Source organism: Planktomarina temperata RCA23, from assembly GCF_000738435.1.
Classification (GTDB): Bacteria; Pseudomonadota; Alphaproteobacteria; order Rhodobacterales; family Rhodobacteraceae; genus Planktomarina; species Planktomarina temperata.
The window spans coordinates 2,179,751-2,234,296 of the sequence record NZ_CP003984.1 but is presented as its reverse complement, the minus strand read 5'-3'; the positions used below and the strand labels follow the sequence as shown (position 1 = coordinate 2,234,296).

Genomic DNA, 54,546 nt, shown 5'->3' with positions numbered 1-54,546 from the left:
ATGCGGCGCAGGCTGGCCGCCCCTATGCGGAACGTTTCAATGCGGTGATGGCTGGTTTGGCCGCCTCCGTTGGCGCGTCCGAAGGGGGACCAAAACTGTTGACAGGCACCGGATCTGATCAAACCCAATTGCTCGTCGTCATGACAGCTGAACGGGGTTTGTGCGGTGGCTTTAACTCGAATATTGTCAAACTGGCACGTATTGCTGCAAAACAGCTGCTGGCCGAAGGCAAAACCGTTAAAATCCTGACCGTTGGTAAAAAGGGCCGTGAATCGCTGAAGCGCGAATTTGGTGCTTTGCTGGTGGATCATGTGGATTTGTCGGATGTGAAGCGCGTGGGCTATGATAATGCCTCTGCAATTGCGCAAAATGTGCTTCACCGGTTTGATGCCGGTGAATTCGATGTGGCTAAAATCTTCTACTCAGAATTTGGCAGTGTCGTAAATCAAATCCCGACCGAGCTGCAGGTGATCCCTGCTAAGTTTGAAGCGGTGACAGATGAAGGCACAGTTTACGATTACGAGCCAAGCGAAGAAGGCATTCTTGCCGACCTGCTGCCGCGCTCGGTTGCAACGCAAATCTTCACGGCTTTGCTGGAAAATGCAGCTTCCGAACAAGGGGCGCGCATGTCAGCTATGGACAATGCCACACGCAACGCTGGTGAAATGATCGACAAGTTGACCATCCAATACAATCGGTCACGTCAAGCCAAGATCACCAACGAGCTTATTGAAATTATTTCGGGCGCTGAAGCGCTCTAAAACCCGGAGAAACAACATGGCAAATGCAAAAGGCAAAATCACTCAAGTGATCGGCGCCGTTGTTGACGTTCAATTTGATGGCGATCTGCCGCAAATTTTGAACGCTTTGACAACAGACAATGGCGGCAAGACGTTGGTGCTCGAAGTTGCCCAGCACTTGGGCGAGGGTACAGTTCGTGCCATCGCTATGGACGCGACTGAAGGTTTGGTGCGCGGCCAAGAGGTGACCGACACCGCCGGTCCAATCACTGTTCCCGTGGGCCGTGCCACTTTGGGCCGGATCTTGAACGTGGTCGGTGAGCCCGTGGATGAAGGCAAACCTCTCGGCAAGACAGCAAAGCGCAGCATTCACCAGGATGCTCCAGCGTTTTCTGAGCAAGCCACCGAATCTGTGATCTTGGAAACAGGCATCAAAGTGATCGACCTGCTCGCCCCCTATACCAAAGGCGGTAAAATCGGTCTGTTCGGCGGTGCCGGCGTTGGTAAGACTGTTTTGATCATGGAACTGATCAACAACATCGCGAAGGTGCACTCTGGTGTGTCGGTTTTCGCCGGTGTCGGTGAGCGGACCCGTGAAGGTAACGATTTGTACCATGAGATGATCGAGGGCGGTGTGATCGTTCCCGACAATCTTGAAGACTCAAAAATTGCGCTGGTTTATGGCCAAATGAACGAGCCTCCAGGTGCGCGTATGCGGATCGCTTTGACAGGTTTGACCCTGGCCGAGCAATTCCGTGATGAAACCGGTTCGGATGTTTTGTTCTTTGTTGACAACATCTTCCGCTTCACGCAGGCCGGATCTGAAGTGTCTGCGCTTTTGGGTCGTATCCCCTCCGCGGTGGGCTACCAGCCGACATTGGCGACCGATATGGGCGCTATGCAAGAGCGGATCACATCGACCAAATCCGGTTCGATTACATCTGTTCAAGCGGTTTACGTTCCAGCCGATGACTTGACCGACCCTGCGCCGGCCACCTCATTTGCGCATTTGGATGCGACAACTGTTTTGGATCGTTCGATCTCTGAAAAGGGCATCTATCCTGCGGTGGATCCACTCGGCTCCACCTCTCGTTTGCTCGATCCGCTGATCATCGGCGATGAGCACTATAAAGTGGCAACGGATGTTCAGAAGGTTCTGCAGCGTTATAAATCTTTGCAGGACATCATTGCAATTTTGGGCATGGACGAGCTGTCTGAAGACGACAAAGTGGCCGTTGCCCGTGCACGGAAGCTGGAGCGTTTCTTGTCTCAACCGTTTGACGTGGCAAAAGTGTTCACGGGTTCCGATGGTGTTCAAGTGCCTTTGGAAAAAACAATTGCATCCTTTAAAGCGGTTGTGGCCGGTGACTACGATCACCTGCCAGAAGGCGCATTCTACATGGTTGGCGACATCGATGAAGTCATCGCGAAAGCCGAACGCATGGCAGCGGATGCAGCCTAATGGCAGATACATTGAACTTTGATCTGGTCAGCCCTGAAAGAAGCCTCGCTTCTTTTGAGGCGACTGCGGTCCAAATTCCGGGATCGGAAGGGGACATGACAGCCATGGCGAACCATGAGCCTGTTTTGACCACTTTGCGGCCTGGCGTCTTGTCGGTCAGTGCCGCCGGCGGTGTCAGCGAGTATGTTGTCACCGGCGGTTTTGCTGAGGTCACAGCGCAGGGCGTGACCGTGATCGCCGAGCGTGCGATGGCAAAAGCGGATGTCACCCAGGAAGATATGGATGGCATCATAGCTGGCGCAGCCGAGGCGGTTGAGAAGGCCAGTGAAGAGGCGCAGGAGGCGGCACGCAAGGTGCAGTCTGATGTGGTGGCTCTGGCCGCCGCCTTGGGCCTCAACGCCGCTTAAGCTTTCGGATATGATTGGAAATGGGCCCACGCGGGCCCGTTTTCGTTTTGATTTATTGTATTTTAATTTTAGAAATTTAGCCTGCGCCGTATGAAACGTATATCATCACATACCATTGGGATGGATCAAGGAACGCTTGAATTGTTTTCGGACTTTCAAGACGGTGGAGAGATGTGGACAGGGTCCGGTACTCGCAAGGTTTCGCGGGCGGTTGAATTTTCTGAAGCCTTTACCGCGCAACCGATGGTCCAGGTCAGCCTCACCATGTGGGACATGGGCAGTGACAGCAATGCCCGGGCTGACATTCGGGCGGAAAACGTGACTGAGACAGGATTTGACCTGGTGTTCCGCACTTGGTCTGACACACGCATTGCCCGGGTGAGTGCCAGTTGGCTGGCGATTGGGGACGTGGCAGATCCCGAGCAATGGGACCTTTACTAATAAGCTGGCATTAGCTGCAGTCGTAAATGCCCTCGTAGATCGCCGATAAAGACTCAGTTGAGAAAAGAGAGGAAACCGACGTGCCGCTCCAAGTGTTCAAAATGGCCTGCGCGAACATCGGGGCTGTTTGAACGATGCGGATATTGGGCGCATTGGCGACCGCATCGGTGGCCTCAATCGTGTCTGTAATGACCAGGTTTTTCATCACAGATTTGGTAATCCGATCCACCGCAGGACCTGATAGGACCCCATGAGTGATGTAGGAATGGACTTCTTTCGCACCATTCTCCATCAAGACGTCAGCCGCTTTGCACAGTGTGCCGGCGGTATCGACGATATCATCCACAATCAAGCAAGTGCGGCCTTCGACATTGCCAATCACCGTCATTTCCGCCACTTCACCGGCCTTCTCACGGCGTTTGTCGACAATGGAGAGTGGCGCACCGATGCGTTGTGCCAAATCACGTGCGCGGGCCACGCCGCCCACATCGGGGGAGACGACCATCAGATTGTCCATTTGGTCTTTAAAATGATGTTTGACGTCTAAGGCAAAGACGGGGGAGGCATAGAGATTGTCGACCGGAATATCGAAAAATCCCTGAATTTGTGTGGCATGAAGATCAAGGGTGAGAACCCGCTCGATCCCGGCCTCTTCGAGCATGTTGGCCACCAGCTTGGCGGTGATCGGCGTGCGTGCTTTGCTGCGACGGTCTTGGCGCGCATAGCCGAAATAAGGAATCACGGCGGTGATGCGGCTGGCGGAGGAGCGTTTTAGAGCATCGGCGATGATCAAAAGCTCCATTAGCGCGTCATTGGCGGGGCGTGAGGTGGGTTGAATGATGAACATATCCTCATCACGGACATTTTCATATACTTCGACGAAAATTTCACCATCGTTGAAGCGTTCAACCCGCGCATCCACAAGATCCACATTCATGCCCCGATGCAAAGACATGCGCCGCGCCACGGAGCGCGCCAGCTTTAAGTTGGAATTCCCAGCGATGAGTTTTGGACCATGAACAGATGCCATTCGTATTACCCTCTACGATACCCGCGAGCCTGAGTCGCATATTGTTGACATGGCTTACCATGCGGTTACTGCTCGTCACAGGTTTGATACACAAAAAGGTGACGTTCATGGCACATATTGACTATTTTTTCGCAACAATTTCTCCCTTTACCTATTTGGCAGGTACCGGGCTTGAAGATATCGCGCAGAAACATGGGGCAACGATCGCATACAAGCCCATGGATTTGATGACCGTCTTTGGCCGCACGGGTGGCGTGCCGCCGAAAGACCGGCACATCAGCCGCATTGAAATGCGCGCGCAAGAGCTGCCGCGCCAGGCGAAAAAGCGCAAACTGCCGCTTAATCTGCAACCGGCCTTCTTTCCAGTGAATATGGCGCCCTCCTCCTATGCGGTTATCGCCGCATCGAACTACGGCGATGGAGATTTGGGCGCATTGGTGCATGGGTTCACGCGTGCGGTTTGGGCTGAAGAAAAAGATATTTCACAGCCTGAGGTCATTGAAGCTTGTCTCAAAACGGCCGGTTTTGATCCAAGCCTTGCCGATAAAGATATGATCGGTTCTGCGGAGCAATATGCCAAAAATACCGAAGATGCGGTCGCCGCCGGCGTTTTTGGTGCGCCGTTCTATATTACAGACAAAGATCAGCGCTTTTGGGGGCAGGATCGTCTGGAAGATCTGGATCTGGTGCTTTCAGGCGCGCTCTGAGCACTCAAAAAGGTGACCGGGCGGCAAGGGCGGCGCCCGGTCATGCGCGTTTTATCCGCGCAAGATCTCTAGGAAACGGTCAACATCCTCCGGGCTTGCGGACCAATCTGTCACCAAACGGGCGGGCAAAAGTTCATCGGCCGGCCCGGTGGTGTGATCACCTGCCATGACGTAATATTTGGCACCTGCAGCATGCAGCCGTTGATGGGCCGCGCGCGACCATTGTGCGAAGATGATATTGGCTTGCGGCTCAAAATCGAGCACAACGCCCGGTGTTTGCTTAAGCCCTTGCGCCAGTCTTGCGCAGGCGGTGTTAGATTTTTCCGCCATGTCGAGCCAAAGATCACCGGCCAAATAGGCTTGCATTTGCGCCGCCAGAAAACGGTGCTTTGAAAATAAATGTGCGCCGCGTTTGCGCCGCAGCTCGAACTCCCAAGCGTGTTTCGGATCAAAGAAGACAACCGCTTCCACCGCCATCAAGCCGTTTTTTGTCCCGCCGAAGGTGACCGCATCGACGCCGGATTTCCAGGTCATCTGTGCCGCGCTGCATCCCAGGGTTTGCAAGGCATTGGCGAACCGCGCCCCGTCCATATGTACAGGAAGGCCAAAATCCTTAGCGGTGGCGGAGATCTCTTGAATCTCAGCCAAGCTATAGATCGTGCCGCGTTCTGTGGCTTGGGTCAGGGAAACCGGGCCGCGTTGCGGTCCATGCACGCCGCGGGTCTCTTCCGCCAAAATTGATTTGCGCAGGCTTTGCGCGGTCATTTTCGCGTCATCACCGGGCACCAATGTGAGCTTGGTCCCGCCGGTATAAAATTCCGGCGCATTGCATTCATCCTCATGGATATGCGCAACCGTATGACAAAACACCGTCTCCCAGGGTTGAGACAGCGTTGCAAGGATCAAGGAATTGGCAGCCGTCCCAAGCGAGACCAGATAGACTGCCGCCTCTGGGGCTTCGAAAACATCCCGGATATCCTGCACAGCCTGTGCGGTGGCATCATCAGCGCCATAGGGCAGGGCATAGCCCATATTTGCTGCATTGAGCGCTGCCATCACATTGGGGTGCACGGGGCCGGTGTTATCAGATGCAAAATTCATCGCTCAATCCTCAATAATGTGATCTTCCCATTCTTCTTCGGGCACTTCAAATTCCGGTATCGTCCAACCTTGCACAGATATGCCGGCATCATGCACCGATTGAGCCGTCCCACTGCGCAGAGGGTGCCAGTCTGGAATTTCCTTGCCTTCGTACAATCGTTTATAGGCGCAAGTATTCGGAAGCCAATAGGCATGTTGCGCAATGGTTTCAGAGGTCATTCGGATACATTCCGGCACGAAGTTCTGTCGGATGGAATATTGAGAGCATTGGCAGGTCTCATTGTCGAGCAGACGACAGGCAATGCGGGTGAGGGCAACATGTCCGGTGTCGGGATCTTCAAGCTTGTTGAGACAACAGCGACCACAGCCGTCACAGAGTGCTTCCCATTCCGCTTCGGTCATCTTTGACAGGGGGACCGTTTCCCAAAATTTTGGGCGCAGAGGCTTTGGGTTTGCGGGGGTGCTCATAGCGCACTCAAAATGCGGCGGGCTTGGCTGCAATCGGCATCCATCTGCTCAATCAAGGCCTCAAGCCCATCGAAGGTTTGCTCACTGCGTAGATAGGCGACCAAACCGACTGACAATGTTTCGCCGTAAAGATCGCCTTTGAAATCAAAAATAAATGTTTCACAATTGGGACGGTTTTCCCCAAACATCGGTCGCACTCCAATTGAAGCGGCACCATGAAAGCTGCCTTTATGCGGGCCGGTGAGCACATCTACCAAAACCGCATAGACACCAAAGGCCGGCGGTTGCAGCCCTTCAATGGACATATTGGCCGTGGGGTAGCCAAGTTCACGTCCGCGCTTCTCGCCATGTTCAACCGCGCCTTCGAGCCGGTGCCAATGGCCCAGCATGGCCGCGGCGCGCTGCGGATCTGCGGCGGCAAGAGCTTTGCGAATATTGGTTGAGCTGATGATTTCAGCCTCGTGATTTTTTAAATCGGCAATCGTCACGTCAAAACCGAGGCGTTGTCCATGTTCTGTGAGGGTCTGCGCCGTTCCCGATCGGCCTTTGCCAAAACAGAAATCAGCACCAACCACCACATGCGTAAGACCGAAGCCGTCGCTTAAAATCTCTTTGCAAAAGTCCCAGTCGCTGAGGTCACAAAGCGCTTGATCGAAGGGCAATTCCAGGAGCAGCTCAACCCCCAGTTTTTCCAGCCGATGCGCGCGAGCTTCTGCATTCATTAAGCGAAAAGGTGGCAAGTCTGAGCCATTTTTTTTGGCGAAAAAACTGCGTGGGTGTGGCTCAAAGGTAAGGATACCCAAGGGGGCGCCGCTGCGGGCAGCTGCGGTGCGCGCCACATCGATCACCGCTTGATGGCCCAAATGCACACCATCAAAATTGCCGATGGCCACGGCCGCGCCACGGGCATCCTGCTCTACAAGATTGGTTTGAAAACGCCTCATGAATTCCCCCTATCGCGCGAGATTGATCAGAGCAAGCTGTGGCGGCTGAAACGGTGGCGTTTTAGTCGAATTTTCGGGAAGGGGCTAAGACGGTGGCCTCGCCTGCCAACACTTTTTTGCCATCAATGGAGCAATGGGTGTCCAGCTTGACGCGGCGGCGGCCAAGATCGATGTCGACCACTTCCACTTGAGCTGTGACCAGATCGCCGGGGCGCACAGGCGCCAAGAATTTCAGCGATTGCCCCAGATATACGGTGCCATGGCCGGGCAATTGTTCGCCAATCACGGCGGAGATCAAGCCTGCGGTTAACATCCCATGGGCAATTCTGCCCTCAAAAATCGTGTCATTGGCATAATCATCATCAAGATGCACCGGGTTATGATCGGTGGAAACCTCGGCAAACATCTCAATGTCCCGATCCGTCACAACCTTGCGCAGATGCCGGGTCATGCCGATTTCAATATCTTCAATACAAATTGTGCCGCGGGGCATGTTGTCGAGCATCTCGCACCTCAAGGTAATAATTGCAACGTCGTGATGTCGCCTGCGTAATATTATTACCTTAAGGGGGAATAAATCAAGAGGCCGTTAGCGTAATTTTCCGATGGAATAGGTCGGTTGCCGCATTTCCCTGGTCAAATAGGCCATCAGAGCCTTCGGGTCGGGTTGATCTGCGGTTTGTGTTTCGCGGGCGGCCAAGCCACCGGTGATAAAGAGCGAATCAAGATCTTCTCCCATCGCCCCATCAATGTCGGTCAAAATCCCGTCACCGACGCAGAGGATCCGGCTGTCGGGAATGTCTTTGCCCAATGCCTGAAGCCGCCTGCGCGCCAAATCATAGATGGGGGGATGCGGCTTGCCGAAGTAAAGGCTCTCGCCGCCCATCTCAGTATAAAGTTTCGCCAAAGCTCCGGCGCACCATTCGCGTGTCTCGCCCCGGTCCACCACAATATCAGGGTTGGCGCAGAGTAATTTTAGGCCGCGGGTCTTGGCCTGCAAAAATTGCGCCCGCATCTCTTCGGGATCGGCCAGCGGGTCAAAAGGCCCGCAGCAGACCATCCCCTCGGCCTGCTCCAAGGGCACTTGCGAAATCTTGACGGGGTTTTCAATCAGCTCCAGCGGTGCGAAAAAATCCTGATCATGCGGTTGACCGATGAAGTATACTTTCTCGCCCACCGCGCCGCGCAACATCGCCGCGCGGGCGCTGTCCCCGGAGGTCGCGATCCCGTCATAGGCGTCGCTGGGAACGCCGAGCCGGTCCAATTGCCGGCGCACGGGCGCATGGGGGCGGGGGGCGTTGGTCACCAGCATCACTGTACCGCCCCTGGCGCGAAAGGCCTGCAGCGCCGCCACCGCCTCCGCGAATGGTGCCAACCCATCATGAACGCAGCCCCAGAGGTCACAAAATAGGGCATCATAGGACTCGGAAATCTCCGAAAGGGATGTGATAATGCGTGTCATGAGAGGCTTTCGTTCCGTTAAAGTTTCAGGTTGGGAATGATTTGCTTTTTGCGGCTCATGACCCCGGGCAAGACCACGGTATCGCCCGTGACTGTGGCCCCAAAAGATTTTTCTGCCACGGTCTGCGCGGTGGCATTGGGGATCAACATCGTGGCTTCCTCATTCAAGATGTCGACCACAAAGAGCAATACATGATCCACCGCATCTTCCTGTGCCACAGATGGCATGGTCGCCATGAGGCTGGCTTTGCGGTCTAAGACCATCTTGGGGGAGGTGGTTTCCAGAACAGAGACGCGGAATTTCGTGCCGCTGACGGCATATTCCTTGCTGTCCATGCGTAACAGCTCCGCATCCGAGAAGGCAGAGACATCAGATTTCGCGGCAAACATCTCAGCGGCGTAATCGGCGATGGTTAGGTTCAGATCCGCGGCCAGGCTTTCGGCCAGGGCTTTGTCCTGCGGCGTCGTTGTTGGGCTGCGGAAGGCCAAGGTGTCCGACAAAATACACGATAACATCACCCCCTTGATGGCCTCCGGCATCTGCGCTGCATCATCGCCCATGAGATCATGCATGATGGTCGCCGTGCAGGCTAAGGGGCGGATGGTAATTGAAATTGGCCCTTTGGTTTCGAGCCCGCCGACAAGCTTGTGATGATCAATGATGGCCAAAATATCGGCCTGATTGATATTGCTGGGCAATTCGGCGGGATTGTTGGTGTCGACGATGACCACCGGCGCGTTGTTATCGACGTCGGCAATAATTTCCGGCGTCTTAAAGCCCCAGCGCTGCGCAACGAAAGCTGCTTCTGTATTGGGCGTGCCGAGCAAAGCCGCTTGGGCGTCCTGGCCCTTCATCTCATTGAGATACCAGGCCCAAATGATGGCGCTTCCAGAGCTGTCGGTGTCGGGGGCTTTGTGGCCAAAAACTTTGATCATAATATAATCCTCAGGCGCGTGTTGAATTTACGCTCTTATAGGCGGCGAAATAGTGATTGTCACCCAGCTAAGGTTGGACCTTTGCGCGCATATGCTGCATGAAGGTTCTATGAAGGAAAGAGAGCTATACGCGCCCATAAAAGCGCATTTTGAAGCCCAGGGCTATGAGGTGAAGGGTGAGGTGGGCGCGGCAGACGTCATGGCGCGTCGCGGCTCTGAACCGGCGGTGATCATTGAGTTGAAACTGGCCTTTTCTCTGACAGTGTTTCACCAGGCTTTGGAACGTTTGAAGCTTGTGGATGATGTCTATATTGCCGTGCTGCGGCCCGAGGGCAAAGCTGGGATGAAGCGGTTGAAGGCCAATGTGACGCTCTGCCGGCGGTTGGGCCTTGGGCTTTTGACGGTGCGGCCGCGCGATCTTTTCGTTGAGCAGCACTGCGCGCCGGGCCCCTACAGGCCGCGTAAGAATCTGCGCAAAGCCAAAGGGATCATCAAGGCCTTTGACCGGCTGGAAGGGGATCCGAATGAAGGCGGGGCGACGCGGCATGGGCTGGTGACGGGATATCGGCAAGATGCGCTGAAATGCGCGACCTATCTGGCACATACAGGGCCGGAAAAAGGGGCCATCGTGGCAAAGGCCACGGGCGTGCCCTCGGCAACGCGTTTGATGCGTAACAATGTCTATGGATGGTTTGAGAAGGTCGAGACAGGGGTTTACGCTCTAACCCCTGCGGGGCGTAAAGGTCTTGAAGATTGGTCTTAAGCCGCCGCGCTGCGCCTATTTTTCGGCCACAAACCCGCCCTGCAGATACGCCGTGTTGCCGCTGCTTTCCGTTCCTGCGCCGTCGAAGCTGCCGGCCAGTGTGCTGCCTGTTTGGCCAAAGAAATCACCCTCGATGCGTATGGCACCAAAGCTCGTGCCATGGCTGGGCGTCTGGTTGAATTGCGCGGTGCCTGCTGTGGTCTCAAAGGTGTTTTTTGTGATGGAGGTGCTGGGCAGGGTGACTGTTAAGATGCTTGATCCTTGGGTGAACTGCGTATCGCTGGATTGGGTGTAGACCATGGATCCGGAGACTGTGTTTGCGGTGAAGTCCACATGAAAGCTTCCGGCGCCAGAAAATTCGCTGACCTGCGTGGAGGGGTTAATCGAGGGCTGCAGGACGGCATTGACCGTCCCATTATAAAGCACGCTGCCAGAGGCCGGCATTGCCGTGGGGTCGGTATTGGGTCCGATGGCGCTGTAGGTTGTGTCCACTTGCCCGGTGCCGGTGAGTTCAATGGCCATGACCAGAGCGGCCTCTTTTTCCACGATCACGGCCACAACCTTTGGGTGCCCGCCGGAGATCGGCTCAAAAACAGAATCTCCATCCCCGTCAAACAGGCTGTATTGTTGGCCTTGGCTGTCCAATGTGAGCATAGTGGCGCTGGTGAAATTGATCTGCATGGAGTTTTTTGTGACCATTGCATAGGACATGCCGCTGCTGGTGGGCGTGCCACGCAGGGATTGATCATTTGCCAGCTCATAAGTCTCGCCAAAGCGGACCTGAGCGCCTGGGCCCGCATAGCCAGACGCCGCCAGCGCCGCGCGCCCGTTTGCGGCGGGAGGCGGGTTTGGTGTCGTGGGCGTCGTGGGGGGTGTCGTCCCAGTTCCTGCCCCACCACCACCACCGCCACCACAGGCGCTTAGGGATAAACAGAGCAGCACCCAAGTCAGGCCTTGTCTCATAATTCGCTCTTCCTTTTCTGCAGCCAAAAACGGCAGAAAAGGCTAATTAAATCTTAAGTTGTGGCGGTGTTATTTCTTGCATTTGAGGGATGTTTTAGCCATTCCTCAAATGCCTTTGTATTATAGCTCAAATAAATCAGGCGCGTGGCGTGACAAGCGTTTGGCGCCATGTGCGGTCACCTCGACCGAATGGCCAAGACACATGGCCAGACCCGCATCACTGTCCATTAAGATCATATGCAAAAAGAACACTTGGCTTTCGCGCATCACCGTTGGGTTATTCTCATAGAACATTGGGAAATCGACCCAAATCGGGTTGTAAATCGCCCCCATCGCATAGCCGCAGGCATTCAGGCGCGCATGGCCCAGACCGGCTTTGTCAAAAACCTGCGCATGGGCCGCGAACACCTCACCCATGGGCCGGCCCGGTTTGATGGCGGCCTCGCAGGCCTCGAGGGCGTCTCGGGCAACGCTGTGCATCTGGCGTTGAGCAGAATTGGCTTTGCCGATAACCAAAGTCTGCATCATCGCCGCGTGATAGCGGGCATAGGCTCCCGACCATTCAAGCGTCAGCTGGTCTTGCGCATCAAGATGGCGGCGGCCGGAGGCATAGCGGCAAAGCAATGCGCGCTCAGCCGAGCCAATGATAAACTCATTCCCGGCATAATCGCCGCCGCCGCGGAACACTGCGCCTTGCATCTCGGCCAAAATATCGCCTTCAAAGGCCCCGGCGCGGGTGCTGGCCAGTGCGGCATCTAATGCATCGTCAGACAGGGCCGCGGCTCGGCGGTGCATGTCGAGCTCCGCGGGTGATTTGTCTTGGCGCAGATCCGAAATGATCCCATCGCCGCGGTGCAAACTCCGGTCAAAAGCTGCGATGACGGACTGCCCGTTGGCGAAGGTGAGCCCGGGGGTTTCGGTCTCCATGGCGATTTTACCGCTATAGCCTAAGGATTTGACCAAATCCGCCAGAGTGTTGGCCGGAGATACGCCTTCGATATCTTTCCAAATATGGATCTGCGCATCGCTGAGGGTTGAGGTCTGCTGCGCTTGGCGCAGGTCTGGCGCGCGGGTCAGCAGGTTCAGCCGCCCATCTGCCCCTAAAATGAGGCATTGGAACATGGCAAAGCCAAAAGTGTCATAGCCGCAAATCCAATAGTGGCTTTCGGGCGCGAAGAGCAATAGCGCTTCGAGGTCCCGCGCCTGAAGCGCTGCGGCGGCTTTGGACAGCCTTGCGGCATATTCTGCATCGGAAAAATGAAACGGCATCCTGAACTCCTTTTGAGCGCAGGATGCCGAATGCTCATGCCTGTGACAAGATAAGATCGATCCCAGCGGAGATGACCGCCGGGATGCTGAGATATTAGCGCGCCCAATAGTTTCCGACGGCCACACCGGCCGTACCGTTTACGGTGTAATCCGCGCTCAGAGTGCCGGCAAGAACATCGCTGCTATCCCCGTAGAATGTCCCGTTGATGGTCTCATTGCTGAAGGTATAGGTGTTTGCTCCGGGGTTGTTAACCGTCACTGTTGGTTGCGCTGAAAACCCATTGCCGGTCAATGCTGTTGTCGGAACGGAGATCGTCGCGAAGGTATAAGTGTACGGTGCCGTTGTTTGTGAACGTACGACCGGGTCATCGACGTCTATTGCACCTGAAATCGTTGACGTGTTAAAATCGACGGCAAAATTTGCTTGAGTTTCTGAAACTTCCCAAGCGTTCGCCGTTAAATAAAATATCTCGCCTCCCCCACTATAATTTGCTGTACCTGTTGCGGCAGCGACCACGGCGTCGGGTGTTTCAAAGCCGACAACGCCAGCGGCTATGTCTTCAAAAATCGCTGTATTGGTGCTATTTGCAGCCACAAGATAAATCAGGTCCGCCACGGTCTCAGGTGCGTTAGGATCGCCATCGGTAATTGGGTCTCCGATGTACGCATAAGTTCTGCCATCATGCGTCCCGTAATGTTCCCTGTTATTGGCATCCCAGTTCAATGTGATGATTTCGCCGTCGATTTGGATGTCAATTTGGTCATGCCCCCCACGCGTGGCATTCCATTGTTTGAATTCCACATTCGTGATTTTTTGACTGGAGGTGACATTTGTCCCGTCCTGCTCCGCGTAGACGGAGAGATTTGCGGGCAATGTGGTTGTCCAGTTTGGTGAGCTGGTGGTGTAGGAATATTGCGCCTGTGCGGGTGTGGTCGTGGCTTCGTCACCGCCGCCGCCGCCGCAAGCTGCGCGAGAGAGTGCTGCTGGAAGTGCAAGTAATAGTTTTTGGGTCATTTTTCGATTTCCTAAGTTAAAATTTTTCAAAAAATATACCATTTAAATACAAATTCTTAATCACCTCACGGCCAGATATCCCCCATTGACCACCACGGTGGTGCCGCTGTCATCGCCTTGAGCGTGGATCACGCCGCCGAGGGCTCCGTAATAGTCGCCGTAAAATGTGCCACTGATGCTGGCATCGGTGAGGGACAAGCCGTTGGAGGAGGTCAAAACCGGCGTTGTGCTGAACCCATTTCCTGTCAACTGGGTGGTGGGAATCGTGAGCGTGGCATAGCCAGACAGGGCATGGTTCGCCGGATCGCTCACGTCGATGGTTCCGCCGACGGTTTGATTGCCGGAGGGATCTTGGAAATTCACATTCAAGGTGACAGCCAACTCTGAATCGGTAAATCCACTCTCACTCGAATAGCCCAGCCAGCCGGTGCCATTGTATGTCGCCGTTCCCGTTGCAGCCGCAACCTTTGCGGTGGAGGTTTCAAAACCTGCTATGGCAAAGCTATTTGTGTTGGTGGAATTCGTGGCGTCATAGGTAGGGATGAACAGCAGCTCTGCGACATATTCCAAATTTGAAAGCGCATCAACGGTGTTAGCAGTGTGCAAAATATCTACCGAATAGAGAATGCCATTGTGGCTGCCGCTATATTGGCGGGAATTCGCGGGGTTCACAGTTAATCTCACGACTTGCCCGTCGATACTCAGATCTATGCGATCGAAGGTCGATGTGTTCGTGTTATAGAGATACTCAATATTGGCAATGTTTTGGTAACGGATCAAAGAGCTGCCATCACGCGACGATGTTTGCGACAAGCGGAGGGGCAGGACCTGCGCCCAATTGGGTTTGCTGGCGGTATCTGACTCTTGCGCCTGCACAGTGGCAGTTTGGGGTGTATAGGGCACGAGGGTGGCGACCGTGGCCTCTTCACCTCCGCCCCCACAAGCAGCGAGTAAAGAAAAAGCGAATGCGGGGAGAATGGCGTGTTGTTGCAAAATAAAGACCTTTGATAATTAAACTTATTATAAATACGCAATCTTAAACAAAATCACTGCCAAAGCATTTTGCCATGGCAGTGATTCGTCAACTGTTTTAAATTCCGGTCGGGTTAATCTTCGGCAATGTAACCACCATTCACAACAACCGCATTGCTCGTGACTACACCGTTTGTGTCAGTGACGTTGACGGTGCCGTCAGCAGTGATTACGCCCCCTAAAACGCCACCGTTTACACCATAGAAGGTGCCGCTCACTTCGGCATTGCCCAACGCATATTGGGTTGTTGAGTTATTGGCTGAGTTTGTCGATTGGTTGATCGTAATTTGGGCATTGGTCGCGTCAAATCCATTGCCGGAAATAGCGGTCGTTGGAATGATGAGCGTGCCTGCTGTCATATTGCCATGGTCTATCGCATCGCTGATTTTCATTGAGCCGCCGACTGTTTGGTTGCCAAAGTCGACGGACAAACTCGCATCAAGGTTGCGCCACTCGCGGTCAGTTGGCATTTGCAAGGACAGGCGACCGTTGCCTGTATAGGTTGCGGTGCCCGTTGCCGCTGCGACTGTCGCGTCGGCTGTCTCATAGCCATAAACAAGCGGTACGCTCCACACGGTGTACGATGAGTTGCGGCCTTTGATCTCAAGCCGGTCATAGGAGGCGACCCAAGACCCACCGTCGCTGCCGGTTTCCTTTGGTTTCAGGTAAATGTCTTTGCCATCAATGCGTCCAGTATAATACCCCTCGGTGGCATTCCATGTCATGCTGACAGTTTTTCCATAGATTTCGACATCGAAAGTGAAATCTTTGCGATTGCTGGAGGCAGTGGTACTCAGCGGATTCACCTTTACGTTGATCACCTCATTATTGACGAAGGAGACTTTCCCGTCTTGCACAAGTGTCATCGAGTTGTTGCCAGTTGGAAAACTACCGGTGGAGGCCAAGCTTACCCCAGTGGTTGCAATCTGGGCAGCGGCAGTTGTTGTACCAGTTGTATCGTCGGCACCACCACAGGCGGTCAGGGCAGCGGCAAAGGGAATCGCCAATAAAATTTTATACGTCATGAAATAGCTCCGTTAAAAAAGTATTAAATACCACTTCATATATTCTTTAGAATATTTCAAGTCAATTTTGCTGAAAATTTCGCCCTAAAGTGGTGTGTTTGGCGCATAGAATTTTTTTGGGCCTGCCCGTTGACACTGGCAGTCAGAGTCCATATCTCCCGCTCGTTATCACTCGGAGCATCCGAGTGCTAATTCAAGTTCAACCTTGAGCCAGCTAGGAGTTACTAAAGATGGCATTTACCCCTCTGCACGACCGTGTTCTTGTCGAACGCGTTGAAGGTGAAGAAAAAACTGCGGGTGGTTTGATCATCCCAGACAGCGCCAAAGAAAAGCCAGCCGAAGGCGTCATCGTCGCCGCAGGCGCAGGTTTGCGTGACGATGATGGCGATCGCATCGCTTTGGACGTCAAAACAGGTGACAAAGTTCTGTTCGGCAAATGGTCCGGTACAGAAGTGACCGTTGACGGCAAAGATCTGTTGATCATGAAAGAAAGCGATATCCTGGGTGTGATCTCCTAAGATCCCCAAGGGCAAGTTTTTAATTGAAATTTTAAGACGAGGATCTGCAAAATGGCAGCAAAAGACGTCAAATTTGGCACCGATGCACGCAACCGTATGTTAAACGGTGTGAACATTCTGGCCGATGCCGTAAAAGTGACATTGGGCCCGAAAGGCCGCAATGTTGTTCTGGACAAATCTTTCGGTGCACCGCGCATCACAAAAGACGGTGTCTCAGTGGCAAAAGAGATCGAACTGGAAGATAAGTTCGAAAACATGGGTGCGCAGATGGTCAAAGAAGTGGCCTCACGCACCAATGACGAAGCGGGCGACGGCACAACCACAGCGACTGTTTTGGCTCAAGCCATCGTGCGCGAAGGTATGAAATCCGTAGCCGCTGGCATGAACCCAATGGATCTTAAGCGTGGCATCGATGCGGCGACAACAGCTGTTGTCAACGCGATCAAAGCCGCTGCACGTCCAGTGACCGACAGCGCAGAAGTTGCGCAAGTGGGTACAATCTCAGCCAATGGCGAAGCTGACATTGGCCAACAGATCGCAGATGCGATGCAGCGTGTTGGCAATGAAGGCGTTATCACGGTTGAAGAAAACAAGGGTCTGGAAACAGAAACCGTTGTTGTCGAAGGCATGCAGTTTGACCGCGGTTACCTGTCACCTTACTTTGTCACCAACCCTGACAAAATGACAACTGAGCTGGAAGATGCGATCATCTTGCTGCACGAAAAGAAGCTCTCCTCTTTGCAGCCAATGGTGCCTTTGCTCGAGCAAGTTATTCAATCCGGCAAGCCTTTGTTGATTGTCGCGGAAGATGTTGAAGGCGAAGCCTTGGCAACTTTGGTTGTGAACAAATTGCGCGGTGGTTTGAAAATTGCAGCAGTGAAAGCCCCTGGTTTCGGCGATCGCCGCAAAGCCATGTTGCAAGACCTTGCAATTTTGACCGGCGGCCAGGTGATCTCTGAAGATCTTGGTATGAAGCTTGAGTCTGTCACAATGGACATGCTGGGCTCTGCCAAGCGCGTTTCCATCACCAAAGACGAAACAACCATCGTAGACGGTTTGGGCGAGAAAGCTGAAATCGAAGCACGTGTGGCACAGATCCGTGGTCAAATCGAAGAAACATCTTCTGATTACGACCGTGAGAAACTGCAAGAGCGCGTTGCCAAATTGGCTGGCGGTGTTGCTGTGATCCGTGTGGGTGGCATGACCGAAGTTGAAGTGAAAGAACGCAAAGACCGTGTTGACGATGCTTTGAACGCGACCCGTGCGGCCGTGCAAGAAGGTGTTGTTGTCGGCGGCGGTGTTGCTTTGGTACAGGCTGGTAAAGTACTGGCTGACCTTGAAGGCGCCAATCCAGATCAAACTGCGGGCATCAAAATCGTTGCGCGCGCCATCGAAGCGCCTCTGCGCCAAATCGCAGAAAATGCGGGTGTTGATGGTGCGGTTGTCGCTGGCAAGGTCCGTGAAAGCTCCGATCTGGCTTTTGGTTTCAATGCGCAAACCGAAGAATATGGTGATCTCTTCGCTTTCGGCGTGATTGATCCGGCCAAAGTTGTCCGTACAGCTTTGGAAGATGCAGCCTCTGTTGCGGGTCTGTTGATCACAACCGAAGCTATGGTTGCAGATAAGCCAGAAAAAGCCGGCGCGGCTGGCGGCGGCATGCCCGATATGGGTGGCATGGGCGGCATGGGCGGCATGATGTAAATCAGCCGGTCATTTACGACCTGTTTTTTGAAAAGGCCCGCGCTTGTCGTGGGCCTTTTTGGTGAAGGGGTTCTTTAAAGGCCCGGCAGCGGTGACTATGTCTATCTCATGCTCAAACCTCTTTTAATCTCCTGTGGCCTCATGCTGCCCAATTGGGCCTTGGCGCAAGATTGTGTGATCTTGCTGCATGGGTTGGCGCGCAGCGAAGCCTCTTTTGCTTTGATGGCGCGGAGCCTGCGGGGGCAGGGGTATCACGTGGTGAACCCAGAATTTTCCACGCGGGGCAAGCCGATTGAGGCTTTGGTGAGTGAAACTTTGCCGGAGGCTGTCGCGGGCTGTGGTGCGCGGCGGCTCCATTTTGTGACCCATTCTTTGGGTGGTATTATGGTACGGGCCTATCTGGCCTGGGCCAAGCCTGAAAACTTAGGCCATGTGGTGATGCTCGGCCCGCCGAATAAGGGCTCAGAGGTGGTGGATGCGATGCAGGCACTCGCGGCCTTTGATTGGGTCAATGGACCGGCAGGGCGGCAATTGGGCACAGACGCCAGCAGTTTTCCAAACCGCTTGCCAAGGGTCAATTTTTCACTGGGCATCATTGCCGGCACGGTCAGTTTTAACCCGGTCTATTCCAATTTCATTGACGGGCCGGATGATGGGAAAGTCTCCGTCGAGAGCACCCGTGTGGAAGGGATGCGCGACCATTTGATATTGCCTGTGTCTCACAGTTTCATGATGAACAACCCATTGGTCATTGCGCAAGTATCTCACTACTTAAAGACTGGAGCTTTTGATGCCAGCCTCACCCTGCGCGAGGTCAGCTTGGATATGATCCTCAAGGCCTTAAGGCTACGCTCAGGCGACCCGCATCGTCCGTGATCCGGCGTCTGGCTAGCCGTGCAAGGGCGTTATGTGCGAAAGTTGACATGACCCATCTTGCGGCCGGGTTTGACCTCCGATTTGCCATATAAATGCAAGGCCGCATTGGTTTTGCGCAGCTCTGGCACACGATCCATATCGGCTCCAATCAGATTTTCCATGCGTATATCACTGTGGCGGCTGCCATCGCCCAAGGGCCAGCCGGCCACGGCGCGGATATGCTGCTCAAATTGGCAAATATCGCAGCCGTTTTGGGTCCAATGACCTGAGTTGTGCACGCGCGGGGCAATCTCATTGACGATCAACCCGTCTGCGGTCACGAACAGCTCGACGCCCATCACACCGACATAATCCAGAGCATTCAGGATTTGTCCGGCCAATAGAACGGCATCCATGCGTTGGGCGGCGCTTAAACTGGCCGGCACTGTCGTGCTGTGCAAAATTCCCTCGCGGTGCACATTCTCGCCCAGATCATAGCAGGCGACCTGACCATCACTGGCGCGGGCGGCGATGACAGAGACCTCATGGCTGAAATTGATAAAGCCCTCCAAAACGGAGGGCGCGCCCTGCATGGCCTGCCATGCCTCGGCCATATCTGAAGCGTCTTTGAGCCGGATTTGCCCCTTGCCGTCATATCCCATCCGGCGGGTTTTCAGTATGGATGGGGTGCCGATGGATTGGGCGGCCGCTTCCGCCTCTGCCGCGGTGGTCACATTGGCATAGGGCGCCACTTTGAGCCCCAGCCCGGTGAGAAACTCTTTCTCTGACAGGCGGTCTTGTGAGATGGCCAAGGCTCGGCGGCCTGGATGAATAGGGCGGATCTGCTCGAGGATATCCAGAGCCGAGGTCGGGATATTCTCAAATTCATAGGTAATCACATCCACCGATTGGGCAAAACGGCGCAGCGCCGCGTCATCCTCATAGGAGGCGGTGGTGACTTGATGGGCCACGTGACCGGCCGGAGGATTGGCGCCGGGCTCAAAAATATGCGTCTTTAGCCCCAAACGGCTGGCGGCCACTGCGAGCATACGGCCCAATTGGCCACCACCCAAAATTCCAATGCAGGCCCCGAGGGGCAGAGGGTTACTCATCAACGGGCTCCTGGGGAATAGAGGCGGATAGGGCCGCGCGCCAGGCGTCAAGCCTTGCGGCGATGTCTGGATCCTGCGTGGCCAAAATGCCAGCTGCCATCAGCCCGGCGTTGGCCGCACCGGCCGGCCCAATCGCCATGGTGGCCACGGGATAGCCCTTTGGCATCTGAAGGATCGAATAGAGGCTGTCGACCCCTGAGAGCGCTTTGGTTTGCACAGGCACGCCCACAACTGGGATGCGGGTTTTTGAGGCCACCATGCCGGGCAAATGCGCCGCCCCGCCGGCGCCTGCGATAATCACTTTCAAGCCTCGCTCCACCGCGCTTGTGCCATAATCCCAAAGGCGGTCTGGCGTTCTATGGGCTGAAACTATTTTGCTTTCATAGGGAATGTCCAAGGCGTCGAGAATTTCGGCGGCATGTTTCATTGTTGGCCAATCTGATTGGCTGCCCATTATTATTCCGACATGCACCATTTGAATGTTCCATATGTAGCGCTAAGAGAAAGGCCGAGTTAACCCATTGCCGGGGATTAGGCAATAATATCGGGGGTAAGTTCATCCTCAAGCCTGGCGATTTTATCCTTAAGGTGGAGTTTTTTCTGTTTCAGGCGTTTCACCGCCAGCTGGTCACCGGCGCGGTCCACCAAGGCAGAAATGGCGAGATCAAGATCGCGGTGCTCTTGGCGAAGCACGGCAAGTTGAATGGTCATAACCTCTTGCGGATTGAGTTGTTGACTGCCTGCCATGGGAGACCTCATGAGTTTCTGCCTTTCGCTTAAAGGTTTTTAAACCAATTGAGAAGCGGGCTCTTGCGCAATTGCACCGCCAGCCCCATATTTGACGAGATACGATTGCCTCTTGAGGGATCTGCTATTCTGTCGCTTTGCAAAAGGACGAAGACATGTCTAAATTGACTCTTGGAACTCATCCGTTCCTTTTGGGCTTTGACCAGCTTGAACGTTTGGTTGAGCGTACGGCCAAAACGGGTAACGAAGGCTACCCGCCGTACAATATCGAACAGACTTCAGAAAACTCTTACCGCATCACACTGGCCGTGGCTGGTTTTGCGGAAGACGACCTCACAATCACTGTGGAGGACCGGCAATTGGTGATCCTGGGCCGGCAGGGCGAGGAGACCGGCGAGCGGGTTTATCTGCACCGCGGCATCGCTGCGCGGCAGTTTCAGCGGACCTTTGTTTTGGCCGATGGCGTCGATGTTGGGGCTGCGATTATGGAGCATGGGTTGTTGCATATTGACCTCAAGCGCGCTCTACCAGAGACTGTTATACAGAAGATTGAAATCCAGAAAGGATCCTGAGATGAAAGATCAATTCGGCGTTTTAGAAGATCGCATTGTTTATCTCAAACCAATTGATAAGGCCGATCTTCCAGAGGAAATTTTTGAAGAAACCGGGGAGATTGAGCAACTCTGGTCGGTGCATAACTCCGAAGGTGAGCAATTGGCATTGGTTGGGGATTTAGCCCAAGCCTATGACATGGCCCGCGAGTTTCGCTACTCGCCAATGACTTTACATTAGACTCGCAAGGCTCTGTTAAAGAATATATTTAAGACCTCTGGATAATCCAACCGCCAAGCTAAATGACTTTACCCGGTGGCAACACAGGGATGCGCCTGCCAGCCCCCGGCAGGCGCAAAATTTCACTGCGATTTTGAGCATTTTGCGCCTAGCTGTCCTTGTCTCCGCTGCGCCCTATGCGCCGATGAGACCCATGCTCTCCAGTTTGAGCAAGACCTGATGGGCGCAATTGTCGACCTCGACACTCTCAGTTTCGAGCCGCAATTCCGGTGCGTTGGGCACATCATAGGGATCTGAAATACCTGTGAATTCCTTGATTTTTCCAGCGCGGGCCAATTTGTACAGGCCTTTGCGGTCACGCCGTTCGCATTCTTCGATGGAGGTGGCGACATGCACCTCCACAAAGGCTCCAAAAGCCTCCACATCTTCGCGCACGGCCTGCCGTGTGGTGGCATAGGGGGCGATGGGGGCGCAGATGGCGATGCCGCCATTTTTGGTGATTTCCGAGGCCACATAGCCGATCCGGCGAATGTTCAGGTCGCGGTGTTCTTTGGAAAATCCCAGTTCCGAGGATAGATTCTTGCGCACAATATCCCCGTCCAGCAAGGTCACCGGCCGACCGCCCATCTCTATGAGCTTTACCATCAAAGCATTTGCAATTGTTGATTTTCCTGATCCAGAAAACCCGGTGAAAAAGACGGTAAATCCCTGTTGCGCCCGCGGTGGTCGTGATTTACGCAATTCGGCCACCACCTGGGGGAAGCTGAACCATTCGGGAATGTCCAAGCCCTCCGACAGGCGCCGGCGCAGCTCTGTGCCGGAGATATTTAGCACCGTGCAGCCGTCTTCAACTTCATCGGCGGGCTCATATTGGGCGCGGTCCTGCACGTATACCATATGTTTGAAATCCACCATCTCCAGGCCAATTTCCGCCTCATATTTGCGAAACAGGTCTTGCGCCTCATAGGGGCCGTAGAAATCTTCTCCTGCTGAATTTTTCCCCGGTCCGGCATGGTCGCGGCCGACGATGAAATGGGTGCAGCCATGGTTGGCGCGAATAAGCCCGTGCCATACCGCCTCGCGCGGCCCGCCCATGCGCATTGCCAAATTGAGCAGCGACATCGCCGTGGTCGAGGATGGGTATTGATCAAGGACCGCCTCATAGCAGCGCACGCGGGTGAAGTGATCGATGTCGCCGGGTTTGGTCATGCCCACCACCGGGTGAATGAGCAGATTGGCCTGGGCCTCCTTGGCGGCGCGGAAGGTTAACTCTTGGTGAGCCCGATGCAGCGGGTTGCGGGTTTGAAACGCCACCACGCGGCGCCAACCCATTTTCCGAAAATAGGCGCGCAGCTCATTGGGGGTATCGCGCCGGCCGCGAAAGTCGTAATGAACTGGCTGTTGAATGCCCGTCACGGGTCCACCGAGATAGACCGCCCCTGCGGTATTGTGCAGATAATTGACAGCCGGATGGGCCATGTCATTGGTGCCAAAAACCTGTTCGGCTTCGCGGTCTTTGTCGGGTGTCCAGCGGTCTGTTACGGTCATGGTCGCGAGAATGACGCCCTCTGGGTCACGCAAAGCGATATCTTGGCCCAACTCAAGGCTGCTGGCAAATGCCTCACTCACATCCAAAGTGATTGGCATGGGCCAAAGCGCCCCGTCACTCAAACGCATATGGGCCACCACGCTGTCATAATCAGCCTGTCCCAAGAATCCCTTCAAGGGATTGAACCCGCCGTTCATCAGCAATTCCAAATCGCAGACCTGCCGCGGCGTGAGATCCCAGGAGGTGAGCTCTGCCGCCTCGAGCTTCATTTTCTGCGCGCTGTCATAGCTGACGTATAATTCGGGGATCGGTGTTAAATTGTTTTGCATAATATGTATCTCGAGAAGGTCGCTTTGCGCAGAAGCCTCGCCAGTTGTAGGTGACAAAACCGCTTGCGGAGTTGAGAGATTTAGCAGAGAGACTTGCGCCGCCTGCGCCGGGTTGATGGAATGTTATTTTATTTCAGAGCCAGTTGACCAGAGGGTTAAACGAATATGGTATTAATAAATTAGATTGTACTTTTAAGTTGAATTCATCGACAGGGCAACCAATTACGCCCGCATCGATTACATGGCGCTTTTGGCGGCCGGGCCGGGGGCTGGAGTGGTTTTGACTTTGAGCAACACAGGCATCGCCCAAAGCCAAAGCGTTAGTCCTGACCGGCCAAAAACCGCTCGGCTTCCAGAGCTGCCATACAGCCCATTCCGGCACTGGTGACGGCTTGGCGGTATTTGTGATCGGTCAGATCACCGGCGGCAAACACACCGGGAATTGAGGTTTCGGTGCTGTCGGGTTTGGTCACCACATACCCGCCCATATGGGTTTCCAGCACGTCTTTGACCAGCTCATTGGCGGGCGCATGGCCGATGGCAACAAAGACGCCTTTGCAAGGCACATCCGTGATTTCACCGGTTTTAGTGTGTTTCACCTTCACGCCTTCAACACCTAAAGGCATATCTGTACCATAGACTTCGTCAATCTCATGGAACCACATCGGCACGATTTTTTCATTCTTCATCAGCCGGTCGATCAAGATCCTCTCGGCGCGCAGCTCGTCGCGTCGGTGAATTAATGTGACTTTTGAGGCGAAATTGGTCAGAAACAGCGCCTCTTCAACCGCGGTATTGCCGCCGCCGACCACAACGATTTCTTGACCGCGATAGAAAAAACCGTCGCATGTCGCACAGGCCGAAACGCCAAATCCTTTGAATTTTTCCTCACTGTCAATGCCAAGCCATTTTGCCCGTGCGCCGGTTGCCAAAATCACCGCATCACAGGTGTAAAGCGTGCCGCTATCGCCTTGAGCTTTGAAGGGGCGTTCCGAGACGTCCAGATCGGTGATGATATCGCCGATGATTTCCGTGCCCATGGCCTTGGCGTGGTCTTGCATACGGATCATCAAGTCGGGGCCCTGCACTTCGCTGTCCCCGGGCCAGTTCTCCACTTCGGTGGTTGTGGTCAGTTGCCCGCCGGGCTCGATGCCCTGAACCAATATCGGATTGAGCATGGCTCTGCTGGCATAAACCCCGGCCGTGTAGCCGGCAGGACCGGAGCCGATGATCAAGACTTTCGTGTGGCGTGTATTGGACATGCGATTTCCTACAGGTAAGTGTTGCTGCTGCATATATACAGGCCAGCCGCCGGGCAAAAGCCCAAACCGGGACCTTTGCGACTACAGGTCGCTATACGAATTATTATTGCGCAGTGTTGAAATATTATTGCGCTGGGTGCGTCATTTGGGTATGATTTCCCAACACTGCGAAAGGGTACCCGTTTATGCACCGTCTGGATGACATTGATCGTTTGATTTTGGCAGAGTTGCAAGCCGATGGGCGGATGACAAATGTTGAGCTGGCCAAAAGGGTCGGAATTTCCGCGCCTCCCTGCCTGCGCCGCGTGCGCACTTTGGAGGAAACCGGCTATATCGGCGGCTATCATGCGGATATTGATGCGCGCAAATTGGGCTTTGAAGTTCAGGTCTTCGCCATGGTCGGGCTGCAAAGCCAGGCAGAGGCGGATCTATCCGCCTTTGAGATGCGCTGCCTGCGCTGGCCGCTCGTGCGTGAGTGCCATATGCTCAACGGCGAGGTGGATTTCATCTTGAAATGCGTCGCGCCCGATCTGTCGACATTCCAATCCTTTTTGACCGAAGAGCTGACCTCAGCGGAGAATGTCGCCTCCGTTAAAACATCGCTGGTCATCCGCGGCGCAAAAGATCAACCCGGCGTGCCCTTCGAGGTGCTCGAAGAGCGCTTGTCAAAACAACCCTAAGCACAGCACCCCACCTCCGAACCAAAACCAACCGGTCGCCCTATGTGGCAGGGCGGGCGCGGAGCAAGGCTTTGTGGCACCGCTGATTAATTCATACAACGCGGGACAAAGCTGTCCTCGACGCGCCAGCGACGAAAACCTTCATAGCTCTTTGCAGGTTTCACTTCGCTAATGAGTTGTGTACGATAATTGTTAAAAAAAATTTGGAGAAAATTTGATGAAAGTATTTATTTCTTGGAGCGGTACACGAAGTAAGGCTATGGCCAATGCATTAAAGGAGTGGATTCCTCTAATCGTACAACACGCAAAACCGTTTGTTTCGGACAAGGACATTTCAGCTGGGGATCGTTGGGCGAAAGCAATCGCAGGGGAGCTTGAAAGTTCAGATTTCGGAATCCTATGCATCACTCCAGAAAACATTTCGTCGGAATGGATAATGTTTGAAGCGGGCGCTCTTTCCAAATCCATGCAGGTCGGAAAGGCCATTCCCTTACTATTTGGCCTCGAATTAAGTGATCTAAGCGGTCCTTTGCAGCAGTTTCAAGCGTCGAAGGTCAATGAGCAGGGAATGCTGGAAACGCTCAATGCCATCAATGCAGCTTCCGACGACAAGAAGACCGATGATGCACATATTCAACAACTCGTACCAGCACTTTGGCCGAAACTTCAAGAAAAAATTGATGCAATTCCAGCAAAAACAGAATCAAAAAATCATGTGCGCCCGCAAACCGAAGTCATGGAAGATTTGGTTTCTCAAGTACGCGGATTAGCCACCAGAATGTCCGCCTTCGACCCTGACTGGGCCGAAGGACAACTGCGCGCGTCGGGATCACGAGTACGGAGCATTCACCCAAGGTTTATGGATAAAATGTTAATGATGACCGCAGAAGAACGAACCGGCAGCTATGGGCTACTCATTGCCGCAGGGCTTTGTAGAGAAACAATGCCTTGGATTTCAGAAATTCTTGTAGAAGCACATAGAGAACTAAAAAATGCACCCCCGAAACAAGCAAGCAGGGTTGCTGAGGATTTGAGACGTACACTTAGGTCGATGACCCGAAGTCGCTATGCAGGAATGCTTTTTGACGACAGCAAGTATTCACGGATGATGATTATTGAGTTGTCATTTTTCGTGGATCGGTTCGTTGATCGTATTATTTCTGGGCAGATCAGCGATGATGAGGATAGCAGCGTTAACGACAGCGACGGTTTAATGTAAACTGATTTTGACAGCATTAAGATTGAGAAATCGGAGGTGTGTGGAATATTTCTTGCCAAATGCCCCGGTTGCCAATGGAGAAGTCCGCAGCACCAAAAATTTGGACTCAAAACTGCCGTGCATTGCCCGGTGGCAACACCGGGCAGCGCCTGCCTGCGCCCCGGCAGTTGCTGCCCTCATTTTGTGGTGTAATGGCGTTATGCAGAGGTCTTAGGACGTTACAGGCAAATACAAGAGATCAGCCGGCCATAGTCGGGCTGGTGCTCGTGCACCGAGCGGCGATAAGAGTAAAACTGATCCGGCGCGCTATAGGTGCAATGGCCCGTCCATGCCGCCTCCTTGATCCCGGCTGCGCGCAGCTGGTCCAAACTGTAGCTTGGCAGATCGAACTGATAACGATCGCCCCTGCCCTGAGCGAAAAAGCGCAGGGCGTCTGGGGCGTCGTGGCAGATCTCTTCAAGAAATTCCGGTCCAACCTCATAGGCCCTTTGACTGATGCAGGGTCCGATGACCGCGCAAATATCTTGTCGCTGGGCGCCCAAGGTCTCCATAGCCGCGAGGGTATTTTGCAAAATCCCCAATTTGGCGCCCTTATAGCCCGCATGGGCGGCGCCAATGACGCGGGCTTTCGCGTCATGAAACAACACAGGCTGGCAATCGGCCGTAAGAACCCCCAAGATCACGCCCGCAGTCGCGGTCACCATGGCATCGGCTTTGGGCGCAGCGGTGAGCGGAGCGGTTAGGATCTGCACCTGCGCTGAATGAGTTTGATGCACCGATTGCAAGCGATCGGCTGGCCGTCCAAAAAAATCCGCAACCGCTGCGCGATTGCTCTGGACCGCGTCAGGCCTGTCACCCGAGCCTTTGCCGCAATTCAACCCATGATAAATACCCGTTGAGCTGCCGCCCATCCGGGTGAAAAACCCATGTGACACCTCCGACAGAAGGTCAGACGTGAGGGGGGTGAGCGTCATGGTTCAAGCCCCGGCGGTACAGCCGCGCTCTCTGCCACAAAGCCCATGACCTTGAATAGCCCGCCCATCTCGTCAGGGTGGGTGAGGCGGCGATGCGCGGCAATGTGGGAGTCAAGCGCCGCTCCGCTTAGGGATTTGGCCAGGGTTTGCGCGCGCTGGGTCAGTCCCAATCGCTCCAAAAATACCCCCTGCGTGGTCAAACGGGTCGGGCGCAGCCCTGCGGCCTTGGCCGCGTTATACAGGGCCTCAAAGTCCAGATGGGCTGTGAGATCTGCGGTCCCGGGCGCGGCTAGGGGATCGGCGGGTTGATGATGGCCCACGGCCTGCACTGTATCGCCTTGAGAGCGCCAATCGCCATAGTCAACGATCAGCGCCGCACCGCCGTGATCGGCGATACGCTGGGACAGCTCGGCCACAATGGGCGGGAGCGCGGGGCAATATTCAACGATCATGCCGGGTTCGGTATCCTCAAGCCGATGGTCGAGAAAATGATAGGGTTGCGGCGCGGCCTTGCCAAAGCACAGGCCATTGGCGCCGCATCCCACCAATATCTCTTCCCAGCCCGCCGAGTGGCGGCGAAATTGCCGGATGGGCAGGGCGTCAAAAAACTCATTGGCAATGAGAAAGAGGGGCGCTTGTGGCAGTCCGCTTGCCTCGGCGTGATGGATTACACCGGGCAGCGCATCGGATTGGAGCCGGCGCAATCTTGGCGAGGCTTCGATCATATGGATTGGCAAGCTGTCAAAGCCCGGTACAGCCGGCGCAATGCGGCGCAGGTCTTGCATCAATGTGCCTCGTCCGGGCCCCAACTCCACCACAATAGCATCCCTGGGTGCGCCCTGCGCTTGCCATGTGGCACCAAGACAGAGGCCGATCATTTCCCCGAACATTTGGCTTATTTCGGGAGCGGTGATGAAATCGCCGCTGCGGCCGAAGGCCTCTTGCTGCGTGTAATAGCCGTGCTTGGGGTGGAGCAGGCACTCCCCCATATAATCGGCAAGGGTCAATGGGCCGTGCTGCCCAATGCGTTGGCGCAATGTCTCGGCCAAGGCGTTCATGGCCGGGCGCGTGCCTTTTGGATCAACCATAGCCCAGCCAGAAGCATCGGCAGGGTTAGAATTTGTCCCATGGTCAGACCGGTCGGACCCAGTTGCAAGGCGTAGCCAATCGGGTTGTCCAAGGTTTGAAACTGCGCATCTGGTTGGCGCACCCATTCGACCATGAACCGCGTAAGACCATATCCGATCAAAAAGATCCCGGTTAACAGACCGCTGCGGCGCAATGCCCCTGTGCGAAACAGAAGATAAAGCAAAAGCGCGCCCAGGATAAGCCCTTCACCCAAGGCCTCATAGAGCTGCGAGGGGTGGCGCGCACAAAGGCCGGCGGCCGCCTGAACACATGTTTGAGCGTCCTCGCCCGGAAAGATCACCCCCCAAGGCAGGGTGGTCTCTCTGCCCCAGAGCTCGGCATTGATGAAATTGGCCAGCCGGCCAAAGAGCAGGCCCGCCGGAGCAGAGGCCGCCATCACATCCGAGGCTTTTAGCAGTGCGATCTTATGCTTGCGGCAAAACAGCAATCCGGCCGCGACAACGCCCAGAAAACCGCCATGAAAGGACATGCCCCCGTCAAAAATTCGGAGGGCTGCCGCGGGGTTGGCGAGGTAATAGCTGGGGTTGTAGAACAGCACATAGCCCAATCGCCCCCCGATGATGATGCCAAAGATTAACCAGGTGATGAGATCATCCAGGTTTGCTTCGCTGAAAGCTGGCCGATCTTGCGGCCAGAGCGCAGGCCGGCGCAGGGCGCGGCGCATGATCCAAGAGGCAAGCAAAATACCCGCGATATAGGCCAGAGCATACCAGCGCAGGGCGAGTTCAAACCCACCCAAGCTAAAATCCATGCCAGCCAGTGAAAACTGCCAGAGCGGTATGTCCACCGAAAAGAGGGTGGGCGAGACATCAGGAAAGGGAATCGAAGCGATCATAACCCTTCATTCCCAGAGCGGCGCTGTAAGTCAACCTTGAGTTCCGCGATATTAGCCCCCATATAAGACCAAAGCGACTTATCGCCGCCAAGGAGACAGATGATGCAAAGCAAGAATAAGTTCATGGATGATATGAGCCAAATCATGACCAATGCGATGGGTGTCGCGCAAGGCGCCAAGGACGAGGCCGAGAATGCCATGAAAAGCTTCATGGACCGCTGGCTGGCGGATCGCAATTTTGTCACCCGTGAAGAGTTCGACGCGGTGCGGGCCATGGCGCAAAAAGCGCGGGCGCAAAATGAAGACTTGAGCGCGCGGCTTGAGGCGCTAGAAGCGGCCGCTGCGAAAAAGGCTCCGAAATCCAAGGCGGCGCCCAAGCCCTAAGCAAAGCCGCGCCACTGCCCAACACGAATCTCGTGGGCGCGTGACTGGTTCAGCTGCTAAAAGGCCGTCCCTCGGGGCGGCCTTTGTGGTTTTGCGGCTGCGGCGTGGTGATTTTGCCGTCTTGTCCACAGATAAATGACTTATCCCCAGATAAATGACTCGACAGAATCCCGGTCAAAGGACACCATAGATTGTATAGAGGTATTCGATGACCGCAAAATCTTGGGGAGTGTACAAGAGGTTGTGGAGCTGCCGGATCGGAGTTTTTGACCCGGAAAGGGGTTCTTTATGGCACTGTCCAATCACGCCTATGATTTTGAAGATCTGCATCCCATAGATATCGTGGAAGATATTGCCACCCATCAAGAATGGCAGTTCGACCGGATTGCGGATGATCAAATCTCAATGGAGATGGCCGGACAATGGCGCAGCTATTCCATCACTCTGGCGTGGTGTGAAGCCGATCAAACTCTACGTTTGATCTGTAGCTTCGAGATGGACCCGCCGGCCCATCGGATGCCCGCGCTCTATGAGGCGCTCAATGCGGTCAATGATATGTGCTGGGCTGGCAGTTTCACCTATTGGGGCGCGGAGCGGTTGATGGCTTATCGCTATGGGTTGATCCTTTCCAACGCCCAAATGGCGACACCCGATCAGATTGATACAATGATTTCTGCCGCCGTCATGTCCGCTGAGCGCTATTACCCAGCCTTTCAAATGGTCACATGGGGCGAAAAAGACCTTGAGACAGCACTGAAAGTGGCCATTGCAGAGGCTCACGGCCACGCGTAGGATCTGCGGTGAAAGGCGAATACGGGTTTAGAGATGTTCTCAAATAATATTTTAAAACGTGGCTTGGTGCTGCTTGGCTGCGGAAAAATGGGGTCGGCCCTCTTGAGCGGTTGGCTCGAACAGGGGATGGATCCTAAATCTGTTTGGATCTTGGATCCGAAACCCAGTGATTGGCTTTTGTCAATTGGCGTGCGGGTCAATGAAATGCTGCCCGACGACCCCGCCGCGGTTTTGGTGGCGGTCAAACCCCAGATGATGGGGGAAGCTCTGCCGCGATTGCAGCGGTTTGGTTCGGCGACAACTTTGTTTATTTCAGTGGCCGCCGGCACGCCCATTTCGGCCTTTGAGGATGTTTTGGGCAAATCCACGCCAATTGTGCGCGCCATGCCCAATACGCCGGCGGCCATTGGACAAGGAATAACAGCGCTCATCGGCAATGGACGAGCCACGGAAAAAGACGTTGCAGAGGCGCAAAGCCTGATGGCGGCCGTGGGTCAAACGCTTGTGTTGCAAAATGAGCAACAAATGGATGCGGTGACGGGTCTGTCTGGCTCTGGCCCGGCCTATGTATTTTTAATGATCGAGGCTTTGGCTGCGGCGGGTGTAAACCAAGGGCTGCCAGAGGATATGGCGATGCAGCTTGCGCAGGCCACTGTGGCGGGGGCAGGGGCTTTGGCCATTCACTCTGGTGAGAGCGCCGAGCAACTTAGGGTCAACGTCACCAGCCCCAATGGCACGACCCAAGCGGCGCTTGAGATCTTGATGCGCAACGAGTCTGGATTGCCGCAACTTTTGGATCAAGCCGTGGCCGCTGCCAGCCAACGATCGCAGGAGCTGTCAAATGGCTGAGATCACCTATGCGGATTTTGCCAAGCTTGATATTCGCATTGGCCATGTCACTCAAGCCGAACCCTATCCCGAGGCCCGCGTGCCAGCCATCAAGCTTTGGGTGGATTTTGGCGGCGATCTTGGGATTAAGAAATCTTCCGCGCAGCTGGCCGATCATTATACGCCCGAAGCGTTGGTTGGAACCCAGGTTCTGGCCGTGGTGAACTTTCCGCCGCGCCAGATTGGTAAGGTGATGTCTGAGATTTTGGTGCTGGGTGTGCCGGATGAGGCGGGCAAAGTGGTGTTGATGCGGCCAGATCAGGATGTGCCTATTGGCGGGCGATTGTTCTAATGCGGGGGGTGTTGCGCAACAGCATCGGCGCTCCGAGTCCACATACTGGTTGAGGTGCCACCGAGATGTCTACACCGCAGGGAGATGTCACCATTCGTGCGGCCCGGCCAGAGGATGCAGCTGATATTCGGGCGATTTATGCGCCTTTCGTGCAAGAGACTTCCATTTCTTTTGAAACCGTTCCACCCAGTGTGGAGACCATGGCTGAGCGCATAGCCAGCAACCTTGCCAGCCATGGCTACTTTGTGGCGCAGTCAGATGCGGGAATTTTAGGCTTTGCCTATGCCAGCCCCTATCGTTCCCGTCCGGCCTATGACCGCACCGCAGAGGTCAGTGTTTACGTGGCGCCCGAGGGACAGGGTCGCGGCCTTGCCCAGGCGCTCTATCGGATGCTCTTTGCACATTTGGCCGCCCGCGGGTTTCATACGGCGGTGGCCATTGTCACCTTGCCAAATCCGCAGAGTGCGCAGTTGCACGAACGCTGTGGCTTTGCCCATGTGGGAAGCTTGCAGGAGGTTGGGCGCAAATTTGACCAATGGCATGGAACAGCGATTTACCAGCGCATGATTGGGCAGGCCGATTTGCACTCTGCGGTGCGGCGCGTGGAGGCCAGCGATACCGTGGCTTTGGCGCAGGTGCTCACGCTTATTCAAACCTCCTTTGCCTATATGACTGGACGGATTGATCCGCCCAGCTCCATGCATCAGCTGACCATCAGCAAGCTGGCAGAGGCGGCAAAAGGCAGCTGGCTTTTGGCTCTGGGCGATCCCGTCGCCGCTTGCCTTCTGGCCACGCCTTTGCCCCATGCGCTGTATCTGGGAAAAATTGCCATTTCGGAGGATCTGCGTGGCCGGGGCGTGTTGCGTGCGCTGCTGGCGGCGAGTGAGGCATTGGCCCGCTCTATGAGCCTCTCCCGCCTTGAGCTGCAGGTGCGTCTTGAGCTGGTGGAGAACCAAAAAATATTCGGCAAATGCGGATTTATTGAGACCGCGCGCAATGCCCATCCGGGTTATGATCGCGTGACGGAAATCACCATGCAAAAAACCCTCTGACAGGGAAGCGATCCGGCGATCACATCCATTTGTGCATCTGTGCCAAATCAAGCTTGCCAAGTTTTGCCATCAGTCGCGCGCGCAGTTTGCGCATGGCAGCCAGCCATTTTTCGGGCTCCATCGCTTTGAAGGCCATGTAATCGGCGACTTGCGGATGCGGTAGGATCAGAAAGCGTTCCTCCTCCATCGCATCTGCTATGCGCTGGGCTGCGGTCTTTGGGCTCAATACATCTGGCAAAGGGGCGGCCGCGCCGGGATCATCATATCCCAGCATTGGCGTGGCGACATATTGCGGGCAAACAACTGAGACTTTGAGGCCTTCGTGCCCATGGGAAATGGCCAGGGCTTCGGCGAAACCGACGGCGGCGTGTTTGCTGGTGGAATAGGCCGCATCGCCAATCTGGTTGAGCAGCCCCGCAGCCGAGGCCATCTGCACGAGATAGCCCTGGCCACGCGCCAGCATGGCCGGCAACACGGCACGGCAGGCATAGACATGCGCCATGACATGCACCTCCCAGGCGGCCTGCCAAATCCGATCTGGCGCTGAGGCCGCGTGACCTGGCTCGCCTGCGCTGAATCCGGCATTGGAAAAGAAAATATCCACCGGGCCAAGGGTTACTTCGACCTCTTTCACAACGGCCTGAATGCGGCTTTCGACAGTCACATCGCAGACCATCTGCAGCGCGCCCAACTCCTGGGCCAGGTCGTTCAGCGCGGGGGCATTGAGGTCGCAGAGCGCCAAGCGCGCGCCGCGCTGGGCAAATTCACGGGCCAAAGCCGCGCCAATGCCGCCCGCGGCACCGGTGAGGATAATTATCTTGCCTTGGAATTCCAAAGGGATCTCCCTGATGTCTGGCACTGCTCGCGGCCTTGCATGGGATGCAGCTGTGCATCCACTGCCGGCGTTATGGGCATGAGCTTCTGTACGGCAAGGCTGGCGTTTTGCGCGCCAAGGGTCAATGTCAAATTGCGCGATGCACAAAGGGGGACGCATAGCCCTGTATAGATTTAAGGCGCGCTGCCGTGTTATGGCTTGCGAGCCGTGAGCGGAGCGGTATGCTGTATTTTGCGCAAACCGCGATGGCTCTATCGGCCTTTGGCCGCCCGTATGGGGTCTGTGCTGCTAAGAGAAGGGGTTGAAAATGCACTGGGATGAATTCTCTGACTGGGGTGCAAAAATTTCTCAATGGGCCGCAGATTACCATAAAAATCTACGCGACCGCCCGGTGCGCGCGCAAACGGCGCCGGGGGATGTGGCCGCTCTTTTAGAGCACAGCGCCCCGGAGACGCCGCAGTCCATGGAAGAGATCATGGCCGATTTTGAGCGGGTGGTGATGCCAGGGATGACCCATTGGCAGCACCCAAGGTTTTTTGCCTATTTCCCAGCCAATGCCGCCCCTCCGTCTATGCTGGCAGAGATGCTGGTCTCAACCATTGCGGCGCAATGTATGCTTTGGCAGACCTCACCGGCGGCGACGGAGATGGAAACCGTGATGCTCGATTGGTTGCGCCAAGCCATTGGTCTTCCCTCAGGGTTTTCTGGTGTCATTCAAGATTCGGCCTCCTCGGCGACATTGGCGGCGGTGCTGACCATGCGCGAGCGGGCGCTGAATTGGCAGGGCAATCGCTCTGGGCTATCGGGCGGGCCGCGGCTGCGTATCTATTGTTCGGCAGAGGTTCACACATCGGTAGATCGCGCCATATGGGTGGCGGGAATTGGTCAAGACAATCTCGTGCGCATCCCCATTGGCGGCATCCGCCGCGGCATGGATCCGGTGGCGCTTCGGGCAGCGATTGAGGCCGATATTGCGGCGGGATATTTGCCGGCGGGGGTGATCGCCTGCACCGGCGGCACAGGCACCGGCGCCTGCGATGATCTTACAGCTGTGCTTGGCGTGGCCAAAGAGTTTAACCTTTACAGCCATGTGGATGCGGCTTGGGCCGGCGCGGGCATGATCTGCCCTGAATTTCGTGCGCTATGGGCCGGGATTGAGGGCGCGGACTCCCTCGTGTTTAATCCGCATAAATGGCTCGGTGCGCAGTTTGATTGCTCGGCGCATTTCCTTGCCGATCCTGCAAGTCTGGTCAAAACTCTGGCCATTCAACCGGAATATCTCAAAACCCATGGCCGTGACGGGGTGATTAATTATTCCGAGTGGTCTTTGCCCCTCGGGCGGCGGTTCCGCGCGTTAAAGCTGTGGTTTTTGCTGCGCTCGTACGGGCTTGAGGCCCTGCGCCAGAGGCTGCGCAATCATGTGGCTTGGGCTGAGGGTTTGGCTGATCAATTGTCACAGCATCCTCAATTTGAGATTGTGACTGCGCCGGTTTTATCCCTGTTCACCTTTCGATTGGCCGGCTGCGATGATGCGGCGCAAATTGCCTTTGTAAACCGGATCAATGACGATGGGCGGATTTATATCACACAAACGCAAGTGGATGGGCAGATTGCCGTACGGTTCCAGATTGGTCAATTTGATGTGACCCAAGACGACGTGCAATGTGCCTATCAGGTGCTCTGCGAGCTGGCTGCATAATTTCAGCGAAGGGCAAGAAACAGTCGCAATTGCCGCAAAACTGTGGCATGGCCGGGTGACAAACGAGATGGAACTGAGATCATGGCGCAACTCATCACAATTTTGAACGGTCCCAATTTGAACCTTTTGGGACAACGTCAGCCGGAAATTTACGGGCATGACACATTGGACGATGTGGCAAACTCCTGCACCGCGGTGGCGGCGCAATTCGGGCTGCGCTGCGAGTTGATGCAAAGCAATCATGAGGGTGCGCTGATTGATATGATCCACACGGCCCGTCAAACCTCAGCGGGCATTATCATCAACCCTGCGGCCTTCACCCATACGTCGATTGCTTTGCTCGACGCTTTGCATACCTTTGAGGGCCCGGTTCTCGAGGTGCATATTTCAAATGTGCATAAACGCGAGAGCTTCCGCCATTCGTCTTATGTCTCGTTGAGAGCAGATGGGGTGATCGCCGGGTTCGGTGTCCAAGGCTATAGTCTGGCGATGCAGCGCATGGGGCATATTCTGGCGCCCAAGGGTTAAGGGGATCGCCCCTGATTTTGAAGCCGCGCCAACCCGCCTAAGAGAATTTCGGTTGCCAGATCGGCATAGGTTTCCCGGCTCAAGCCGCGGCCCGGTTGGTGCCAGAGGTAGAACCAATTGACCATGCCAAAGAGCGACATGGTGAGCGGGCGCAAATGATCTGGGTCTTGCTCTAGATATTCGGGCGCGGCGGCAGCAATGGCCTGGGAAAATTCCTTGACAATAGACCGTTGGATGTCCGCCAGTATATGGCGTTGCGCCTGGGGCAGGGCCGTTGTGCTTTGCAATTGTAATCGATGCTCTGCATCTGCGCCGCGGTACATATGCAGCAGTTTTCTCACCAATTGACGCAGCTGCAGCTCAGGATCTTCGGCCTTTGGCAGGGCTTTTAGGCCCTCGTAGAGCGTCGTGAGATGGCTGTGCAAAATGTCAAAAAGCAGCTGCTCCTTGCTGTCGTAATAGTGATAAATCAAGGATTTGGAGATGCCGCAGGCCCCCGCCACCCCATTGACCGACGCGCGATCATAGCCGTGGTCTGCGAAATAGACCGCGGCCTGTTTCAAGATCGCGCTGCGTTTTTCGCGGTGGTCCTTGGCGATGGGGCGGGCCACAGGTTAGCGCGCTGCTCGGTTGTCGATGACCCGTACGGCTTTGCCTTGAGATCTGGCGACGGAATTGTCAGCGCCTGCGCGTACCTCTGCGGTGATGCCGATATTGGCCTTAATGAGAGTTGCCAGGGTGTCACCGGCGGCGCTATCGCCCTCCACATGCACAATCATGTGATCCATCGGGCCTTTTTTGACCAGTTCAATCTGAAAATGCGCCGCCAATTGTGGCACCTTCATCAATTGCTCTTCGATCTGCGTCGGAAAGACATTGACGCCGCGCAGGATCATCATGTCATCGCTGCGGCCGGTGACTTTTTCCATGCGCCGCATGCTGCGCGCAGTGCCAGGTAGGAGCCGGGTCAGATCACGGGTGCGGTATCGAATGATTGCAAAAGCTTCTTTGCTCAGAGAGGTGAAGACCAATTCCCCAAGCGCCCCATCGGGCAGAACCGCGCCAGTTTCGGGATCAATGATCTCCGGGTAGAAGTGGTCTTCCCAAATATGTAGCCCGTCTTTGCTTTCGACGCATTCGCAAGACACACCGGGCCCCATCACCTCTGAGAGGCCGTAAATATCCACCGCATGCATATCAAACGACTGCTCGACCTCCTCGCGCATTGCGTTGGTCCAAGGTTCGGCGCCAAAAATACCCACTTCTAGCGGAGATTTGCGCGGATCGAGCCCTTGGCGCCGGTATTCGTCCAGAATTGACAGCATATAGGAGGGGGTGACTGTGATCCCAGTGGCTTGAAAGTCTTCGATCAAACGCACCTGCCGTTCGGTCATACCACCGGAGACGGGCACCACCGTCAGACCCATTTTTTCCGCGCCGCCATGCACACCCAATCCGCCGGTAAAAAGCCCATAGCCATAGGCATTGTGGAGCAGATCTCCCGCGCGCAGGCCGGACGCGCGCAAGGAGCGTTCCATCACCTCATCCCACATCGCCAAATCAGCTTTGGTATAGCCGACCACCGTGGGCTGGCCGGTGGTTCCAGAGGAGGCATGAATGCGGTTGATTTGACTGCGTGGCACGGCGAAGAGGCCAAAGGGATAGTTACTCCGCAAATCCGTTTTCACTGTGAACGGAAAGCGGGCCAAATCGGCCAGAGACTTCAGATCATCGGGATGCACGCCGGCCGCATCGAAGCTCTGTTTATAATGTGGCACATTGGTGTAGGCATGGGTCAAGGACCAGCGCATCCGCTCAAGTTGCAGCGCTTCGATTTCATCGCGGCTGGCGGTTTCAATGGCGCTTAAATCTCCGGGTTTTGGGGATAGATCTTTCATCTGTCTCGTCTCACAGTTTCTCAAGTATCATCGCAATGCCTTGCCCCACGCCGATGCACATGGTGCACAGGGCGCGTTTGTGGCCGTTCAGCTGCATTTCATGGGCGGCGGTCAAAGCCAGACGTGCCCCTGACATGCCCAGCGGGTGGCCAAGGGCTATGGCGCCGCCATTGGGGTTCACATGGGCGGCATCATCGGCCAGGCCAAGCTGCCGCATGACCGCCAAGCCTTGGGCGGCGAAGGCTTCGTTCAGTTCGATCAGATCAATGTCTGACAGTGTCAGCCCAAGCCGCTGCAAGAGCTTTTCGCTGGCCGGCGCAGGGCCGATGCCCATAATGCGCGGGGCGACCCCGGCCACGGCCGTTCCAAGAATGCGGGCCATGGGCTTGAGGTCAAAGCGCTCCACTGCGGCTTGTGAGGCGATGATGAGCGCTGCGGCCCCATCATTGACGCCCGAGGCATTGCCGGCTGTGACCGTGCCATTTTGCCGAAACGGGGTGGTGAGGCTGGCGAGTTTTTCAAGGCTGGTCGTGCGGGGGTGTTCATCTGTGTCAAAGATGATCGGGTCGCCGCGCCGTTGCGGCAGAGATATCGGCGTGATTTCCCGGGCAAATCGCCCCGCGGCCTGGGCTTGCGCCGCGCGGCACTGGCTGCGATGGGCAAAGGCGTCTTGATCGGCGCGCGATATGCCAAAATCGGCGGCCACATTTTCGGCTGTTTCGGGCATGCTGTCGATGCCAAAGCGCGCTTTCATCTCGCGGTTCACAAACCGCCATCCGATGGTTGTGTCGAAAATTTCAGCTTTTCGCGAAAAGGCGCTCTCGGCCTTGGGCATGACCATGGGCGCGCGGGTCATGCTTTCCACGCCGCCGGCCAGTATGATCTCCGCCTCCCCGGCTTTGATGGCACGAGCACCCATCGCGATTGCGTCCAGTCCTGAGCCGCATAAGCGGTTGAGCGTGACGCCCGCCACGCTCTCAGGCAAGCCTGCCAAGAGGGCCGCCATACGCGCCACATTGCGATTGTCTTCTCCGGCCTGATTGGCGCATCCCATGATCACATCATCAATGGCTGCAGGATCGAGGGTCGGCACATCGGCCAAAGTGGCACGGATCACATGGGCCAAAAGATCATCGGGCCGGGTTTGCGCCAAAGCGCCGCCAAACCGACCGATCGCGCTGCGACGCCCGGTGCACAGATAGGCTTCAGTCATGGTTGGAGCTCCTCAAAATGCTGACCTTTGATGCTGCGGGAGTGTCCCCGGAACTGGGCAATCACTTCGCCCGTGGCGCGGGTCACTTCAATATCATAAATGCCGCTGCGCCCGGCGTGGTGCAGCTCGCGGGCCGCGGCGGTGAGCTGATCGCCCAACTGGCCGGGGGCCAGAAAGCTGACGGAGCAGGTCTGGGCCACGACCCGTTGATTATAGCTGTTGCAGGCGTGGGCAAAGGCCGTGTCGGCCAGGGTGAAGATTAACCCGCCGTGGCATATCCCATGGCCGTTGAGCATCTGCTCTGTGACCTGCATGGTCACATTGGCCTGTCCGGGCGCGATATGGGTGACCTGCAACCCCAGCGCTTGACTGGCCGCATCATGGGCACCCAAGGCCGCGGATGATTTTTCAGCGATTTGTTGCGCGGTGAGGGGCATTTTAGGATCCTGAATACTGTGCGGGGCGCTTGTCGAGGAAGGCTGTAACGCCTTCGAGGTAATCTGCCGACTGGCCGCAGGCGCGCTGAATTTCCGCTTCAAGCGCCATATGCGCCTCGAGATCCATTTGCCCCGCTTTGTGGATGGCATGTTTGGTCTGTGCCAAACCCAGGGTCGCGCCCTTGGCCAGGTCTGCGGTCATCTGCTGTGCAGCCTCCAAAAGCGCATCGGGGTCGAAGCATTGCCAAACCAATCCCCAGTCTTGGGCGGTTTGCGCTGTGATGGGCGTGGCGGTCATGGCCCAGGCCTTGGCGCGCAGCGGTCCCAAGATTTGCGCCAAATGATAGGTGCCACCCGCATCAGGGATCAGCCCAACTTTGGCAAAGCTTTGTACAAATTTTGCCGTGGTGGCCGCCAGGACAATATCGCAGCCAAATACAATATTGGCGCCGGCCCCGGCCGCGACGCCATTGACAGCGCAGACGACAGGTTTGGCCAATGAGCGCAGGCGCTGCACCAGAGGATTGTAAAGCGTGCTCAGGGTATGGCCCAGATCAGGGGGGCCGCCCAATCTGCGCGGATCGCGGCCCTCAAGATCTTGCCCAGCGCAAAATCCACGCCCGGCACCGGTGAGCAATAGCGCGCGCACCTCGGGCTTTTCTGCCTCCGCAAGCGCCGCGCTGAGGGCGGCATGCATCTCGTCATTAAAGGCGTTGAGCCGATCGGGTCGGTTCAATGTGATCTGCATCCAGCCGTCGGTGTGTTGGGTCAGGATCGTGTCGGACATGCGGACCTCCAATGCGGGTTATACAAATAACTTGCATAGACCGACCGCTTGGTCAATTAATATTCCAAGTTTTACACAGAGGTGCGCCGGTGTTGGATCAAGATCATTTTTCAAGCTATGCTATGGGGCACTGGCTCCGCTCAGACAGCAGCGGGCGGCAGGTTCGCTCGGCGGTCACCGGTGAGACCCTCGGCGTTCTGGGCGGGGTGCCAGATGTGGCGGCCATGCGGGACTATGCCAAAAGCCACGGGGGGCCGGCTCTGCGCGCATTGAATTTTCACGACCGTGCGCGCATGCTCAAAGCCCTCGCCTTGCATCTCAAGGCCCATCGCAAAGCGCTCTATGACTTGTCGTTCCTTACTGGCGCCACGCTTGCGGACAGTCAGATTGATATTGACGGGGGCATTGGCACCTTGTTGGTCTATGCGTCCAAAGGGCGCCGCGAAATGCCCGAGGGGTTTGTTCTGCCCGATGGCGAGCTGGAGGTGCTCAGCCGTGACGGCAGCTTTCTTGGCCAGCATGTTTTGACACCGCGCCAAGGGATTTCATTGCAAATCAATGCGTTCAACTTTCCAGTGTGGGGCATGTTGGAAAAGCTTGCTCCCAGTCTTTTGGCTGGGGTGCCCAGTCTGGTCAAACCGGCCAGTGACACGGGCTATCTGACGCAAGCCGTAGTGCGGTTGATCGCAGATAGTGGAATTTTGCCCGACGGCGCGCTTCAGCTGATCATGGGCGCCACGGGGGATCTTTTGGACTGTCTGGACGCGCAAGACACTGTGGGTTTCACCGGCAGCGCTGCCACAGCCATGGCCCTGCGCAGCCGGCCATCACTTTTGCAAAACGCCGTGCGCTTCACTTCGGAACAAGACAGTTTGAATGGTTCTGTGCTGGGGCCGGATATAGAGCCTGGGTCTGCGGAATTTGATCTCTTCATCACCGAGGTGCACCGTGAAATGACCACGAAAGCGGGGCAAAAATGCACCGCTATCCGGCGCATTATGGTGCCCGAGGCCCATTTGCAGGCGGTGACTGCGGCCCTGTCAGAGCGGCTGGCGGCCACGAAAATTGGCCATCCGGCTCAGAAAGAGACGCAGATGGGCGCCTTGGTCTCTCAGGCGCAACGCGAGGATGTGCGGGGCAAATTACAGCTTCTGGCGGGGGAATGCGATGTTGTATTCGGCGATGCGCAGCACTGCGTGGTCAGCGGGGCCGATGCCAAAGAGGGGGCATTTATGTCGCCTGTGCTGCTCAACTGTCCAGATCCTGATGCCGCCAAGACCGTTCATGAGATTGAGGCCTTTGGCCCGGTCTCCACGGTCATGGCTTATCGCGATGTGCCCCATGCAATTTCCTTGCTGAACAAGGGTGGCGGCTCGCTGGTGGCCTCTGTCATCACCCATGATCCACAGGTGGCACGGCAGGTGGTTTTGGGGGCGGGGGCGTTTCATGGGCGTCTTTATTTCAACGACCGGGTATCTCAGGCCGAGAGTACAGGCCATGGCGCGCCCTTGCCGCATATGGTGCATGGCGGGCCAGGCCGCGCGGGCGGCTCAGAGGAATTGGGCGGTCTGCGCGGTGTGAAACATTTTATGCAACGCAGCGCCATTCAAGGCAGCCCGGATATGCTTTCAGCCATCACGGGAATTTGGGTGACAGGCGCGGCGGAGCATGTGGGGCCTGCGCATCCCTTTACGCGCAGTTTTGATGCGCTTCAGATTGGCGAGACCCTTCACACCGCTGCGCGTGAGGTCACGCTGGCCGATATTGAGCATTTTGCCGAGTTTACCGGTGATCGGTTTTACGCGCATATGGATGCCGAGGCAGCCAAGGCCAATCCGTTTTTTCCAGACCGCGTCGCGCATGGGTATTTGTTGCTCAGTTTTGCCGCAGGTCTTTTTGTGGAGCCAAGTCCTGGCCCGGTGCTGGCCAATACCGGGCTCAATGCGTTGTCGTTTCAAAAGCCGGTCGTTGCGGGTGACTGCATTTCGGTGCAGCTTACAGTCAAGCGCAAGACGCGCCGCACGGAGGCCTATGGGGAAGTGCGCTGGCATGTGGCCCTGCGCAACCAAGATCGCGATTTGGTGGCGGAATATGAATTGTTGACCATGAATTCATATGGTGAAACCAAAGGGGCATGACGGAGCAACCTGCGCCTCTTGCCCAATTGATTCACCATCTGCACGCCCAGGGGCGGTTGCGGGTATGGTCGGTGATTGTCACGATTTTGGGCGAGTTGGGCGAACCGGAGGGGGGCGAGCTCTCGATGTCCGCGCTTCTTGAGCTCTGCGCGGCGCTAGACATTGAGCCGCAAGCGGTGCGCACAGCCATGTCGCGCCTGTCCAAAGAAGGTTTGGTCACGGGCCGGCGCCTGGGGCGGCAAGCGTTTTATCGTTTCTCAAGCGCGGGTCTGGAGCAGTACCACCGGGCCGCGCGCCAGATTTATGCGGCGCCCCGCGACATTGAGCATTGGTGCTATGGGTTGATCGGGCCGGATGTGGATCTGGCTGAGTTGCAAAAAGACTGCGCGGCTGAGCCGCCCTTGATTTTAGGGGCGCGGCTTGCCTGTTGGCCTGCTGCGGCCATGCCAGAGGGATTGAAGCCTTGGCGCGACAGGCTTGTGATTTTTGACAGCACGCCGTCTACCTTTCCAGATTGGGCGCGCAGGCAGGTGTTTCCCGCGCTGAATGCTGAGATCTGTGGTGTGATCGCACGCCTCTGCGGCGCTCTTGATGGGCATGTGCTGACGGTGCCGCAGGCCCGATTGACCCGGCTTTTGCTTGTGCATTTTTGGCGTCGCTTGGTGCTGCGTTATCCTACCATTGAGGCACCGCTCGATGATTGGCCTTTGGCGCGTGCGCATCGCGCGCTGGCCAGTCTCTATCCGCAATTGGTGCAGATGAGCGGCGGGACGCCAGATTGTGCGACACGCTTTGCTTATGTTACAAAGCAATATTGATTTATTTATTTTTGTAATATAATCTTTCGCGGACATTTGGGAGAAAATGGATGTATTCACAAGGATTGATTGGCTCTGGCGAACAGACCACTGAAACACCAGAGTTTTTGGCGGCCTTCCAAGCCCGCATTGATGCGGATGAGAAAATTGAACCAAATGATCCTATGCCAGCGGCGTATCGCAAGACCTTGATTCGTCAGATTGGGCAGCACGCACATTCAGAAATCGTCGGCATGTTGCCAGAGGGCAATTGGATCACCCGTGCACCGACATTGCGGCGCAAGGCGGCGCTATTGGCCAAGGTGCAAGATGAGGGCGGGCATGGCTTATATCTCTATTCCGCGGCCGAAACGCTCGGGGTGAGTCGCAAGCAGATGACCGAAGAATTGGTGTCCGGCCGGGCAAAATATTCTTCCATATTCAATTACCCCACCCAAACCTGGGCCGATATTGGCGCCATTGGTTGGCTTGTGGATGGGGCCGCGATTATGAACCAGGTGCCTTTGTGCCGCTGCTCCTATGGGCCCTATGCAAGGGCGATGATCCGCGTGTGCAAGGAAGAGAGTTTTCACCAGCGGCAAGGGTATGAGATCATGCTGAAACTGGCCGAGGGAAGCCCGGCGCAAAAGGAGATGGCGCAGGATGCGTTGAACCGTTGGTGGTGGCCCTCCTTAATGATGTTTGGTCCGCCCGATGGGGCGAGTGAGCATTCAGATCAATCTACCCGCTGGAAAATCAAGCGGTTTACCAATGATGAGCTGCGGCAGAAATTTGTTGATGCCACCGTGCCACAGGCGCAGCGTTTGGGCTTGAGCCTTCCCGATCCGGCACTGGCCTGGAATGAGGCGGAGGGGCGCTATGACTATGGCGAAATTGATTGGGATGAGTTTTGGGCCGTGGTCAAGGGGCATGGCCCGTTGAACAAAGCCCGTGTGGCGGCGCGCAAAAAGGCTTGGGAAGACGGGGCTTGGGTCCGCGAGGCGGCGCTTGCCCATGCAAAAAAACGCGCCGCGCGGCAATCGGTGGCAGTAGCTGCCGAGTGAGGCAATAGGAAAGAGAGCAGATGAGCGAAGCCGAAGAAATCCCACTATGGGAAGTGTTTATCCGCCCGCGCAATGGGCTTGCGCATCGCCACTGCGGTTCGCTGCACGCGGCAGATGCTGAAATGGCACTGCAAGCGGCGCGGGATGTCTATACCCGCCGCGGGGAGGGCTTGTCTGTTTGGGTTATTCCCTCGGCGCAGATTGTCGCCTCTGATCCGCAAGATCGCGGCGTGCTATTTGATCCGGCCGATGATAAAATCTATCGCCACCCGAGCTTTTACAACATTCCAGATGATGTGGGGCATATGTAATGCCCGCCGCATGGGTCGCCGCCTTGATCGGCTTGGCTGATGATCACTTAATCCTGGGTCACCGCTTGTCGGAGTGGTGCGGTCATGCGCCGATGCTCGAGGAAGATCTGGCCATGCCCAATATTGCGCTGGATCTGATTGGCCAAGCGCGCGGGCTTTACACCTATGCGGGCGATTTGGAAGGGGCGGGGCGCGATGAGGATGCTTTGGCCTTTGGCCGATTGGAGCGGGCCTATCGAAACCTATTGATTTGTGAGCTGCCCAATGGGGATTTTGCCCACACCATGTTGCGGCAGTTTTACTTTGCCAGTTTCATGCAATTGTTTTGGCAAGAGACCGAGAGCTCAACCGATGTCACCCTTGAGGCGATTGCCGCCAAGGCTGTGAAAGAGGCGCAGTATCACCGCCGCCATTGTGCGGAATGGGTGATCCGTCTGGGGGATGGAACCGATGAAAGTGCCCGGCGTATGGCCGAAGCGGTGACGCTTTTGGCGCCCTACACGGGCGAATTTTTTATAGCAGATCCCGAAGCCGGCGGTGCTGTTGAGGCCGGCGTTTTGCCCGACACCAAAGCTTTGCAACCCGCGTGGCAAGCGGATATTGAGCAGGTCTTCGCGGCGGCCAAGCTGGTCCTGCCGGAGAATGTCTATGCGCAAAAGGGGGGGCGCAGTGGGCTGCATACGGAAGCCATGGGCCACCTATTGGCGCAGCTGCAATTCATGCAGCGCAGTTTTCCGGATATGACATGGTAGCGCTTCCGGCCCGCCGTGCATGGGAGGCCGCAGCGGCTGTTTTGGATCCCGAGGTGCCCGCGGTCACCGTGGCGGACTTGGGCATATTGCGGGCTGTCGACATTGACGATCAAGGTCGGGCGATTGCCAAGGTCACCCCCACCTATTCGGGATGCCCGGCGGTGTTGGCGATTGAATTGGCCATCGAGGCGGCACTGCGGCAGGCCGGGTTTGATCCTGTGATTGAGCGGATCCTTGCGCCGGCTTGGACCACGGATTGGATCACCGAGGAGGGGCGCGAAAAACTTCGCGCCTATGGGATTGCGCCGCCCGTGGCGGGCTCTTCGTCGAAACGCGCACTCTTTGGCGAGATCACAGTGGCTTGCCCGCGCTGCGCCGCAACGGACACGTCCAAACTCTCCGAATTTGGCTCCACCGCTTGCAAAGCCCAGTATCGCTGCAATGCCTGCCATGAGCCCTTTGATTATTTTAAATGTATTTGAGGAGAGGCTGCGATGGCCAAACTGAAATTTCATGATTTGACCATCAGCGCCGTGCGCAGCGATACCGCCAGTTCTGTGGAGCTCAGTTTTGACATCCCGGCGGCCTTGGCAAATGATTTTGTTTTTGAGCCGGGGCAGTATTTAACCCTGCGCGCCATGGTCGATGGGCAGGACCTGCGCCGGTCCTATTCGATTTGCTCGCCACTGGGCGCGCCGCGGCTCTCTGTCGGGATCAAACGGATTGAGGGCGGCGCTTTTTCCAGCTTTGCTTTGGGCCTGAAGCCGGGGGATGTGGTGCAGGTTATGCCGCCGCAGGGGCGGTTCACGGCGCCAATTGGCGGGCGGCACAATTATTTGCTTTTGGCCGCAGGCTCCGGTGTCACGCCAATCAAATCCATTGCACAATCCGTGTTGGAGGGCGAAGCCGATAGCACGGTTACCCTGTGTTATGCCAATCGCAACACCGAAAGCATCATGTTTCGCCAAGCCTTTGATGATCTTAAAGATAGGTATCTCACACGGTTTTTGATGACCCATGTGATGGATGAGGAGGCACAGGATGTGGCCCTCTTCAACGGGCGCATGGATGCGGAGAAACTGAGCACAATGGCCACGCGCGGGCTCATTTCCCCAATGGATTATGATGCGATTTACATCTGCGGACCACAGCCGATGATCACGGCGGCTTCCGAGGCTTTGACAGTCTTGGGCGTGCCGCCCGAGCGGATTAAATTTGAGCTCTTTACCCCGTCCAGCCCGCTGCCGATTGCCAGCGCGGCTCAAAAGCCCGCACCCGCGCGCGGCGCGCGGGTTGAGGTTGTGCTGGATGGTGCGCGGCGTGGGTTTGCCATGGCGGCGGATGACATGCTGCTCGATGCGGCCAGCCAGTCTGGACTTGAGCTTCCTTATTCCTGTGCCAATGGCATGTGCGCGACCTGCCGCTGCAAGTTGAGCCAAGGGGAGGGAGAGATGGCGCAAAACTTCTCGCTTGAGCCTTGGGAAATTGAACAGGGTTACGTTTTGGCCTGCCAATTTAAACCACGATCAGAGCTGGTCGTTTTGGATTTTGACGCGGTCTAGCACTTGGGTGCGCCGCGCCTCAGACCGGGGAATCGCTGCGGTCAAAAATCACGGGAAACCAATCCTCGCGTAGCCGTTGGCCCGGCTTCATCGCATGGCCGGGAAAGGGTGGCGAGGTCGGGCCAGGACGCTCCACATAGCGCGCATCATCGCCCACAAGCCGCAAAGAAAAGGCCCTGCGGCGCTGGTGGCTGTCATTTCCGCGCGCCCCGTGCAGAATGCCAAAATTGAAGGCCACCGCGTCGCCGGGCTCCATCGCCCATTCGCGAATCTCCATACCTTCGGCCTCGGGGTCAGGCACGGGCATGTAGTCGTCCTCATTGGGATAAAAACTCTCTTCGGCCAGCCAGCGGGTCGGCAAGACGGGTTTGGCCCATTTGTGACTGCCGGCAACGCAGCGGAGTGAGGCTTCGGTCACCGGATCAAGCGGGCTCCAAAAACTCACATTTTGCTGGCCGTCCACAAAGTAATAGGGCCCGTCTTGATGCCAAGGGGTGGCTTTGGATGTGCCGGGTTCTTTCACCAAAATATGGTCGTGAAACATCTGCACCCGCTGCGTGCCCATGAGATCTGCGGCCACGGCGGCCGCGGGGCTTTCGCGCAGAACAGTTTCAAACTCTGGAATGCGGGTCCAATTGCAATAATCATCGAAAAACCGCCCCGCTTCGCCCGATTTCAAATTCTCGGCGGCATAGGGGCCCGGCGCGTCCATGTTGCGCGCAATGCCTGCCCGTAGCGTCTCCACATGATCGGCAAAGAGGCCTTTCACCAAGATCACGCCATCGCGTTGAAAGGCGTCGATATCGCCTTGGGTGAGGAGGGGATGGGGCATGTGTGAGATCCTTGTTGGTTTCTATTGTGCTGCCACAGGCTGGTGACAATTTCAATTCTGAGTTTGCAGTGCGCGCCCCGCTTTTTGCCAAAACGTTAAGAATGAGGGCCTCTGCATAACGCCATTTCAACACGAAAGGCCTGGGCAGGCACGCGCAGCCCGGTGTTGCCACCGGGCAAAGTGTTTTGGCTTGGCGGCTCGGGTATGTAGAGATCTTTTATAAGACTTTTTTGTTATAAGACTTTTTTGTTGATCGGTTGGCCGTTTATCTTACAGTGGTGCCACTCATCATTGGCAGGGATATATCATGACTTTTCATACGATCATTCACAGAACCTTGGGCGGTGCCGTTGCAGCTCTTGCAATGTCCACTATGGCTGGCGCTGCAGACTATAGCTTCAACTTGCAAAGCTTTTTGCCCGCGCAGGCGACGATTCCGTCGAAAATTATCGATGTTTGGGCTGATAATGTTGAGCAAGCCTCTGGCGGTCGCATCGAAATTAACCGCTATGCGGCCATGCAATTGGGTGGCAAGCCGCCTGAGTTGATCGACCAGGTGCTCGATGGCGTGATTGATATGACCTGGAATGTGGTGGGCTATACGCCGGGCCGTTATCCATCAACCGAAGTTTTTGAGCTGCCCTTCTTGGTGAATGACGCAGGCCCGGCCTCTGCGGCATTCTGGAAAATGTTGGAGGCAGATATTGCCGAGCGCGAGTTTGGCAATCTTAAGGTGCTGGGCGGCTGGGTGCACGGCCCTGGCGTTATTCATGCCAATAAGGCTGTGACTGTCCCATCGGATTTCAACGGCATGAAGATCCGCGGCGCGTCGCGCCAGGTGAATGCAATGCTCAAAGAGTTGGGCGCCACCCCTGTGGGCATGCCAGTGCCAGCAGTGCCAGAGGCATTGTCCAAAGGTGTGATTGATGGCACGACCATCCCTTGGGAGGTGACAAAGGCGCTGAAAGTGCCAGAGCTTGTCGAACATCACACGGAATTCACCGGCCCCATGCTCTACACGGTCACTTTCGTATTGGTGATGAACAAGGATAAATTCGCGGCCCTGCCTGCGGATCTGCAAGCGGTGATCGAAGATAACTCAGGTCTTGAGTTTTCCATCTTTGCCGGCACGACGCAGCAAGCCTATGACACGCCTGGCCGTGATGTTGCCGTGAACCGTGGCAACAGTATTGTCACTTTGGACGTGGCGCAATCTGCCGTCTGGGCAGAAGCGGCCCAGCCGGTCTATGGGGCATGGATCGAAGAGATGAAGGGCCGTGGTCTCGATGGGCAAGCCATGATTGATCAAGCAACGGCATTGATGAACGCAAATTAAGTCGCTAAAGCACATGCAACGCTGCGCGGGCCGTTTCGCGCAGCGTTTTTCTATTTGCAAGACGGGGCATTCACATGAGGAATTTGGCGACGCAAGCAGCGCGCTTGATGGCGATCTGCGGTGGTTTGGTCTTAACTCTTCTTATTGTTTTGATTTGCATTTCTGTAGTTGGGCGCAGTTTGAACGGGCTGTTGCACGGCTGGATCGGATCGGTCATGCCCGGCCTTTCAGCTTGGGCTTTGGATTTGGGCGTCGGGCCGATCAATGGCGATTTTGAACTGGTGGAGGCAGGCGTGGCCTTTGCCATTTTCGCGTTTCTGCCATTGTGCCAAATTTCCGCAGGCCACGCATCTGTGGATATTTTTACGGCAAAACTGCCAATGCGGATCAACCGGGTGTTGCAGCTTGGCATTGATGTGATTTTTGCCATTGTGCTGATCTCAATCGCCTATCAGCTTTACAATGGTATGCTGTCCAAACAGAGCTATGGCGACACCACCTTTTTGCTGCAATTTCCGATTTGGTGGGCCTATGCCGCCAGCCTGTCCGGAGCCGTTCTCACAGCGGTGATTGCTTTTTATGTGGCGGGTATTCGCGCGGTGGAATGCCTGCGTGGTGAAGATATTTTGTCCCAAGAACCAGGACTGGACCTATGAGCAACTTAGAGATTGGCTTGGCCTCTTTTCCGGCGCTCCTGATTTTGATTTTCATCCGGGTCCCCATTGGTCTTGCGATGTTTTTGGTGGGTTTGGTGGGGCTGTATTTCACTACGGGCAGTTTCAATTTGCCGCTGGCCCGGTTGAAATCTGAAACCTTCAGCACGTTTTCCAGCTATTCTTTGTCGATAGTGCCAATGTTTTTGCTGATGGGGCATTTTGCGACCCTGGGGGGCATGTCCAGCGCCCTGTTCAAAGCGGCTGAGAGCTTTTTGGGCCATCGCAAGGGCGGCATTGCTATGGCGGCCATTGGTGCCTGCGCCGGGTTTGGCTCGATCTGCGGCTCGTCCCTCGCCACGGCGGCGACCATGGGGCGCGTTGCTTTGCCCCAATTGCGCAAATATGGCTATTCCGGCGGCTTTTCCACCGCCACTTTGGCCGCCGGCGGCACCCTGGGGATTTTGATTCCGCCCTCCATTGTTTTGGTGATCTATGCGATTTTAACCGAGCAAAATATTGCTAAACTGTTTCTTGCGGCTTTCATTCCGGGGATTTTGGCGGCGCTTGGCTATGTGATTGCCATTTCCATCTATGTCCGACTGCACCCGGAAGCGGCGGGGGTGAAAGCGGCAGTGCCCTATGCCGATCGCTTTGCGGCCTTGTTCAAAGTCTGGCCGGTCCTACTGGTTTTTGCCCTTGTGGTGGGCGGTATCTATCAGGGTTGGTTCACCCCCACGGAAGGGGCGGCGGTTGGGGCGGCCGGTACGGGGTTCATTGCGTGGATGAATAAAGGATTGACGCGCAGCACCCTGATTGAGAGCTTCCTTGTCACCGCAAAATCCAGCGCAATGATCTTCTTCATCATTCTTGGCGCTGGTTTTTACAACGGGTTTTTGGCCCTGACCCAAGTGCCGCAGGAAATTTCGAACTTTGTGGTTAGCCAAGGGTTTAGCCCCTGGGTGGTGCTGAGTATCATTTTGCTGTTTTACCTTGTGTTTGGCTGTTTGATGGACAGCTTGTCTATGATCTTACTGACCATTCCGATCTTCTTTCCGGTCATCGTGGAACTTGATTTCGGCATGAGCCAAGAACAAATCGCCATCTGGTTTGGCATATTGGTGTTGATCGTGGTGGAAGTGGGGCTGATTACCCCGCCTGTGGGTATGAACCTCTTTGTCATCAACGCAATGGACCGCAGCACGCCCTTGGCGCAGACCTATAAGGTGGTGATGTATTTCGTGGCCTCTGACATTGCGCGGGTGATTTTGCTCGTGGCCTTCCCGGCCATTACCCTGTTTTGGCTGCGGGCCTAGAGCCCAATTGACCGGGCGAATGCGACATAATTCCGAGTGGTTTGTGAGATTAGTGTTGATATTTTTGGGCGCCCGCTGTTCCATGCCAAGGGATATTGATTGGAGCCTTTCATGACTGCAGATATCGCGTTGCCAAAAGACTGGGACCGCTCTGGCTTGCCCGGTTGGGCCTATTTTTCGCAGGAACTGTTTGAGCTGGAATGTGAGACCCTGTTCAAAACCCATTGGCAATTTGTCTGCCATGTGAATGAAGCGGCGGAAATTGGCGCCTATGTCACCTTTGATGTGGCCGGTGAGCGGGCGCTGGTGATCCGCGGTCATGATGGCATTTTGCGGGGCTTTCACAACCTATGCCGGCATCGTGGATCGCGGATTGTTCCGGATGCGCGCGGGGTCTGCAATAAGGCGATGGTCTGCCCCTATCATGGGTGGGCCTATAATTTGGACGGGGGGCTGCGCGGAATTGCCAATCGAGATACATTTCCCCCGATGCAAGCCGAGAAATGGGGTCTGAAACCGCTGGAGATGGAAATCTGGAATGGCCTCGTCTTCATTCGATTCCAAGCCGGTCCACAGCCTGCAGTGGCAGAAATTCTGGCGCGGTTTGATGATGAAATCGCCTCCTATGATTTGGCCAATATGGTGCCCACGGACAGCAATTCAATGGATGATTTTTTGGCGGTGAATTGGAAATCTGTGCGCGATGTGGACAATGAGGGCTATCACGTGCGCCAAGCCCATCCGGGGCTGCATCAATTATATGGCGATGGCTATTTTGACGAGCCATACGCCAACGGCACCTCGCGATCGGTCGGGACATTCAATGAGGCCTATGGCCACCGCTGGAGCGTGCGAAAATACCGCGAGATCTTGCCAGAGGCTGATCACCTTCCGCTGCACCAGCGGCGTCAATGGATCTATTTTGGCATGTTCCCTAATTTCGTCCTCGGCCTCTATCCCGACAGTGTCATCTATTATCAAGAAGTGCCCCAGTCTGCCACGCAAACGGTGCAGCGTGGGATGTGCTATCGGCGGCGCGAGGAAAGCCGCGAAATGAAGGCCGCGCGCTATTTGAGTGGACGGATTGACCGCGATACGGCCGAAGAGGATCAGATGCTCATGGTTTGGTCTTGCGAGGCCACAAAATCCTCTGCATATGACGGTGTGATATTTTCTGATTTGGAGTATGGTGTGAAAACCTATCACGACCATTTGCGTCGGCTTTTGCCGGTGATGGGACAGCCGGCTCCACCCGAGCCGGGGCAAATGGCGCAGGTCAATGATGCGCTTCTAGGGAAGGGGACTGCATAGGTGACAGGATTACGAAAACGACTGCGGAGTGAAGGCGCTCAGGGGATGGTTTTGATCAGCCCCACGCTGGTTTTTACGCTTTTGATGTTGGCGGTCCCCCTGATCATGGTGCTGGCGCTCAGCTTTTGGACGCAAAGCTATCTGACTTTAGATCGCAGTTTTTCTCTTGAGAATTACAAGGCGGCTTGGACCGAGCCAATGTATCAATATCTGATGGCCCGTTCGCTCAGGATCTCAATTTTTGTGACGGCTTTAACGGTGCTTTTGGCCTATCCTGTGGCCTATTTCATCTCTTTCCATGTCACGCCCAAACGCAAGGCCATGTGGATCTTTTTGATCACCATCCCATTTTGGACCAGCTATCTGATGCGGATTTTCCTTTGGAAGGTGATCTTGGGTTATAACGGCGTGGTCAATGGCAGCCTCATGGGGCTTGGGCTGATTGAACAGCCGTTGAGCTTTATATTGTACAATCAAAACGCCGTGGTTTTGACTCTGGCCCATTCTTGGGTGCCCTTTGCAATTTTGCCGATTTTCGTGGCCCTGGAGCGGGTCGATCGCTCTTTGATTGAAGCGGCAGAGGACCTGGGTGACAATCGGCTGCGCCGGTTTTTGCGCGTGACATTGCCCCTGTCGATGCCCGGTGTCATTGCCGCGACCATTATTGTTTTCATTCCCACCATCGGCGATTACGTCACGCCGCGATTGGTGGGCGGTCCGAATGGGTTAATGATTTCCAATATGATCGAGTTGCAGTTCAAAAAGGCCAATAATGCCCCCCTCGGGGCCGCTTTGGCCATTTCTGCCATGGCGATTGTGACATGTGTGACCTTGGTGTTCGTTTGGATGAATAGGAAATTTATGCGAGGGCCCAAATGATGCGTGGCAAGGGGTATTTTTTCAAATGGTATGTCGCGCTGTTTTTTGTGTTTCTCTATGCACCGGCCATTCTCTTGCCGGTCTTCGCCTTCAATGACAGCAGCATTGTGTCCTTTCCGTTGAAAGGCTTCACGACAAAATGGTTTGAAGTGCTGCAATCGACTGAGGCGCTGCATGTGGCCGTGCGCAACAGCTTGATGATTGCGGTGACAACGGCGATATTTTCCACACTCTTCGGCGTCTTGGCCGCGCGGGCGTCGACCCGCTTTGCCTTTCCCGCGCGACGCTCCATCATGGGGTTTATCATGCTGCCGATGGTGCTGCCCGAGATTATTATCGGCGTGTCGCTTTTGGTTGTCATCATACAGCTTGGGTTTGAACTGTCGCTCTTTACGATTATTTTGGGGCATATCTTAATTTGCACACCGTTTTGCATCGCGATTTTATCGTCGGCCTTTATGAATTTGGATCGAAGCCTTGAAGAGGCCTCGATTGACTTGGGTCAAACCCGATGGAACACCTTTTGGATGGTGATTTTCCCCCTGGTCATGCCGGGGATTGTGGCGAGCCTGTTGATTGCTTTTACCATCTCTCTTGATGAGTTTATTATCGCCTTCTTCTTGGCCGGGACAGAGCCGACCCTGCCAGTTTATATTTGGGGGCAATTGCGCTTCCCACAAAAACTGCCCAGTTTGATGGCCTTGGGTACATTGTTGCTGGTGCTTTCGATCAGCCTGCTGCTCCTCGCAGATTATTTCCGACGGCGCGGGCTCAAGAAAACCGGCATTGAGAATTCAGGGGGATTCCTATGACACAGCCCATTATTCAACTCAGTGGAGTTGATAAATTGTATGGTGATTTTCAAGCGCTGTCGCAGATAGATTTGGATATTCGCACCGGGGAATTTTTCTCGCTCCTGGGCCCATCGGGCTGCGGAAAGACGACGCTGCTGCGCTCAATTGCCGGATTTGAGACCCCCTCGGCGGGTAGTCTTCATATCGATGGGAAGTCCATGGATGGGGTGCCGGCCAATAAGCGTCCGACCAATATGGTGTTTCAAAGCTACGCAATTTTTCCGCATATGAGCGTGGCCGAGAATGTGGCCTATGGGCTGAAGGCCCGCCGCTTGCCAAAAGCGGAGATACAAGAGCGGGTTTCGGAGGCCATTTCCATGGTGGGGCTGCAAGGCTTTGACAGCCGCGCCTCACATGCGCTGTCGGGGGGGCAACGCCAAAGGGTTGCGCTGGCACGGGCCTTAGTGCTCAAGCCGCGGGTTTTGCTCCTCGATGAGCCACTTTCGGCGC

The 54,546-nt window shown here is 55.6% G+C and carries 61 protein-coding genes (2 of these 61 only partly in view); 34 read left to right on the top strand and 27 right to left on the bottom strand.

Annotation, left to right across the window (positions count from 1 at the left end):
* From RCA23_RS10690 to RCA23_RS10675, 4 genes are all read left to right on the top strand, one after another.
* Window positions 1-761, top strand: partial view of a F0F1 ATP synthase subunit gamma gene (locus tag RCA23_RS10690; protein WP_044050309.1) — the 3' portion only. The gene continues 109 nt to the left of window position 1, outside the view; 761 of the gene's 870 nt are visible here — the last part of the coding sequence; the start codon falls outside the window, past its left edge; the stop codon is at window positions 759-761.
* A gap of 16 nt (window positions 762-777) precedes the next feature.
* Window positions 778-2,202, top strand: a complete 1,425-nt coding sequence (gene atpD, locus RCA23_RS10685) for a F0F1 ATP synthase subunit beta (protein ID WP_044050308.1) — start codon at window positions 778-780, stop codon at window positions 2,200-2,202.
* Entirely contained in the window at window positions 2,202-2,609 is a 408-nt protein-coding gene (locus RCA23_RS10680) for a F0F1 ATP synthase subunit epsilon (protein WP_044050307.1), read from the top strand. Before atpD ends, RCA23_RS10680 begins: the two co-directional genes overlap by 1 nt.
* A 90-nt stretch (window positions 2,610-2,699) precedes the next feature.
* On the top strand, window positions 2,700-3,050 hold the full coding sequence (locus RCA23_RS10675) for an H-type lectin domain-containing protein (protein WP_044050306.1): 351 nt from the start codon (window positions 2,700-2,702) through the stop codon (window positions 3,048-3,050).
* 10 nt (window positions 3,051-3,060) lie between these two features.
* Here the strand turns inward: RCA23_RS10675 and RCA23_RS10670 are convergent, their stop codons facing one another.
* On the bottom strand, window positions 3,061-4,080 hold the full coding sequence (locus tag RCA23_RS10670; protein ID WP_044050305.1) for a ribose-phosphate pyrophosphokinase: 1,020 nt from the start codon (window positions 4,078-4,080) through the stop codon (window positions 3,061-3,063).
* A 107-nt stretch (window positions 4,081-4,187) separates the two neighbouring features.
* Between RCA23_RS10670 and RCA23_RS10665 the strand changes: the two genes are divergently transcribed.
* Window positions 4,188-4,787, top strand: coding sequence for a DsbA family protein (locus RCA23_RS10665; RefSeq protein ID WP_044051495.1), 600 nt, complete (start codon window positions 4,188-4,190; stop codon window positions 4,785-4,787).
* A 51-nt stretch (window positions 4,788-4,838) separates the two neighbouring features.
* Here RCA23_RS10665 and RCA23_RS10660 read toward each other — a convergent pair whose 3' ends face one another.
* The 6 genes from RCA23_RS10660 to RCA23_RS10635 form a co-directional block, all read right to left on the bottom strand.
* Window positions 4,839-5,888, bottom strand: a complete 1,050-nt coding sequence (locus RCA23_RS10660; protein ID WP_044050304.1) for a threonine aldolase family protein — start codon at window positions 5,886-5,888, stop codon at window positions 4,839-4,841.
* A gap of 3 nt (window positions 5,889-5,891) precedes the next feature.
* Complete coding sequence (locus RCA23_RS10655; RefSeq protein WP_044050303.1) at window positions 5,892-6,356, bottom strand: YcgN family cysteine cluster protein; 465 nt, start codon at window positions 6,354-6,356, stop codon at window positions 5,892-5,894.
* Window positions 6,353-7,300 (bottom strand): bifunctional riboflavin kinase/FAD synthetase, encoded by a 948-nt coding sequence (locus RCA23_RS10650; protein WP_044050302.1) that lies wholly within the window; start codon window positions 7,298-7,300, stop codon window positions 6,353-6,355. Before RCA23_RS10650 ends, RCA23_RS10655 begins: the two co-directional genes overlap by 4 nt.
* Window positions 7,301-7,361: 61 nt before the next feature.
* On the bottom strand, window positions 7,362-7,805 hold the full coding sequence (locus RCA23_RS10645; protein WP_044050301.1) for a MaoC family dehydratase: 444 nt from the start codon (window positions 7,803-7,805) through the stop codon (window positions 7,362-7,364).
* 84 nt (window positions 7,806-7,889) lie between these two features.
* Window positions 7,890-8,762: a TIGR01459 family HAD-type hydrolase gene (locus tag RCA23_RS10640; RefSeq protein WP_044050300.1), complete on the bottom strand. Its 873-nt coding sequence runs from the start codon at window positions 8,760-8,762 to the stop codon at window positions 7,890-7,892.
* A gap of 17 nt (window positions 8,763-8,779) precedes the next feature.
* Entirely contained in the window at window positions 8,780-9,700 is a 921-nt protein-coding gene (locus RCA23_RS10635; protein WP_044050299.1) for a manganese-dependent inorganic pyrophosphatase, read from the bottom strand.
* 106 nt (window positions 9,701-9,806) lie between these two features.
* On the opposite strand from RCA23_RS10635, the gene RCA23_RS10630 reads away from it, so the two are divergent.
* A complete protein-coding gene (locus RCA23_RS10630; protein WP_044050298.1) occupies window positions 9,807-10,460 on the top strand; it encodes a DUF2161 family putative PD-(D/E)XK-type phosphodiesterase in 654 nt (217 codons plus the stop codon).
* Between the two features lie 15 nt (window positions 10,461-10,475).
* On the opposite strand, the gene RCA23_RS10625 is transcribed toward RCA23_RS10630, so the two are convergent.
* From RCA23_RS10625 to RCA23_RS10605, 5 genes are all read right to left on the bottom strand, one after another.
* A complete protein-coding gene (locus tag RCA23_RS10625) occupies window positions 10,476-11,423 on the bottom strand; it encodes a transferrin-binding protein-like solute binding protein (RefSeq protein ID WP_044050297.1) in 948 nt (315 codons plus the stop codon).
* A 120-nt stretch (window positions 11,424-11,543) separates the two neighbouring features.
* The gene (locus RCA23_RS10620) at window positions 11,544-12,692 is read right to left on the bottom strand and encodes a M24 family metallopeptidase (RefSeq protein ID WP_044050296.1); all 1,149 of its coding nucleotides are present in this window, start codon (window positions 12,690-12,692) and stop codon (window positions 11,544-11,546) included.
* 94 nt (window positions 12,693-12,786) lie between these two features.
* On the bottom strand, window positions 12,787-13,707 hold the full coding sequence (locus RCA23_RS10615; RefSeq protein WP_044050295.1) for a transferrin-binding protein-like solute binding protein: 921 nt from the start codon (window positions 13,705-13,707) through the stop codon (window positions 12,787-12,789).
* 60 nt (window positions 13,708-13,767) lie between these two features.
* Window positions 13,768-14,700: a transferrin-binding protein-like solute binding protein gene (locus RCA23_RS10610; RefSeq protein WP_044050294.1), complete on the bottom strand. Its 933-nt coding sequence runs from the start codon at window positions 14,698-14,700 to the stop codon at window positions 13,768-13,770.
* A gap of 113 nt (window positions 14,701-14,813) precedes the next feature.
* A complete protein-coding gene (locus RCA23_RS10605) occupies window positions 14,814-15,764 on the bottom strand; it encodes a transferrin-binding protein-like solute binding protein (protein ID WP_044050293.1) in 951 nt (316 codons plus the stop codon).
* A 230-nt stretch (window positions 15,765-15,994) separates the two neighbouring features.
* On the opposite strand from RCA23_RS10605, the gene RCA23_RS10600 reads away from it, so the two are divergent.
* From RCA23_RS10600 to RCA23_RS10590, 3 genes are all read left to right on the top strand, one after another.
* The gene (locus RCA23_RS10600) at window positions 15,995-16,282 is read left to right on the top strand and encodes a co-chaperone GroES (protein WP_044050292.1); all 288 of its coding nucleotides are present in this window, start codon (window positions 15,995-15,997) and stop codon (window positions 16,280-16,282) included.
* A gap of 51 nt (window positions 16,283-16,333) precedes the next feature.
* The gene (groL, locus tag RCA23_RS10595) at window positions 16,334-17,983 is read left to right on the top strand and encodes a chaperonin GroEL (protein WP_044050291.1); all 1,650 of its coding nucleotides are present in this window, start codon (window positions 16,334-16,336) and stop codon (window positions 17,981-17,983) included.
* A gap of 108 nt (window positions 17,984-18,091) precedes the next feature.
* Window positions 18,092-18,859, top strand: coding sequence for an alpha/beta fold hydrolase (locus RCA23_RS10590; RefSeq protein WP_044050290.1), 768 nt, complete (start codon window positions 18,092-18,094; stop codon window positions 18,857-18,859).
* Between the two features lie 29 nt (window positions 18,860-18,888).
* Here RCA23_RS10590 and RCA23_RS10585 read toward each other — a convergent pair whose 3' ends face one another.
* Genes RCA23_RS10585 through RCA23_RS10575 form a run of 3 tightly spaced genes read right to left on the bottom strand, consistent with a single transcriptional unit; the run spans window position 18,889 to window position 20,697 of the window.
* A complete protein-coding gene (locus tag RCA23_RS10585; protein WP_044050289.1) occupies window positions 18,889-19,950 on the bottom strand; it encodes a 5-(carboxyamino)imidazole ribonucleotide synthase in 1,062 nt (353 codons plus the stop codon).
* Window positions 19,943-20,425 (bottom strand): 5-(carboxyamino)imidazole ribonucleotide mutase, encoded by a 483-nt coding sequence (gene purE, locus RCA23_RS10580; protein WP_044050288.1) that lies wholly within the window; start codon window positions 20,423-20,425, stop codon window positions 19,943-19,945. The genes RCA23_RS10585 and purE overlap by 8 nt, the downstream gene beginning before the upstream one ends.
* A 56-nt stretch (window positions 20,426-20,481) precedes the next feature.
* Window positions 20,482-20,697 carry a YdcH family protein gene (locus tag RCA23_RS10575; RefSeq protein WP_169701393.1) on the bottom strand — a complete coding sequence of 72 codons (216 nt, stop codon included), beginning with the start codon at window positions 20,695-20,697 and terminating at the stop codon, window positions 20,482-20,484.
* A 155-nt stretch (window positions 20,698-20,852) separates the two neighbouring features.
* Here RCA23_RS10575 and RCA23_RS10570 point away from each other — a divergent pair, with 155 nt between their 5' ends.
* Together RCA23_RS10570 and RCA23_RS10565 are read left to right on the top strand one after the other, a co-directional pair.
* Window positions 20,853-21,269, top strand: a complete 417-nt coding sequence (locus RCA23_RS10570; protein WP_044050286.1) for an Hsp20 family protein — start codon at window positions 20,853-20,855, stop codon at window positions 21,267-21,269.
* Window position 21,270: 1 nt separating this feature from the next.
* Window positions 21,271-21,489, top strand: a complete 219-nt coding sequence (locus tag RCA23_RS10565) for a DUF1150 family protein (protein WP_044050285.1) — start codon at window positions 21,271-21,273, stop codon at window positions 21,487-21,489.
* A 174-nt stretch (window positions 21,490-21,663) separates the two neighbouring features.
* Here the strand turns inward: RCA23_RS10565 and RCA23_RS10560 are convergent, their stop codons facing one another.
* Complete coding sequence (locus RCA23_RS10560) at window positions 21,664-23,367, bottom strand: bifunctional sulfate adenylyltransferase/adenylylsulfate kinase (protein ID WP_044050284.1); 1,704 nt, start codon at window positions 23,365-23,367, stop codon at window positions 21,664-21,666.
* Window positions 23,368-23,687: 320 nt separating this feature from the next.
* Window positions 23,688-24,629, bottom strand: coding sequence for a thioredoxin-disulfide reductase (gene trxB, locus RCA23_RS10555; RefSeq protein WP_044050283.1), 942 nt, complete (start codon window positions 24,627-24,629; stop codon window positions 23,688-23,690).
* 185 nt (window positions 24,630-24,814) lie between these two features.
* On the opposite strand from trxB, the gene RCA23_RS10550 reads away from it, so the two are divergent.
* Together RCA23_RS10550 and RCA23_RS10545 are read left to right on the top strand one after the other, a co-directional pair.
* On the top strand, window positions 24,815-25,309 hold the full coding sequence (locus tag RCA23_RS10550) for an Lrp/AsnC family transcriptional regulator (protein WP_044050282.1): 495 nt from the start codon (window positions 24,815-24,817) through the stop codon (window positions 25,307-25,309).
* A 217-nt stretch (window positions 25,310-25,526) separates the two neighbouring features.
* Window positions 25,527-26,528: a TIR domain-containing protein gene (locus RCA23_RS10545; protein ID WP_052377137.1), complete on the top strand. Its 1,002-nt coding sequence runs from the start codon at window positions 25,527-25,529 to the stop codon at window positions 26,526-26,528.
* A gap of 218 nt (window positions 26,529-26,746) precedes the next feature.
* Here RCA23_RS10545 and pgeF read toward each other — a convergent pair whose 3' ends face one another.
* Genes pgeF through lgt form a run of 3 tightly spaced genes read right to left on the bottom strand, consistent with a single transcriptional unit; the run spans window position 26,747 to window position 29,486 of the window.
* Entirely contained in the window at window positions 26,747-27,502 is a 756-nt protein-coding gene (pgeF, locus tag RCA23_RS10540; protein ID WP_044050281.1) for a peptidoglycan editing factor PgeF, read from the bottom strand.
* Entirely contained in the window at window positions 27,499-28,590 is a 1,092-nt protein-coding gene (locus tag RCA23_RS10535; protein WP_236631349.1) for a class I SAM-dependent methyltransferase, read from the bottom strand. Before RCA23_RS10535 ends, pgeF begins: the two co-directional genes overlap by 4 nt.
* Entirely contained in the window at window positions 28,557-29,486 is a 930-nt protein-coding gene (gene lgt / locus RCA23_RS10530; protein ID WP_044050280.1) for a prolipoprotein diacylglyceryl transferase, read from the bottom strand. The genes RCA23_RS10535 and lgt overlap by 34 nt, the downstream gene beginning before the upstream one ends.
* A 102-nt stretch (window positions 29,487-29,588) precedes the next feature.
* On the opposite strand from lgt, the gene RCA23_RS10525 reads away from it, so the two are divergent.
* The 5 genes from RCA23_RS10525 (at window position 29,589) to RCA23_RS16665 (ending at window position 32,894) form a co-directional block, all read left to right on the top strand.
* Window positions 29,589-29,870 carry an accessory factor UbiK family protein gene (locus RCA23_RS10525; protein ID WP_044050279.1) on the top strand — a complete coding sequence of 94 codons (282 nt, stop codon included), beginning with the start codon at window positions 29,589-29,591 and terminating at the stop codon, window positions 29,868-29,870.
* A 288-nt stretch (window positions 29,871-30,158) separates the two neighbouring features.
* Window positions 30,159-30,662, top strand: coding sequence for a type III secretion system chaperone family protein (locus RCA23_RS10520; protein WP_044050278.1), 504 nt, complete (start codon window positions 30,159-30,161; stop codon window positions 30,660-30,662).
* Window positions 30,663-30,695: 33 nt separating this feature from the next.
* Complete coding sequence (proC, locus tag RCA23_RS10515; RefSeq protein WP_044050277.1) at window positions 30,696-31,511, top strand: pyrroline-5-carboxylate reductase; 816 nt, start codon at window positions 30,696-30,698, stop codon at window positions 31,509-31,511.
* Window positions 31,504-31,842 carry a tRNA-binding protein gene (locus tag RCA23_RS10510; protein WP_044050276.1) on the top strand — a complete coding sequence of 113 codons (339 nt, stop codon included), beginning with the start codon at window positions 31,504-31,506 and terminating at the stop codon, window positions 31,840-31,842. The genes proC and RCA23_RS10510 overlap by 8 nt, the downstream gene beginning before the upstream one ends.
* Window positions 31,843-31,907: 65 nt before the next feature.
* On the top strand, window positions 31,908-32,894 hold the full coding sequence (locus RCA23_RS16665) for a GNAT family N-acetyltransferase (RefSeq protein WP_081870949.1): 987 nt from the start codon (window positions 31,908-31,910) through the stop codon (window positions 32,892-32,894).
* A gap of 19 nt (window positions 32,895-32,913) precedes the next feature.
* On the opposite strand, the gene RCA23_RS10500 is transcribed toward RCA23_RS16665, so the two are convergent.
* A complete protein-coding gene (locus RCA23_RS10500; RefSeq protein WP_236631348.1) occupies window positions 32,914-33,753 on the bottom strand; it encodes an SDR family NAD(P)-dependent oxidoreductase in 840 nt (279 codons plus the stop codon).
* Window positions 33,754-34,036: 283 nt separating this feature from the next.
* Between RCA23_RS10500 and RCA23_RS10495 the strand changes: the two genes are divergently transcribed.
* Together RCA23_RS10495 and aroQ are read left to right on the top strand one after the other, a co-directional pair.
* Entirely contained in the window at window positions 34,037-35,428 is a 1,392-nt protein-coding gene (locus RCA23_RS10495; RefSeq protein ID WP_044050275.1) for a pyridoxal phosphate-dependent decarboxylase family protein, read from the top strand.
* 81 nt (window positions 35,429-35,509) lie between these two features.
* Entirely contained in the window at window positions 35,510-35,956 is a 447-nt protein-coding gene (aroQ, locus tag RCA23_RS10490; protein WP_044050274.1) for a type II 3-dehydroquinate dehydratase, read from the top strand.
* Here aroQ and RCA23_RS10485 read toward each other — a convergent pair.
* Genes RCA23_RS10485 through paaG form a run of 5 tightly spaced genes read right to left on the bottom strand, consistent with a single transcriptional unit; the run spans window position 35,953 to window position 40,291 of the window.
* Window positions 35,953-36,567, bottom strand: a complete 615-nt coding sequence (locus RCA23_RS10485; RefSeq protein ID WP_044050273.1) for a TetR/AcrR family transcriptional regulator — start codon at window positions 36,565-36,567, stop codon at window positions 35,953-35,955. The genes aroQ and RCA23_RS10485 overlap by 4 nt on opposite strands.
* A 3-nt stretch (window positions 36,568-36,570) precedes the next feature.
* On the bottom strand, window positions 36,571-37,854 hold the full coding sequence (gene paaK, locus RCA23_RS10480; protein WP_044050272.1) for a phenylacetate--CoA ligase PaaK: 1,284 nt from the start codon (window positions 37,852-37,854) through the stop codon (window positions 36,571-36,573).
* 10 nt (window positions 37,855-37,864) lie between these two features.
* Complete coding sequence (gene pcaF, locus RCA23_RS10475) at window positions 37,865-39,067, bottom strand: 3-oxoadipyl-CoA thiolase (RefSeq protein ID WP_044050271.1); 1,203 nt, start codon at window positions 39,065-39,067, stop codon at window positions 37,865-37,867.
* The gene (gene paaI, locus RCA23_RS10470; protein ID WP_044050270.1) at window positions 39,064-39,504 is read right to left on the bottom strand and encodes a hydroxyphenylacetyl-CoA thioesterase PaaI; all 441 of its coding nucleotides are present in this window, start codon (window positions 39,502-39,504) and stop codon (window positions 39,064-39,066) included. Before paaI ends, pcaF begins: the two co-directional genes overlap by 4 nt.
* A gap of 1 nt (window position 39,505) precedes the next feature.
* Entirely contained in the window at window positions 39,506-40,291 is a 786-nt protein-coding gene (gene paaG, locus RCA23_RS10465) for a 2-(1,2-epoxy-1,2-dihydrophenyl)acetyl-CoA isomerase PaaG (RefSeq protein WP_044050269.1), read from the bottom strand.
* 89 nt (window positions 40,292-40,380) lie between these two features.
* On the opposite strand from paaG, the gene paaZ reads away from it, so the two are divergent.
* From paaZ to RCA23_RS10430, 7 genes are read left to right on the top strand one after another with little or no spacing between them, the layout of a single operon-like run.
* Window positions 40,381-42,429, top strand: coding sequence for a phenylacetic acid degradation bifunctional protein PaaZ (gene paaZ, locus RCA23_RS10460; RefSeq protein ID WP_268870326.1), 2,049 nt, complete (start codon window positions 40,381-40,383; stop codon window positions 42,427-42,429).
* Entirely contained in the window at window positions 42,426-43,247 is an 822-nt protein-coding gene (locus tag RCA23_RS10455) for a hypothetical protein (RefSeq protein WP_044050268.1), read from the top strand. Before paaZ ends, RCA23_RS10455 begins: the two co-directional genes overlap by 4 nt.
* Window positions 43,248-43,297: 50 nt before the next feature.
* Window positions 43,298-44,290, top strand: coding sequence for a 1,2-phenylacetyl-CoA epoxidase subunit PaaA (gene paaA, locus RCA23_RS10450; protein WP_044050267.1), 993 nt, complete (start codon window positions 43,298-43,300; stop codon window positions 44,288-44,290).
* 20 nt (window positions 44,291-44,310) lie between these two features.
* Window positions 44,311-44,601 carry a 1,2-phenylacetyl-CoA epoxidase subunit PaaB gene (paaB, locus tag RCA23_RS10445; protein WP_044050266.1) on the top strand — a complete coding sequence of 97 codons (291 nt, stop codon included), beginning with the start codon at window positions 44,311-44,313 and terminating at the stop codon, window positions 44,599-44,601.
* A complete protein-coding gene (gene paaC, locus RCA23_RS10440; RefSeq protein ID WP_044050265.1) occupies window positions 44,601-45,353 on the top strand; it encodes a 1,2-phenylacetyl-CoA epoxidase subunit PaaC in 753 nt (250 codons plus the stop codon). The genes paaB and paaC overlap by 1 nt, the downstream gene beginning before the upstream one ends.
* The gene (gene paaD / locus RCA23_RS10435) at window positions 45,347-45,835 is read left to right on the top strand and encodes a 1,2-phenylacetyl-CoA epoxidase subunit PaaD (RefSeq protein WP_044050264.1); all 489 of its coding nucleotides are present in this window, start codon (window positions 45,347-45,349) and stop codon (window positions 45,833-45,835) included. The genes paaC and paaD overlap by 7 nt, the downstream gene beginning before the upstream one ends.
* A gap of 12 nt (window positions 45,836-45,847) precedes the next feature.
* Window positions 45,848-46,915, top strand: coding sequence for a 2Fe-2S iron-sulfur cluster-binding protein (locus RCA23_RS10430; protein ID WP_044050263.1), 1,068 nt, complete (start codon window positions 45,848-45,850; stop codon window positions 46,913-46,915).
* A gap of 19 nt (window positions 46,916-46,934) precedes the next feature.
* Here the strand turns inward: RCA23_RS10430 and RCA23_RS10425 are convergent, their stop codons facing one another.
* Complete coding sequence (locus tag RCA23_RS10425; protein WP_044050262.1) at window positions 46,935-47,747, bottom strand: phytanoyl-CoA dioxygenase family protein; 813 nt, start codon at window positions 47,745-47,747, stop codon at window positions 46,935-46,937.
* 307 nt (window positions 47,748-48,054) lie between these two features.
* Between RCA23_RS10425 and RCA23_RS10420 the strand changes: the two genes are divergently transcribed.
* From RCA23_RS10420 to RCA23_RS10390, 7 genes are all read left to right on the top strand, one after another.
* On the top strand, window positions 48,055-49,083 hold the full coding sequence (locus RCA23_RS10420) for a TRAP transporter substrate-binding protein (RefSeq protein WP_044050261.1): 1,029 nt from the start codon (window positions 48,055-48,057) through the stop codon (window positions 49,081-49,083).
* A 74-nt stretch (window positions 49,084-49,157) separates the two neighbouring features.
* Window positions 49,158-49,739, top strand: coding sequence for a TRAP transporter small permease (locus RCA23_RS10415; protein WP_044050260.1), 582 nt, complete (start codon window positions 49,158-49,160; stop codon window positions 49,737-49,739).
* On the top strand, window positions 49,736-51,052 hold the full coding sequence (locus RCA23_RS10410; RefSeq protein ID WP_044050259.1) for a TRAP transporter large permease: 1,317 nt from the start codon (window positions 49,736-49,738) through the stop codon (window positions 51,050-51,052). The genes RCA23_RS10415 and RCA23_RS10410 overlap by 4 nt, the downstream gene beginning before the upstream one ends.
* Before the next feature lie 111 nt (window positions 51,053-51,163).
* Window positions 51,164-52,363 carry an aromatic ring-hydroxylating oxygenase subunit alpha gene (locus RCA23_RS10405; protein ID WP_169701392.1) on the top strand — a complete coding sequence of 400 codons (1,200 nt, stop codon included), beginning with the start codon at window positions 51,164-51,166 and terminating at the stop codon, window positions 52,361-52,363.
* Window positions 52,364-52,408: 45 nt separating this feature from the next.
* On the top strand, window positions 52,409-53,242 hold the full coding sequence (locus tag RCA23_RS10400) for an ABC transporter permease (RefSeq protein ID WP_052377136.1): 834 nt from the start codon (window positions 52,409-52,411) through the stop codon (window positions 53,240-53,242).
* Window positions 53,242-54,054 carry an ABC transporter permease subunit gene (locus tag RCA23_RS10395; RefSeq protein WP_044051489.1) on the top strand — a complete coding sequence of 271 codons (813 nt, stop codon included), beginning with the start codon at window positions 53,242-53,244 and terminating at the stop codon, window positions 54,052-54,054. The genes RCA23_RS10400 and RCA23_RS10395 overlap by 1 nt, the downstream gene beginning before the upstream one ends.
* On the top strand, window positions 54,051-54,546 hold the 5' portion of the coding sequence (locus tag RCA23_RS10390; protein ID WP_044050256.1) for an ABC transporter ATP-binding protein. It continues 587 nt past the right edge of the window; only the first 496 of its 1,083 coding nucleotides appear in the window; its start codon is at window positions 54,051-54,053; its stop codon lies beyond the right edge, outside the window. The genes RCA23_RS10395 and RCA23_RS10390 overlap by 4 nt, the downstream gene beginning before the upstream one ends.

What these genes read in the sequence shown, in the direction of transcription:
- paaD (WP_044050264.1), top strand. Translation starts at nt 45,347, where the DNA reads ATGGTAGCGCTTCCGGCCCGCCGTGCATGGGAGGCCGCAGCGGCTGTT.
- RCA23_RS10405 (WP_169701392.1), top strand. Translation starts at nt 51,164, where the DNA reads ATGACTGCAGATATCGCGTTGCCAAAAGACTGGGACCGCTCTGGCTTG.
- paaK (WP_044050272.1), bottom strand. Translation starts at nt 37,854, where the DNA reads ATGAAAGATCTATCCCCAAAACCCGGAGATTTAAGCGCCATTGAAACC.
- RCA23_RS10575 (WP_169701393.1), bottom strand. Translation starts at nt 20,697, where the DNA reads ATGGCAGGCAGTCAACAACTCAATCCGCAAGAGGTTATGACCATTCAA.
- RCA23_RS10625 (WP_044050297.1), bottom strand. Translation starts at nt 11,423, where the DNA reads ATGAGACAAGGCCTGACTTGGGTGCTGCTCTGTTTATCCCTAAGCGCC.
- RCA23_RS10655 (WP_044050303.1), bottom strand. Translation starts at nt 6,356, where the DNA reads ATGAGCACCCCCGCAAACCCAAAGCCTCTGCGCCCAAAATTTTGGGAA.
- pcaF (WP_044050271.1), bottom strand. Translation starts at nt 39,067, where the DNA reads ATGACTGAAGCCTATCTGTGCACCGGGCGTCGCAGCGCGATCGGTCGG.
- RCA23_RS10660 (WP_044050304.1), bottom strand. Translation starts at nt 5,888, where the DNA reads ATGAATTTTGCATCTGATAACACCGGCCCCGTGCACCCCAATGTGATG.
- RCA23_RS10420 (WP_044050261.1), top strand. Translation starts at nt 48,055, where the DNA reads ATGACTTTTCATACGATCATTCACAGAACCTTGGGCGGTGCCGTTGCA.
- paaI (WP_044050270.1), bottom strand. Translation starts at nt 39,504, where the DNA reads ATGCCCCTCACCGCGCAACAAATCGCTGAAAAATCATCCGCGGCCTTG.
- RCA23_RS10510 (WP_044050276.1), top strand. Translation starts at nt 31,504, where the DNA reads ATGGCTGAGATCACCTATGCGGATTTTGCCAAGCTTGATATTCGCATT.
- RCA23_RS10605 (WP_044050293.1), bottom strand. Translation starts at nt 15,764, where the DNA reads ATGACGTATAAAATTTTATTGGCGATTCCCTTTGCCGCTGCCCTGACC.
- RCA23_RS10410 (WP_044050259.1), top strand. Translation starts at nt 49,736, where the DNA reads ATGAGCAACTTAGAGATTGGCTTGGCCTCTTTTCCGGCGCTCCTGATT.
- aroQ (WP_044050274.1), top strand. Translation starts at nt 35,510, where the DNA reads ATGGCGCAACTCATCACAATTTTGAACGGTCCCAATTTGAACCTTTTG.
- RCA23_RS10415 (WP_044050260.1), top strand. Translation starts at nt 49,158, where the DNA reads ATGAGGAATTTGGCGACGCAAGCAGCGCGCTTGATGGCGATCTGCGGT.
- RCA23_RS10400 (WP_052377136.1), top strand. Translation starts at nt 52,409, where the DNA reads ATGGTTTTGATCAGCCCCACGCTGGTTTTTACGCTTTTGATGTTGGCG.
- purE (WP_044050288.1), bottom strand. Translation starts at nt 20,425, where the DNA reads ATGGTGCATGTCGGAATAATAATGGGCAGCCAATCAGATTGGCCAACA.
- RCA23_RS10520 (WP_044050278.1), top strand. Translation starts at nt 30,159, where the DNA reads ATGGCACTGTCCAATCACGCCTATGATTTTGAAGATCTGCATCCCATA.
- RCA23_RS10675 (WP_044050306.1), top strand. Translation starts at nt 2,700, where the DNA reads ATGAAACGTATATCATCACATACCATTGGGATGGATCAAGGAACGCTT.
- RCA23_RS10550 (WP_044050282.1), top strand. Translation starts at nt 24,815, where the DNA reads ATGCACCGTCTGGATGACATTGATCGTTTGATTTTGGCAGAGTTGCAA.
- RCA23_RS10565 (WP_044050285.1), top strand. Translation starts at nt 21,271, where the DNA reads ATGAAAGATCAATTCGGCGTTTTAGAAGATCGCATTGTTTATCTCAAA.
- RCA23_RS10535 (WP_236631349.1), bottom strand. Translation starts at nt 28,590, where the DNA reads ATGGTTGATCCAAAAGGCACGCGCCCGGCCATGAACGCCTTGGCCGAG.
- RCA23_RS10430 (WP_044050263.1), top strand. Translation starts at nt 45,848, where the DNA reads ATGGCCAAACTGAAATTTCATGATTTGACCATCAGCGCCGTGCGCAGC.
- RCA23_RS10600 (WP_044050292.1), top strand. Translation starts at nt 15,995, where the DNA reads ATGGCATTTACCCCTCTGCACGACCGTGTTCTTGTCGAACGCGTTGAA.
- RCA23_RS10495 (WP_044050275.1), top strand. Translation starts at nt 34,037, where the DNA reads ATGCACTGGGATGAATTCTCTGACTGGGGTGCAAAAATTTCTCAATGG.
- proC (WP_044050277.1), top strand. Translation starts at nt 30,696, where the DNA reads ATGTTCTCAAATAATATTTTAAAACGTGGCTTGGTGCTGCTTGGCTGC.
- RCA23_RS16665 (WP_081870949.1), top strand. Translation starts at nt 31,908, where the DNA reads ATGTCTACACCGCAGGGAGATGTCACCATTCGTGCGGCCCGGCCAGAG.
- RCA23_RS10680 (WP_044050307.1), top strand. Translation starts at nt 2,202, where the DNA reads ATGGCAGATACATTGAACTTTGATCTGGTCAGCCCTGAAAGAAGCCTC.
- trxB (WP_044050283.1), bottom strand. Translation starts at nt 24,629, where the DNA reads ATGTCCAATACACGCCACACGAAAGTCTTGATCATCGGCTCCGGTCCT.
- pgeF (WP_044050281.1), bottom strand. Translation starts at nt 27,502, where the DNA reads ATGACGCTCACCCCCCTCACGTCTGACCTTCTGTCGGAGGTGTCACAT.
- RCA23_RS10650 (WP_044050302.1), bottom strand. Translation starts at nt 7,300, where the DNA reads ATGAGGCGTTTTCAAACCAATCTTGTAGAGCAGGATGCCCGTGGCGCG.
- paaG (WP_044050269.1), bottom strand. Translation starts at nt 40,291, where the DNA reads ATGTCCGACACGATCCTGACCCAACACACCGACGGCTGGATGCAGATC.
- RCA23_RS10455 (WP_044050268.1), top strand. Translation starts at nt 42,426, where the DNA reads ATGACGGAGCAACCTGCGCCTCTTGCCCAATTGATTCACCATCTGCAC.
- RCA23_RS10620 (WP_044050296.1), bottom strand. Translation starts at nt 12,692, where the DNA reads ATGCCGTTTCATTTTTCCGATGCAGAATATGCCGCAAGGCTGTCCAAA.
- groL (WP_044050291.1), top strand. Translation starts at nt 16,334, where the DNA reads ATGGCAGCAAAAGACGTCAAATTTGGCACCGATGCACGCAACCGTATG.
- RCA23_RS10395 (WP_044051489.1), top strand. Translation starts at nt 53,242, where the DNA reads ATGCGTGGCAAGGGGTATTTTTTCAAATGGTATGTCGCGCTGTTTTTT.
- RCA23_RS10560 (WP_044050284.1), bottom strand. Translation starts at nt 23,367, where the DNA reads ATGCAAAACAATTTAACACCGATCCCCGAATTATACGTCAGCTATGAC.
- RCA23_RS10525 (WP_044050279.1), top strand. Translation starts at nt 29,589, where the DNA reads ATGCAAAGCAAGAATAAGTTCATGGATGATATGAGCCAAATCATGACC.
- RCA23_RS10545 (WP_052377137.1), top strand. Translation starts at nt 25,527, where the DNA reads ATGAAAGTATTTATTTCTTGGAGCGGTACACGAAGTAAGGCTATGGCC.
- paaB (WP_044050266.1), top strand. Translation starts at nt 44,311, where the DNA reads ATGAGCGAAGCCGAAGAAATCCCACTATGGGAAGTGTTTATCCGCCCG.
- RCA23_RS10570 (WP_044050286.1), top strand. Translation starts at nt 20,853, where the DNA reads ATGTCTAAATTGACTCTTGGAACTCATCCGTTCCTTTTGGGCTTTGAC.
- RCA23_RS10640 (WP_044050300.1), bottom strand. Translation starts at nt 8,762, where the DNA reads ATGACACGCATTATCACATCCCTTTCGGAGATTTCCGAGTCCTATGAT.
- RCA23_RS10645 (WP_044050301.1), bottom strand. Translation starts at nt 7,805, where the DNA reads ATGCTCGACAACATGCCCCGCGGCACAATTTGTATTGAAGATATTGAA.
- atpD (WP_044050308.1), top strand. Translation starts at nt 778, where the DNA reads ATGGCAAATGCAAAAGGCAAAATCACTCAAGTGATCGGCGCCGTTGTT.
- RCA23_RS10425 (WP_044050262.1), bottom strand. Translation starts at nt 47,747, where the DNA reads ATGCCCCATCCCCTCCTCACCCAAGGCGATATCGACGCCTTTCAACGC.
- RCA23_RS10615 (WP_044050295.1), bottom strand. Translation starts at nt 13,707, where the DNA reads ATGACCCAAAAACTATTACTTGCACTTCCAGCAGCACTCTCTCGCGCA.
- RCA23_RS10590 (WP_044050290.1), top strand. Translation starts at nt 18,092, where the DNA reads ATGCTCAAACCTCTTTTAATCTCCTGTGGCCTCATGCTGCCCAATTGG.
- RCA23_RS10665 (WP_044051495.1), top strand. Translation starts at nt 4,188, where the DNA reads ATGGCACATATTGACTATTTTTTCGCAACAATTTCTCCCTTTACCTAT.
- paaA (WP_044050267.1), top strand. Translation starts at nt 43,298, where the DNA reads ATGTATTCACAAGGATTGATTGGCTCTGGCGAACAGACCACTGAAACA.
- paaC (WP_044050265.1), top strand. Translation starts at nt 44,601, where the DNA reads ATGCCCGCCGCATGGGTCGCCGCCTTGATCGGCTTGGCTGATGATCAC.
- lgt (WP_044050280.1), bottom strand. Translation starts at nt 29,486, where the DNA reads ATGATCGCTTCGATTCCCTTTCCTGATGTCTCGCCCACCCTCTTTTCG.
- RCA23_RS10670 (WP_044050305.1), bottom strand. Translation starts at nt 4,080, where the DNA reads ATGGCATCTGTTCATGGTCCAAAACTCATCGCTGGGAATTCCAACTTA.
- RCA23_RS10585 (WP_044050289.1), bottom strand. Translation starts at nt 19,950, where the DNA reads ATGAGTAACCCTCTGCCCCTCGGGGCCTGCATTGGAATTTTGGGTGGT.
- RCA23_RS10630 (WP_044050298.1), top strand. Translation starts at nt 9,807, where the DNA reads ATGAAGGAAAGAGAGCTATACGCGCCCATAAAAGCGCATTTTGAAGCC.